General features: G+C 52.3%; 47 protein-coding genes (2 of these 47 only partly in view). 21 read left to right on the forward strand and 26 right to left on the reverse strand.

All coding sequences use genetic code 11. The annotated features are described in order from the left end of the window. On the forward strand, positions 1-110 hold the final stretch of the coding sequence (locus AC27N8_RS33425; protein ID WP_487073709.1) for a M20/M25/M40 family metallo-hydrolase. 1,249 nt of this gene lie to the left of the window's left edge; the window shows 110 of its 1,359 coding nt (coding positions 1,250-1,359); the start codon falls outside the window, past its left edge; the stop codon is at positions 108-110. A gap of 62 nt (positions 111-172) precedes the next feature. Here AC27N8_RS33425 and AC27N8_RS33430 read toward each other — a convergent pair whose 3' ends face one another. Next, complete coding sequence (locus AC27N8_RS33430; protein ID WP_487073711.1) at positions 173-460, reverse strand: hypothetical protein; 288 nt, start codon at positions 458-460, stop codon at positions 173-175. A gap of 139 nt (positions 461-599) precedes the next feature. Here AC27N8_RS33430 and AC27N8_RS33435 point away from each other — a divergent pair, with 139 nt between their 5' ends. Next, complete coding sequence (locus AC27N8_RS33435) at positions 600-983, forward strand: helix-turn-helix transcriptional regulator (protein WP_487073713.1); 384 nt, start codon at positions 600-602, stop codon at positions 981-983. A 61-nt stretch (positions 984-1,044) separates the two neighbouring features. On the opposite strand, the gene pckA is transcribed toward AC27N8_RS33435, so the two are convergent. The 3 genes from pckA to AC27N8_RS33450 form a co-directional block, all read right to left on the reverse strand. Further along, positions 1,045-2,628 carry a phosphoenolpyruvate carboxykinase (ATP) gene (gene pckA, locus AC27N8_RS33440; protein ID WP_487073715.1) on the reverse strand — a complete coding sequence of 528 codons (1,584 nt, stop codon included), beginning with the start codon at positions 2,626-2,628 and terminating at the stop codon, positions 1,045-1,047. A gap of 199 nt (positions 2,629-2,827) precedes the next feature. After that, on the reverse strand, positions 2,828-3,487 hold the full coding sequence (locus tag AC27N8_RS33445) for a response regulator (protein WP_487073717.1): 660 nt from the start codon (positions 3,485-3,487) through the stop codon (positions 2,828-2,830). Continuing rightward, a complete protein-coding gene (locus tag AC27N8_RS33450) occupies positions 3,484-5,322 on the reverse strand; it encodes a sensor histidine kinase (RefSeq protein WP_487073719.1) in 1,839 nt (612 codons plus the stop codon). Before AC27N8_RS33450 ends, AC27N8_RS33445 begins: the two co-directional genes overlap by 4 nt. Positions 5,323-5,660: 338 nt before the next feature. On the opposite strand from AC27N8_RS33450, the gene AC27N8_RS33455 reads away from it, so the two are divergent. From AC27N8_RS33455 to AC27N8_RS33470, 4 genes are all read left to right on the forward strand, one after another. Next, complete coding sequence (locus AC27N8_RS33455; protein WP_487073721.1) at positions 5,661-6,899, forward strand: hypothetical protein; 1,239 nt, start codon at positions 5,661-5,663, stop codon at positions 6,897-6,899. Between the two features lie 124 nt (positions 6,900-7,023). Continuing rightward, the gene (locus tag AC27N8_RS33460; protein WP_487073723.1) at positions 7,024-7,599 is read left to right on the forward strand and encodes an RNA polymerase sigma factor; all 576 of its coding nucleotides are present in this window, start codon (positions 7,024-7,026) and stop codon (positions 7,597-7,599) included. Next, complete coding sequence (locus AC27N8_RS33465; protein WP_487073725.1) at positions 7,596-8,390, forward strand: hypothetical protein; 795 nt, start codon at positions 7,596-7,598, stop codon at positions 8,388-8,390. The genes AC27N8_RS33460 and AC27N8_RS33465 overlap by 4 nt, the downstream gene beginning before the upstream one ends. 192 nt (positions 8,391-8,582) lie before the next feature. Then, a complete protein-coding gene (locus AC27N8_RS33470; protein WP_487073727.1) occupies positions 8,583-8,762 on the forward strand; it encodes a hypothetical protein in 180 nt (59 codons plus the stop codon). 54 nt (positions 8,763-8,816) lie between these two features. Here AC27N8_RS33470 and AC27N8_RS33475 read toward each other — a convergent pair whose 3' ends face one another. The 4 genes from AC27N8_RS33475 to AC27N8_RS33490 form a co-directional block, all read right to left on the reverse strand. Beyond that, the gene (locus AC27N8_RS33475) at positions 8,817-9,881 is read right to left on the reverse strand and encodes a hypothetical protein (RefSeq protein WP_487073729.1); all 1,065 of its coding nucleotides are present in this window, start codon (positions 9,879-9,881) and stop codon (positions 8,817-8,819) included. Positions 9,882-10,052: 171 nt separating this feature from the next. Then, a complete protein-coding gene (locus AC27N8_RS33480) occupies positions 10,053-11,153 on the reverse strand; it encodes a L,D-transpeptidase (protein ID WP_487073731.1) in 1,101 nt (366 codons plus the stop codon). Between the two features lie 119 nt (positions 11,154-11,272). Continuing rightward, positions 11,273-12,082, reverse strand: a complete 810-nt coding sequence (locus AC27N8_RS33485; RefSeq protein ID WP_487073733.1) for an inositol monophosphatase family protein — start codon at positions 12,080-12,082, stop codon at positions 11,273-11,275. Between the two features lie 261 nt (positions 12,083-12,343). Next, the gene (locus tag AC27N8_RS33490) at positions 12,344-13,375 is read right to left on the reverse strand and encodes a DNA methyltransferase (RefSeq protein ID WP_487073735.1); all 1,032 of its coding nucleotides are present in this window, start codon (positions 13,373-13,375) and stop codon (positions 12,344-12,346) included. A gap of 231 nt (positions 13,376-13,606) precedes the next feature. Here AC27N8_RS33490 and AC27N8_RS33495 point away from each other — a divergent pair, with 231 nt between their 5' ends. After that, a complete protein-coding gene (locus tag AC27N8_RS33495; protein WP_487074806.1) occupies positions 13,607-14,653 on the forward strand; it encodes a quinone-dependent dihydroorotate dehydrogenase in 1,047 nt (348 codons plus the stop codon). 39 nt (positions 14,654-14,692) lie between these two features. Here the strand turns inward: AC27N8_RS33495 and AC27N8_RS33500 are convergent, their stop codons facing one another. Together AC27N8_RS33500 and AC27N8_RS33505 are read right to left on the reverse strand one after the other, a co-directional pair. Continuing rightward, positions 14,693-15,310 (reverse strand): LysE family translocator, encoded by a 618-nt coding sequence (locus AC27N8_RS33500; protein ID WP_487073737.1) that lies wholly within the window; start codon positions 15,308-15,310, stop codon positions 14,693-14,695. A gap of 272 nt (positions 15,311-15,582) precedes the next feature. After that, positions 15,583-15,882 carry a hypothetical protein gene (locus tag AC27N8_RS33505; protein ID WP_487073739.1) on the reverse strand — a complete coding sequence of 100 codons (300 nt, stop codon included), beginning with the start codon at positions 15,880-15,882 and terminating at the stop codon, positions 15,583-15,585. A gap of 651 nt (positions 15,883-16,533) precedes the next feature. Between AC27N8_RS33505 and AC27N8_RS33510 the strand changes: the two genes are divergently transcribed. From AC27N8_RS33510 to fxsT, 4 genes are all read left to right on the forward strand, one after another. Then, positions 16,534-19,656: a winged helix-turn-helix domain-containing protein gene (locus AC27N8_RS33510; protein WP_487073741.1), complete on the forward strand. Its 3,123-nt coding sequence runs from the start codon at positions 16,534-16,536 to the stop codon at positions 19,654-19,656. A gap of 240 nt (positions 19,657-19,896) precedes the next feature. Next, a complete protein-coding gene (locus AC27N8_RS33515; RefSeq protein ID WP_487073743.1) occupies positions 19,897-20,775 on the forward strand; it encodes an NmrA family NAD(P)-binding protein in 879 nt (292 codons plus the stop codon). A 56-nt stretch (positions 20,776-20,831) separates the two neighbouring features. Next, positions 20,832-21,596, forward strand: a complete 765-nt coding sequence (locus AC27N8_RS33520) for an SDR family oxidoreductase (protein ID WP_487073745.1) — start codon at positions 20,832-20,834, stop codon at positions 21,594-21,596. A gap of 115 nt (positions 21,597-21,711) precedes the next feature. Continuing rightward, complete coding sequence (gene fxsT / locus AC27N8_RS33525) at positions 21,712-24,267, forward strand: FxSxx-COOH system tetratricopeptide repeat protein (RefSeq protein WP_487073747.1); 2,556 nt, start codon at positions 21,712-21,714, stop codon at positions 24,265-24,267. A gap of 1 nt (position 24,268) precedes the next feature. Here fxsT and AC27N8_RS33530 read toward each other — a convergent pair whose 3' ends face one another. The 5 genes from AC27N8_RS33530 to AC27N8_RS33550 form a co-directional block, all read right to left on the reverse strand. Beyond that, positions 24,269-25,435 carry a DSD1 family PLP-dependent enzyme gene (locus AC27N8_RS33530; RefSeq protein ID WP_487073749.1) on the reverse strand — a complete coding sequence of 389 codons (1,167 nt, stop codon included), beginning with the start codon at positions 25,433-25,435 and terminating at the stop codon, positions 24,269-24,271. Positions 25,436-25,540: 105 nt separating this feature from the next. After that, on the reverse strand, positions 25,541-26,812 hold the full coding sequence (gene kynU, locus AC27N8_RS33535) for a kynureninase (RefSeq protein ID WP_487073751.1): 1,272 nt from the start codon (positions 26,810-26,812) through the stop codon (positions 25,541-25,543). A 46-nt stretch (positions 26,813-26,858) separates the two neighbouring features. Continuing rightward, positions 26,859-27,011, reverse strand: a complete 153-nt coding sequence (locus tag AC27N8_RS33540; protein ID WP_487073753.1) for a hypothetical protein — start codon at positions 27,009-27,011, stop codon at positions 26,859-26,861. A gap of 44 nt (positions 27,012-27,055) precedes the next feature. Next, positions 27,056-27,484, reverse strand: coding sequence for a VOC family protein (locus AC27N8_RS33545; RefSeq protein ID WP_487073755.1), 429 nt, complete (start codon positions 27,482-27,484; stop codon positions 27,056-27,058). Positions 27,485-27,670: 186 nt separating this feature from the next. Beyond that, positions 27,671-28,630 (reverse strand): alpha/beta hydrolase, encoded by a 960-nt coding sequence (locus tag AC27N8_RS33550; protein ID WP_487073757.1) that lies wholly within the window; start codon positions 28,628-28,630, stop codon positions 27,671-27,673. A gap of 329 nt (positions 28,631-28,959) precedes the next feature. Here AC27N8_RS33550 and AC27N8_RS33555 point away from each other — a divergent pair, with 329 nt between their 5' ends. Both AC27N8_RS33555 and AC27N8_RS33560 read left to right on the forward strand, forming a co-directional pair. After that, positions 28,960-30,024 (forward strand): zinc-dependent alcohol dehydrogenase family protein, encoded by a 1,065-nt coding sequence (locus AC27N8_RS33555; RefSeq protein ID WP_487073759.1) that lies wholly within the window; start codon positions 28,960-28,962, stop codon positions 30,022-30,024. 178 nt (positions 30,025-30,202) lie between these two features. Further along, positions 30,203-30,991, forward strand: coding sequence for a DoxX family membrane protein (locus AC27N8_RS33560; protein WP_487073761.1), 789 nt, complete (start codon positions 30,203-30,205; stop codon positions 30,989-30,991). A gap of 121 nt (positions 30,992-31,112) precedes the next feature. On the opposite strand, the gene AC27N8_RS33565 is transcribed toward AC27N8_RS33560, so the two are convergent. The 3 genes from AC27N8_RS33565 to murD form a co-directional block, all read right to left on the reverse strand. Beyond that, positions 31,113-31,673, reverse strand: a complete 561-nt coding sequence (locus AC27N8_RS33565; protein WP_487073763.1) for a GNAT family protein — start codon at positions 31,671-31,673, stop codon at positions 31,113-31,115. A gap of 280 nt (positions 31,674-31,953) precedes the next feature. After that, positions 31,954-32,130, reverse strand: a complete 177-nt coding sequence (locus AC27N8_RS33570; protein ID WP_487073765.1) for a hypothetical protein — start codon at positions 32,128-32,130, stop codon at positions 31,954-31,956. A gap of 135 nt (positions 32,131-32,265) precedes the next feature. Continuing rightward, positions 32,266-33,627: a UDP-N-acetylmuramoyl-L-alanine--D-glutamate ligase gene (murD, locus tag AC27N8_RS33575; RefSeq protein ID WP_487073767.1), complete on the reverse strand. Its 1,362-nt coding sequence runs from the start codon at positions 33,625-33,627 to the stop codon at positions 32,266-32,268. Positions 33,628-33,877: 250 nt separating this feature from the next. Between murD and AC27N8_RS33580 the strand changes: the two genes are divergently transcribed. The 6 genes from AC27N8_RS33580 to AC27N8_RS33605 all read left to right on the forward strand — a co-directional run bounded on the left by AC27N8_RS33580 (position 33,878) and on the right by AC27N8_RS33605 (position 42,707). Continuing rightward, positions 33,878-35,020: a hypothetical protein gene (locus AC27N8_RS33580; RefSeq protein WP_487073769.1), complete on the forward strand. Its 1,143-nt coding sequence runs from the start codon at positions 33,878-33,880 to the stop codon at positions 35,018-35,020. 337 nt (positions 35,021-35,357) lie between these two features. Continuing rightward, positions 35,358-38,081: a sensor histidine kinase gene (locus AC27N8_RS33585; RefSeq protein ID WP_487073771.1), complete on the forward strand. Its 2,724-nt coding sequence runs from the start codon at positions 35,358-35,360 to the stop codon at positions 38,079-38,081. An 8-nt stretch (positions 38,082-38,089) separates the two neighbouring features. Next, positions 38,090-38,848: a response regulator gene (locus AC27N8_RS33590; RefSeq protein WP_487074808.1), complete on the forward strand. Its 759-nt coding sequence runs from the start codon at positions 38,090-38,092 to the stop codon at positions 38,846-38,848. A gap of 637 nt (positions 38,849-39,485) precedes the next feature. After that, the gene (gene abc-f / locus AC27N8_RS33595) at positions 39,486-41,126 is read left to right on the forward strand and encodes a ribosomal protection-like ABC-F family protein (protein ID WP_487073773.1); all 1,641 of its coding nucleotides are present in this window, start codon (positions 39,486-39,488) and stop codon (positions 41,124-41,126) included. Between the two features lie 150 nt (positions 41,127-41,276). After that, entirely contained in the window at positions 41,277-41,972 is a 696-nt protein-coding gene (locus tag AC27N8_RS33600; RefSeq protein WP_487073775.1) for a CAP domain-containing protein, read from the forward strand. Between the two features lie 204 nt (positions 41,973-42,176). After that, a complete protein-coding gene (locus AC27N8_RS33605; RefSeq protein WP_487073777.1) occupies positions 42,177-42,707 on the forward strand; it encodes a GNAT family N-acetyltransferase in 531 nt (176 codons plus the stop codon). A 111-nt stretch (positions 42,708-42,818) separates the two neighbouring features. On the opposite strand, the gene AC27N8_RS33610 is transcribed toward AC27N8_RS33605, so the two are convergent. The 8 genes from AC27N8_RS33610 to AC27N8_RS33645 all read right to left on the reverse strand — a co-directional run bounded on the left by AC27N8_RS33610 (position 42,819) and on the right by AC27N8_RS33645 (position 54,396). After that, complete coding sequence (locus AC27N8_RS33610) at positions 42,819-43,214, reverse strand: hypothetical protein (protein ID WP_487073779.1); 396 nt, start codon at positions 43,212-43,214, stop codon at positions 42,819-42,821. A gap of 168 nt (positions 43,215-43,382) precedes the next feature. Continuing rightward, positions 43,383-46,283, reverse strand: coding sequence for a TRAFAC clade GTPase domain-containing protein (locus AC27N8_RS33615; RefSeq protein ID WP_487073781.1), 2,901 nt, complete (start codon positions 46,281-46,283; stop codon positions 43,383-43,385). Positions 46,284-46,423: 140 nt separating this feature from the next. Then, on the reverse strand, positions 46,424-47,329 hold the full coding sequence (locus AC27N8_RS33620; RefSeq protein WP_487073783.1) for a TRAFAC clade GTPase domain-containing protein: 906 nt from the start codon (positions 47,327-47,329) through the stop codon (positions 46,424-46,426). A 119-nt stretch (positions 47,330-47,448) separates the two neighbouring features. After that, the gene (locus AC27N8_RS33625) at positions 47,449-49,164 is read right to left on the reverse strand and encodes a hypothetical protein (RefSeq protein ID WP_487073785.1); all 1,716 of its coding nucleotides are present in this window, start codon (positions 49,162-49,164) and stop codon (positions 47,449-47,451) included. A 16-nt stretch (positions 49,165-49,180) separates the two neighbouring features. Further along, the gene (locus AC27N8_RS33630) at positions 49,181-51,952 is read right to left on the reverse strand and encodes a toll/interleukin-1 receptor domain-containing protein (RefSeq protein ID WP_487073787.1); all 2,772 of its coding nucleotides are present in this window, start codon (positions 51,950-51,952) and stop codon (positions 49,181-49,183) included. Continuing rightward, positions 51,952-52,629 carry a hypothetical protein gene (locus AC27N8_RS33635; RefSeq protein ID WP_487073789.1) on the reverse strand — a complete coding sequence of 226 codons (678 nt, stop codon included), beginning with the start codon at positions 52,627-52,629 and terminating at the stop codon, positions 51,952-51,954. The genes AC27N8_RS33630 and AC27N8_RS33635 overlap by 1 nt, the downstream gene beginning before the upstream one ends. A gap of 179 nt (positions 52,630-52,808) precedes the next feature. Then, entirely contained in the window at positions 52,809-53,636 is an 828-nt protein-coding gene (locus AC27N8_RS33640; RefSeq protein WP_487073791.1) for a hypothetical protein, read from the reverse strand. Positions 53,637-53,715: 79 nt separating this feature from the next. Beyond that, on the reverse strand, positions 53,716-54,396 hold the full coding sequence (locus AC27N8_RS33645) for an SUMF1/EgtB/PvdO family nonheme iron enzyme (protein ID WP_487073793.1): 681 nt from the start codon (positions 54,394-54,396) through the stop codon (positions 53,716-53,718). 405 nt (positions 54,397-54,801) lie between these two features. On the opposite strand from AC27N8_RS33645, the gene AC27N8_RS33650 reads away from it, so the two are divergent. Continuing rightward, positions 54,802-56,409 (forward strand): CHAT domain-containing protein, encoded by a 1,608-nt coding sequence (locus tag AC27N8_RS33650; protein WP_487073795.1) that lies wholly within the window; start codon positions 54,802-54,804, stop codon positions 56,407-56,409. Continuing rightward, positions 56,406-57,671, forward strand: the beginning of a protein-coding gene (locus AC27N8_RS33655; protein ID WP_487073797.1) for a hypothetical protein. 3,684 nt of this gene lie beyond the right edge of the window; 1,266 of the gene's 4,950 nt are visible here — the first part of the coding sequence; its start codon is at positions 56,406-56,408; its stop codon lies beyond the right edge, outside the window. Before AC27N8_RS33650 ends, AC27N8_RS33655 begins: the two co-directional genes overlap by 4 nt.

Genomic DNA, 57,671 nt, shown 5'->3' on the forward strand with positions numbered 1-57,671 from the left:
ATGGGACTGGACGCATCCACGGGCACGACGAGCGCATCAGCACAAAATCGCTGCAATGGGGACTGCGTATCCTCTACGAGATCGTCGCACGCTTCGTTGCCGAGCGGTGAGCGTTGCAAGAGATCAGGCTCCATGACGCTGGCGCACGACGCTACTACTCTGTCAAAAGTCATCACGCCGATGCGGTATCGGTGATGTGTGTCCAAAACAGCTCCAGAAGGCGATGGGGTGAGAGGCTCACCGACGTAGCGGCGCGGCTCCGCCGTGCTGTCTGTGACTCGTCCGACCACGCTCCCCATGGGGTTCCATTGCGTGATCTTTCCACCGTGGATCGTCTCGTCTGCGTTGCTTTCAGATGCGCATGGGACGTGTTCGTGCGTCGAGTGACAGCACGGCGGAGCCGCGCCGCTACGTCGGGTAGCCTGAGCGCCTGGTTCAAGGGGCCATCCTCCTTTGCCACGCAACGTCCTTATGTGTCTTGACTGAGTACTACTTTTTGTCTTCTTGACAACGATCGATCTTCATGGTGCTATTAAGTTATACTTACTAAGTAATACTGTATAGTCTGCTTGCGCGAAGCAAAGTAGGAGTACCGCTCTATGCCGAAGTATTTACCTGACCTTGGGCGATTTTCCGATCCATCGCTACTGATTCTCTCCAGTCTGGCGGGAGGTTCGAAGCATGGGTATGCGATGATCGAAGATATCCAACAATTTAGCGGGACGCATTTGGAGCCGGGGACGCTCTACGGTGCGATCGGACGCCTTGAGCAGCGTGGCTGGATTGCTAATGCCGGAAGTATCACAATGCTAAGCGGATCTCCAGGCCTCATCGCACTCTTTGGTGGCAATCAGCTTGGTATCCTGATTGTGAACGCCATCATTCTGATTGCTATGCTGGCCTTGATTGTGCTGACCCTCTTACGAGCCTTCGTCATCGAACCTGAGCGTCGCGAGAGCAGTTCCAACGCCTTAGCGGCATAGCAAAACCGGGCGAAGCTCACCAATTTTATGCATGAGCTTCGCTTGTTTGTCTGAGCGGTAGCTAGCGCGGGCCAGCGTTGCGGATTGTATCATCGGGTAGCGTGAACTGCTCAAAGTTCTTTTTGAAGAGCTCGGCCAGCTTGCGGGCTTGCTGATCGTAGGCGTCGGGATCGGCCCATGTGTCGCGAGGCGAGAGCACCGAGCTGGGGACATCGGGACAGAACTCCGGGACCTGTAGCCCGAAGATCGGATCGATGCTCACTGGAGCCTTTTCGATGTCGCCACTGATCGCTGCGCGGACCATGGCACGGGTGTAGTTGATGTTGATACGTGAGCCAACTCCATAAGGTCCGCCGGTCCAGCCGGTATTGAGCAGATAGCAGCGGACGTTATTTTTCTCGATCCGCTCACGGAGCAGGTTGGCGTATTCCCCTGGACGTCTGGGCAGAAAGGCTGCTCCGAAACAAGAACTGAACGTTGCTTGAGGCGTTGTTACGCCTGCTTCTGTACCTGCAAGCTTGCTGGTATAGCCGGATAGGAAATAGTACATGGCTTGCTCGGTTGTCAGCTTTGAGATCGGTGGTAGGACCCCAAATGAGTCTGCGGATAAAAAGATCACCGCTTCTGGCTGTCCGGCCATACCTGACGTGATGACGTTATCGATATAATCGATGGGATAGGCGACACGTGTATTTTCGGTCAGGCCATCATCGGTATAATCGGGTATGCGTGTCTTCTCATCGAGGACGACGTTCTCATAGACCGATCCATAGCGGATGGCGTTCCAGATCTGGGGCTCATATTTCTCCGAGAGGTTGATGCATTTCGCATAGCAGCCGCCCTCAAAATTAAAGACTCCGTTTTGACCCCAGCCATGTTCGTCATCGCCGATCAAGCGACGACTGGTATCGGCTGAGAGGCTGGTTTTGCCTGTGCCAGACAATCCGAAGAAGAGAGCGACATCGTTCCTGGGTCCTACATTGGCGGAGCAGTGCATCGGGAGCACGCCCTGCGCGGGCAGGAGGAAGTTCAGGATGGTGAAGATGGACTTTTTCATCTCACCTGCATATTGCGTCCCAGCGATCAGAACCAGGCGTTCTTTAAAATCGATAATAATAGCAGCATCCGAGCGTGTGCCGTGGGTGCGCGGATTGGTTTTAAAATGAGGCACACAGAGAATGGTAAATCCTGGACGGTCGCTGGTGAGGTCGCTTTCGTTGGCACGTAAGAATAACTGGCGAGCAAACAGATTGTGCCAGGCCAGCTCAGTGATTACCTGGATCGGCATACGATATTGTGGATCGGCGCCAGCGGCGGCATCCAGCACAAAGACATCGCGTCCCTGAAGATAATCGGCCAGGCTGCGTCGCACAATCTCGAAGGTCTCGGGCTCCATGGGATGATTATTCTCGCCCCACCAGATGCGTTCCATCGACTCTTCGTTGGAAACAATAAACTTATCTTTTGGCGAGCGACCGGTATGGACACCCGTTGTTGCGCTCAAGGCACCATTTGCAGCTAATTTCCCCTCTTGTCTTGCTAAGGCTTGCTCAATCAAGACGCTTGGAGAAAGATTCCAATGAATCGTGCCCAGATTCACTAATCCATAATCTTCGAGAGCTTTTCGGCTCATCATCATAGTCATGATACGATAACTCCTCCGGGGATACACCACTTCACTTTACGTTTTCCTGACAGGCAACGGTATTGAAGCTTTTACGCTGACCTTTATGTAGCGCTTTCATCCCTAACAAGTGTTAGTGTAACAAATAGAGGCCATATATGCAACACGTAAACACATCTCTACTATTGCTTACCTATATTACTTGCCCACCGATAATCCGTCAGAGCAACTCGATTTCGTCGACGGTGATCAAGCCCTTCTTGAGCGCATAAAGCATGGCATGCTTACGGTAGAGCAGTTGGAGTTTGATCAGGATATTGCCGATATGTGCCTTGATCGCCTCTTGCGAAATTGCCAGCACTTCAGCGATCTCATCATACGTGCGCCCCAATGCGCACTGACGCATGATAGTCTGCTCGCGCATGGTGAGTTTGGGATAGGTGGTCTCACCATGTGTGAGCTCCTGCAAGATGGTGCAGGCGATCGATGGATCGATCTGAGCTTGTCCTTTGACAGCCTCTCTGACCGTGGCGAGTAGTTCATAAGGGCCAGCCCCCTGGCGTACATAGCCAAATGCCCCGATCCCCAAAGCGGTCACGATACGAATATTATCGACATAGCCAGTCATTACCACGATCCTGGTAAACGGATGCAGTGTCCGTACGCGCCGGATCGTCTCGATGGCGTCGATAGCGCCGGGGATTAGCATCTCCAGGATGAGCACCTCGGGCATCCACTTCTCCACATGCTGTAGCGCAGCGTTTCCATTGAGCGCCTCGCCCACGACTTCAATATCCTCGAAGGAGCTCAAGAAGCTCGACAGGCCACTCAGCACCAGTGGATGATGATCGACAAGCATGACACGAATCTTATGGCTCATGATAACACCTCCTCACTGCACAGCAGTGCTTGATCTTTTTTTCCATGCAGGAGCGATCTCACTTCTTGATGAGAAATGAGCGCTTCCCATAACAACTGCAATCCCCAGAGCACCAGAAGCATAGCTGGTGCGTCGTTGAAAAACTGAAACACTAATCCCTGAGGTGGCGCGGTACCGTTGAGGCCAAGCCTCAAGAGTATGTAACCGCTCAGCGCGAGTAACCAGCCTTTGCCTTGCTGAGCCAGAGCTTGTTGCCATTGATGCAGTTCCCATCTCAATTCTGTTGGTGATAATTGCGCATGTCTTTGACGTCTGGCTGCGCGTATCGAGCCATGCTCGCGAATCAATAGGATAAGCAGGCCACACGACGACGCAGCTAGCTCCAATACGAGGAGCTTATTGTGCCAGCCAGGCAGGAGCGACACGAGATACCAACTGCCAGCCAGGGCCAGCCGATATTTCCATAGATGCCAGTTTCGCAGACGCAAGCGTAACGCTTGAATTTCGCCTTGCTGGTTGCTGGTCGCCAGCGCCATTCTGGATAAGGTGATATGTGCATATAGATAGCTATAGATGGTGGTACAGAAGCTAAAAAGGAGGATCAATGTGATGCCGAGCCAACCTTCGTGCATCATTGCACTGCTCGTATAAAGCGCAATACAGAGCAGAGCGGTCAAAGCGCTCCATTCTCCGATGTGGATGCTCGCATGTACGCTGGCTAGCTTATGGAGCGTATTCCAGGCCTGATAGCGTTGATCGATCTGCTCCGGAAGTGTCCGTAATAATGGGATGATCAAGTTAACAGTTGTGCCCTGTCCGCTTTGACTCTGGATAGAGAGTTCGCCTCTGAGCCTGGCTGCTCGTTCGTGTATATGAGCTAATCCCGGCCCTTGTTGGACCTGTGACAGTTCGAAGCCCTGTCCATCGTCGCGAATTTTGAGTCGTAGCGTCTGTGCTCGTTGTTCCAATATGAGCCAGATATGTTGCGGATAAGCATGTCTGACGATATTGTCACAAGCATCCAGTGCAATGTCAAAGATGAGCTCCTGCATCGAGCGCGGCAGACGATCAGCGCCAGGTAGATCTCCCAGCGTGATATGGAGCGTTGCGCCTGTATGATAACCAAGCGTATCGACGAGCGTCTGTAACGCGTCCGTCAGACTGGCATGATCCAGTGGTGTGAAATGTAATTGTTGCTGTAACGCTTGCATCTCAATCTGCACGCCATCTACGTTGCGGTGGATATCCTCAAGCGCCGTCGCGACGCGCTCGTCGAGATGGCTACTACTACTGCTACGATCACGATATTCTTGTACTGTCGCTGCACTCAGACGCAGGCTGAAAAGTTGGCGTGCAATTTTCTCCTGGAGATCGCTGGCTCGGCGATGATGTCGTTCTAGCTCATCTTCGTGCTGCGTCTGTTGCAAGAGTTGCGCACGATACTCTCTACTCAATTGGAGGTACTCTGCATCCTGTCTGATGCGCTGATTCAGCCTGATCAGTGCTGCAAAAGACGCACTGAAAGGCCAATACCACCATGCGTGCTGGTCCAGATCGACCGGCGTCCCCTGAGCTAACTGATGTAACGTCTCAAAGAGCATCACCAACGTATACTGGATATTCCAGGTCAGTAGGAGTCCCAGGCCGCCTACAAAGAGCGCCGTGATGCCTATTGCGAGTAGATCTGCTAACATGAGCTGCGAAAGCCAGGTGAATAAGCTGATACTTATCCCTGCAATGAGTAGATGTATCAATAGAAGTTGCAACGATAGCCCCCAGTGTGGTACATGCCCACATTTCAAAGTGCCAGGCGCATGGATATCTTGTTCTATCATAAAAGACCACTCCACTTCTTCATTACTTAAAACGATCTATGGAAATATTTTCAGCTTCATATATATCTAATACCCAACCTGGAAGAAAAAGGGGAAAAATTTTTAAGCAAATTTAAAAATGTCTGCCACCATGAGATAGATGTACATCTTAAAGTTCAACGATAAGGCCAGGAGCAAAATCTGAGTGGTTACAAATTCCTCATAGAACAATTTTTATAGACGCTGATAATACGTGTATGATACACTTAATTTGTGTGTGATCCCCTGTCAGATCCGTCTTTATCTAATTAGATTCAGGAATCTATTAGGAATGAGCCCTGGGTAGGAGGTTTCCTTCGATGAGTGACATTAATAGATCAGGAAGTAATCCTCGCGATGTTATTAGTCCTAATGAAGTTTTGCAACCTCGCCTATCTCCAGATGTTTTGCGAGGTTTATCTCAGACAGCAAAAGAAAATCGTCACTCCCAGTTAGAAGCAATTGATACTACGAAACGAAGTAAAAAGGAAATGAAGCGTCAAGTACAAGAGGAATTCAGGCATCATAGTATGAGTACTTTGTCATCTCTTGAGCAGGTTGAAGCCATCAATCAAAACAAATATAAGCCGGTTGTAGATGCAATTCATGGTTCACAGGAATTGTCACTTAAGAAGCTGTATGAATCTTCATCACTTCTGCATGCTTCGTTGGATGCTACCTCTCTTCAGAAAATGCAGACGGAGCTTTCTGCAATGTATAAAAGTGTTCTCACTGCCCGTAGTTTGGAAAAGCATCCCGCTAATCTTGAAAATGATGATAGATATCAGATCTGGCAGCGCGCATCTAAGCGATTTGAGGCTGTTGATATCGATCAATTAGAGCAAAAGCGTGCTGTGATGGATGAGTCAGTAAAAGTGGCCGACCATGCTATCAGGTTAATTGAGAACGATACCAGAAGTAAGATCGATCAGGCTGGATATAAGTATGAACACCTTCAGACTAGACTCGATGACCATATTGAGCATTATCGAGACGTGTACTTTGCTCATGTGGCACCTGAAGACCACGATAGTCTGTCTGATAGAATAATCAATTTATACAATCCAGATAATAACCGTTCTTCCAATGATAGAAGACGTACTGAAGAAAGATTTAATTCATTATCCACATGGGTTGGACGAGATATTACTGCCTTGCGTAAGACCTCCACAATATTGATGGAGGAGCGGGATAGTGCATTCCAAACTCAGCAATCGATGCAAGAAAGCCTTCAGGGAAGAATGGAAGCCATGCGTACCAGTCCCTCCGCTCAGGCTCGTGCCATCAACGATCGCTTCCAACAGGTAAATCAGAGCCTGGATAAGTATCAAAGCACAAACATAAGCCTGAACGAGCACATCAATGGAATAGTATCTGATCTGGTGGAAACAATTGGCCATGATCCTGAACATCTCTCATATAATTCTCCTGTATATAGTACTCTTGAACATAAAGATCCTCCTGCATATGATGCTTCGTCGGCCTCTACAAGAGACAGAAGCAGTAGTCCTTCGAGCCAACGATCCTACCTCGTCTATGGCCCAGAGAATGAGCATTGAGACCTTAATAATTTTTATAGGACAAGCTTGGACAACGAAGAAAGCTACAGATGGGAAGAGACATGGAACTCTTTGTGCTGCCTGCGCCGTATGTATCTATTAGAAGGGAGGACAGGGAGTGTCTATGTGCGAAACTGACCTTGTGGATCGAGCTGCTCATGGTGACCAGAGGGCATTTCAGCGACTCTGGGAGGAGCATCATGCGCTGGCGATGGCTGCAGCGTTGCGCCTCTGTCATCAGAGACCGTTAGCCGAAGAGATCACGCAGGGAGCCTTTTTGCTTGCCTGGCGTGGCTTGCCAGGTTTCCAGTCTGGGAGTCCGTTTCGACCATGGCTGATGCGGATTCTTTATCGGCATGCCCTCGACGTGATGGAGAAGCAGCGTGTACACTTGCAAGCTATCTCTTTGTACAGCGATGAGTTTCTGGAGACGTTTCCCCATGCTGATCAGGTCAACGGGACCGATGACTTCCAGGAGCTTGTGGTCCAGCGTGATCTTGTGCGTCAGGCGCTGGCCCGCTTGAATGCCGATCAACGTCGGGTGATCGTCCTGCGCTATGGAGCTGATCTGACAGAGCCTGACATCGCTCAAGTCCTGAACTGGCCGGTCGGGACCGTCAAATCGCGCCTGAACAGGGCTAGAGATCAACTTCGACGCTTCTTAGAGGCAAGTGAGATGACAGAAGGGAGGCATGTATGAAATATGACCATTCGGATCGATCGGAGCAGTCGCAGGAGTTCGATCTGGAGCAGATGCTTTCAGATTACTATGGCGCTCCTCTTGAGGAACAGCCATTGCCTGTATCCAGCTGGCTCAGTGTCCAGCGACAATTAAAGCCGTATCCTCCAGTTCGGAAACGTCGGCTCCAGCTCTGGCGGCTCCGACGTCCAGAGCCGCCACTGCCACTATATGTGCAAGAGTCCTTTATGCGTACCATCATCCAGGCACGTATCGAAAGCATCTCGACGCGCAACATCTGCTATCGTCCGCGCAAGCGAGCCAGATTTTTCAGTCTGAGGGTCGCAGCATTCTTTTCTCGCCGTATTATTATCACGTATCCACGCGGACACGCACGCGACCTCTCGCAGGTTGAATTGGATGTACTCCTGGCCAGTGGCATCGCACGATATCTCATTGCGCGCCTTCTTTACAATCAGAAGTTTTTTCTCTTGATGTATCTCTTTGCCTGCATTGGGAGCTTATCAATCATCTTGCTGGCCTGGCACAATACCGCCGCGTTGGCGATCATCTATCTACTTCCCTGGCTAGCGGCGAACGTCGCACTCATCCAGTGGAGAAAGAGGCGCATTGTCTTGCAAGCTGACCAGCTCGTCGTGCGCTGGCTTGGACAGCCGCTTACCTCTCAAGGACTACAACACCTATTTGAGCGCCATCATTATCGGCCGCATGCAACCTGGAGCGAGCCTGCCCTCTCGACGCGCATCGAGCGCATCGCCACGCTCCCAGACCTGCTGGCGGCCCACCGATAATACAAGTTAAGATAGGAATAAAAAATCGTTCGCCTATGGCGTCAACGCTCACCGACGTAGCGGCGCGGCAATTCGCTTGATCGCGACGTACCGCCGTGCTGTCTGTGACTCGTACGACCACGCTCCCCATGGGGTTCCATTGCGTGATCTTCCCACCGTGGATCGTCTCGTCTGCGTTGCATTCAGATGCACATGGGACGTGTTCGTGCGGGAAGTGACAGCACGGCGGTACGTCGCGATCAAGCGAATTGCCGCGCCGCTACGTCGGTGAGCGTCTCACCTCATCGCCTTCCGGAGCTGTTTTGGACGCACACTACCGATAACCCCATCGGCGCGATGACCTTTGACAGAGCACTACGTCTGTTTGCTTGATCTCTTTGGGGGATGGCTCCTTCGTTTCACACTATTGGATACTTGTGTCCAGCACTACTTGGGTTTAATCGTCGTGATGACGCGTGCATGCACTTTTGTGGCCAGTAGACTCAACAGCGCTATGGTGATAATGCTCAGGATGCCATGAAAGAGCTGATCGATGAGATCTTGTGGCGTGACGAAGAAGCCCAGGATACAGTAGTTGAGTAAGGTACCAAAGACGAGCGCCATGATATGTGTGTCGTTCCAATTGCGTTCCGGAGCCGACCACCATTTGATCAGAATCACGGCGGCGGCTACCAGGACAACATTCCAGAGAAATGCGAAGATCGAAGGGACTGGCGCATGTATGGCTTCATGTCCCAGTAGGAATCCGGCTCCTAGCAAGAAGGTAATGATGCCAACCAGCCAGGCACTGGGGGCTCTACGCTCGGTCGCTGGAGCGAGAGCATTTTTTACTGGCAGGAAGAGTGTTAGTGAGAGGATGGCAATAACCAGTACGGCGGTACAAATCAGCAAAAGAGGCGCGGGAGTGAAATCTGGCGTGACACGTGTGGCATAGATCAACGTGATCAATGAGATGCCGAGTACAAAAACCACACAATTCACGACGAAGCCGACATTGCCGAGCCAGCGTTCCTGGCGATATTGGGGAAAGATCAGCTCGGTTAGCAGGATCGGTGTGGAGATGCTCCATACGGTATGCAAGCCAAGTACGAAGAATGCCCAGATCCAATCGACGCCTAGCCCGCGCCCATAGACGCCGAGGCTCCCAATGCCGGGGAAATGCGGATTAAACAGGCTATGGAGTGCTAATCCCTCTTCAATCAAACCAAACGTAAAAGCCAGTACAGGAATCCATCCCCAACTCAGACCTCGACGTCGTACGATTTCGCGTATGATAACCGCGCCGGTGCCGTAGTAGAGCATGTTCAGGATTAGTCCGAATATAATGCCTGCATTGAAGGGAAGATCTCCCAGTAGTACTTCCGCCACCAGGGGAGTAAGTAGAAGCAGCACGAAGACAGGCCCAAGATGACGTCCGGTCTTGGCTGGATGGATCGATTGCTCATTGACATGATTTTCATTGCTATCTTCAATGTGATTTTTAGTGTCCATAAAAATGAGGCCTTCTTATATTCATTTGCATCTATGAATATTCTTGTAATATCTGCCAATCTCCATTTCTCTCTTTATCCAGACGAAATCTTGCCGCAAAAATGAACCATGGGTTTTGTGTCGTGGATGGGATCTCTATCTTGCGTCTTTACAAAAAAATATTAATTGCATTTAATACACGATCACGTCGGTATACTGTTTGACGTAGTTATAGACCCATTGGGCATCTTTGAGGTACATATTGATGCAGCCGTGCGAGCCGACATCGGCGGAGACGTCGCCGGTAGCATCCTGATGAGGAAACTGAGTGTTGGGACCATATTCGGCGCGCCACCAGCTGTCATGGATAAAGTAGCCGTTGCTGTGATACTGCATGGCGTAGTGGATGAGGGTGTCGGGATACCAGTAGGGAGAGCTTTTGGGATCGCTCGATTTGAAGATGATGTTTTTCTGATGCGATTCAACCCACCAGCTGCCGGGAGGTGTTGGCTTATTCGGTTGACCGGTGGTGACGAAGAAGGCATTGATCAGCTTACTGTGGTCGTAGACGCGCATGGCCTGCTCGGTGAGTGAGACGACGAGGACCTTGTCCTGTGTTTTCTGATAGGTCTTGATGAGTTCGAGGTCGCTCTGATGGACCTGATCATAGGGAGTTGGGTCGCTTGAGTTGCTGGTCATAGCTTTGAAGTTGGTCAGGTACATGTTGGTGTCGGCGACGATCTGCTGATAGTCGGCGAGGGTGGTGGCGACAGCGAGATTGTTTTGTATCCAGGTGCCGATGCCTGTCCGGTTATCGTACTCGAAGCCCAATTTGTAGGTGACGTTGTTGTAGCTGTCGTGATAGGGATGACTCTCTTCCCAGTGGGAGGCGTCGGTCTGCAATTGTTGTTGTAGGACGTTGCTGTGCGCTTTGATGGCTGGCAGCGCGATATCCTGGGCGTGGGCTGTGACCGTTTTGAGTGCGGCCTGATAGGCTGGCTCTGTGCTTGCCTGCTTGAGCGCCTGTTGATCGTGCGTATATTGCTGCTGATAAGCGGAGGTTGGTTTGCCGGCGCTTTTCAACTGCATGATGCCTTGTTGCAGGCTCTGGAGCTCATGTTCACCTTGTTTTTTCAGGCCAAGGCTGACGGGAGTGATCTTTGAGGGCTGTTCGGAGGCTTGTGGCAGCTCTGCATACTGGCATCCGCCCAGGCTGAGTGCGAGGGCCAGGATGAAGATGAAGGTTGCGAGTAGCGTATACAGCCGCTGACAGCGTCGCAGGCGTGTGTGCATGATGTCCTTTAGCGCGTGGCGGGAATGACAAAAGCCGCTCTGGCGCGTGCGCACGGAATAAAATCTCTATTGTACTTAGTATACGCTACTCTATCGCATAAGGTGTCAATCTCCCTGTTTTAGACTCCTCCGCCTTTTTGGATCTTTGTGACGATGTCCTGATGGAGCTTTTTGTTGCCAGCCATGACCAGTGAAAATTTGTCGGTGAGATTGACGATGGGGCGCAAGGGCTTGCCTTCGTGGTCGGTGACGACTCCTCCCGCTTCCAGGACGATGCTGGCGGAGGCGAGGAAGGATTCACCGGTGATTTCGTCGCCGATGTCGATGTAGGCATCATAGGTGCCGCTGGCGACGTAGACACTGTCGATGGCTGAACTGCCGGTGCGGCGGACAAATCCCAGGCGCGGGTTCTCGGTGAGGAGGGCGCGGAGCGTATCGCCGTTGCGACCGTCGAGGTTGAGTCCTGCGAGACAGTCCTTCATTGAGGATGTACTACTGACCTGACAACGGCGCCCATTGCGGAACGCGCCTCCGCCCTTTTGGGCCTCATAGACGAAGCCCGTAAAGAGCTCTCCCACCAGCGCCCATTGGACGTTCTCCGGTATGACGGGCACGTCGATGGGTAAGACGGCCAGGGCTACGGCGGCGGTCATGATGCCTCGCTCGACGTTGGTTGATCCGTCGATGGGGTCGATGACGATGCGGTGGCTGGGATGATCAGAGGTTGAAAAGGTTGGACGTTCTTCCGTGATGATCTCGAAACCCTGTCCGCTGTTGGTGAGGCCGTTGATGATCAGGTCTTCGGCGTCGCGGTCAAATTGCATCGTGATATGCTTGGAGGAACGTGCGTAGACTTGCTTACGATCATAACGCTCGGCCTGTGTATAAGCGCGAACTTGACGAAATATCTGTTCAAGTAGTTCTAACATGCTGTTTTTGCCTATCTCTTGCACCATAAATCGTTCACAGTACAAGGTTGTACTCTATTCAGCACTCTATAGTACATGTAAATATCTACCCATTGGAGATCTTCTTTGGCTCTTTGAGGGCTCTATTTCTACATCTGCATCCATTGCACATGTCTGTGAGATCTATCAAGTGCCCTGTCTAATTTCTAACTAGATAACATTCAGTAGTACAAAACGAATTGTAGCGATGTATCCGGAAAGGGTACGCTGCCTAATTTCTAACTAGATAACGTTTTGTACTACAAAAACGTCGCGCCGACTCTGCTTGAGCAGGCGTGTTCGTGTGGTTGTAATCGCCATAGTGCTTTGATCACAGGCGAGCCAACGCCGTCCCAATTGTTCGGCGACCGCCGGCGTGACGCCGCTGCCGCAGAAGCAGTCCAGGACAAGATCGTTCTCCTCAGACGATGCCAGGAGGAGACGCTGCAATAAGGCGGCTGGTTTCTGTGTCGCGTAGCCGGTACGCTCCGGATCTTTCTGATGCAGATGGCTAATATCGTCCCACACATCATCAAGGACCATCGTTGCATCCTCCGAATAGCTATAAAGTTTGCCTGCCGAACGAATCGTCCAATTCAAGCGACCATCGGGACCCACCTCTTTGCGCATATGGTTACGCTTCTCCGCTCCTCGCCGCAGTCCGACGCGCTCGCCGTGAAAGTGGTACTGATGGGAGCGGGCATAGAGCAGGATCGTATCATGCTTACGCGCAAACGAGCGCTTCGAACGACCGCCCGATTGATAGTGCCAGATGATTTCGTTTTTGAGTCCCGAACCCGCATGGGCGCCACGCGTGGTGGGACGCAGCGAGAAGATCTCGTCGAGTAGCACGCGTGCGTAGTGAGTGGCTCGCCAATCCAGATGGACATAGAGACAGCCGCTGGGCGTCAGTAATTGATACAGATACCAGAATGTCTCATAGAGCCATTGGAGATAGCTATCCAGGTCATTGTGCCAGACATCCCGATAGGAGATACCATCCGGCACAGCGTGTTGTATCCCATTTTTAAACGAGCGGCCAGTCATAAATGGGGGATCAATATAAATAAGGTTGACTTTTCCCGCGAACTCGGACAGGAGAGCAGGCAAGGCGGCGCACTTATCCGCATGGATGAGGCGATTGTGCCAACCCTGGATCGCAGGTGCTGCTTGCGCTATTGTCTCATGTGGGAGATAATACTCGCTGGTTACCAGATGCCCTGTCGGAACAGGGATCGTTGGTAAGGCTTTCCCCTGCCAGACCAGTTCTGCCATGCTATCTTCCAGCCCTTCTACCATATATCGGATACTGCACACACTGTAGCATATGCGCATGAAAATAGCTAATCTATACATAAGGGAACGCCTGGCTGAAAGTGTGTTTAGCGTCGCTGGCTTGACCTTTGCCGCGCCGTGATGTATCCTTTTTCACACGAAGTGCCCGCTGAGATCGCTGCATGTAGAGATCTCATTGAGGAAGACCATAACAGGAAAATTGGTATCATGATAATCTACAAAGCCATTGCTCGCCCCATCATCTTTCGCGCATCTGCCCGGGACCCCGAGATTGCCCATCACTGGATTATGAATGGATTAGCGCAGGTATCTCGCCATCGACAACTCCTGAAGATCATCGAAGCGGCCAGCGCTTACCGATCGGCAGCGCTCGAACGCGATCTCTTTGGACTCCACTTCCCCAATCCGGTTGGACTCGCGGGAGGCTTTGACAAAAATGGCCTTGGACTACCCGCTCTGGCCGCGCTTGGCTTTGGTTTCATCGAAGCGGGTACCGTGACGCGTCACAGGCAACCAGGCAACGAGCGGCCGCGCAACTTCCGCTTTTCGCAGGATCAAGCCCTGATCAATCGCATGGGCTTCCCTAACGACGGTGCCGACGCCATCCATGATCGCCTGTTGACCCTTCCCAGGCTCTCTGTACCGATCGGCTGGAGCCTGGGAAAATCGAAAGTCACGCCTTCCGAGGAAGCTGTCGAAGATTATCTCTACTCACTGCGTAAACTCTACGACTTCTCAGACTTCTTCACCATCAACGTCAGCTCGCCCAACACGCCGGGACTGCGCAAGCTCCAGGATAAAGCTCCCCTGGATCAGCTCTTGCAGGCCACCGTCCAGGAGACCGAGATCCTGGCGCGGCAGGCAGGTAGCTCCATCGTCAAGCCCGTCCTGGTGAAGATTGCTCCCGATCTGACCAACGAGCAGATCGATGACGTGATCGAGGTGTGTCTGGCGCGACACGTACGCGGCATCATCGCCACCAACACCACCCTGTCACGCGCAGGATTGAGCCGTCAGACCGCCGAAGCTGGTGGACTCAGCGGTCGACCTCTTGCGGCACGTTCGCTTGAAGTTGTTGACTATCTCAGCCAGCGCCTCGATCACCGCATCCCGGTCATCGGAGTTGGAGGCATCTCCAGCCCGGACGACGCTCGACGCATGTTCGATGCCGGTGCCAGCTTGATCCAGATCTATACCAGTTTCATCTACGAAGGTCCCTGGATCATCAAACAGATCAACAAAGGCATCGACCAATAACCGTGCGGCCAAAATTTTCTCTCCGGGCTCTTCTCAGTGTTAGATGCTGCTGAACAGAGCGAAAACACCAAAGGATACAATCAGTACACCGGAGACGCGATTGATCCAGAGTAGCCATCTGGATGTGAATTTGCTACGGAACAGGCTGACACCTCCCGTGAGCAGGCACCACCAGAGTGCCGAGCCAAGAAAGACGCCGCAGATGACGAAGAGAGCGGTCAGGCTATCATTTTTGCTGCTTCCGACGCCAATTCCGGCGAAGATGGCGGCAAACGAGAGGATAGTTAAAGGATTGGTCAGAGTGAGCAGGAGTGTCGAGAGATAGGCTGTCAGCAAGCTGCTGGCCGTGATGGCAGTAGCTGCTCGCTCGGCTGGTGGTGTCAGCAGTGTCTTGCCACCCAGATAGATTAAAAAGAGGCCTCCCACGAGGCGAATCCACATCTGCTGATGGATCAGGAAAGCGGCAATCAGAGTCAATCCAAAGCCTGCGATGCTCCCGTAGAGCGCGTCGGCCGTGGCGACGCCGAGCCCCGAAATGAGTCCATAGAGGAGGCCGCGCTGCATCGTTCTTTGCATGCACAGGATACTCATCGGACCAACCACTGCCGCGACCGATAAACCGATCAGAAAGCCTCGGACCAGGAAACTGCTATCCATCGTCAAAAGATCTCCTTTAAAACTAAGCGCACGTAAATTGATGTATGTAAAACAGCACAAAAAAGTCGCCAGACCGTTTTGACCAGGTCTGGCGACTTGCGTATCTGCTTGTGCTTGATTGGATCAGGGGTACGAGAGCATGCACAGCGAACCAAACCTCGGCTGAGATTGATTGCGTTGCTGCTGCTGTTGCGTGGCAGAATCATCTATTGTCTGATAGGTAGAAAAGCATCGATACAAGAGAAAGCTCTCCCTGTGGCTGAGTACTTGTTTCAATCCTGCTGCGATTGAGCGGGAATACTGCGTAACTGAGTCAGGCAGTCGTCGTAGAGATCGAGCTGTTTACGCAGTTCGACACGTACCTCGACGCTCTCAGTATGCTGTATCTCCTTCAACGTGTTGCGATGAAGATTGCGGACCGCCGCTTTGAGTTCGGGGACTGTTTCTGTCTCTTCGAGTAACCCCAGGAGGTCATTGAGCGCCTTAAAGTAAGCTTCTCCCTCGGGAGCTTTGCGCTGCTTCTTTTCCTCAAAATATTCAATTAGATCTTGCTTGTTTGCGATATTTGGCATGATATGCGACCTTCCCATAATCTCTGAACAAGTATACCATATGTATTTTATATTGGCAGGCTCCTCCGTAACGGCGTCGGCTTGGCCTGTCTTTTACCCACATCTTTCTAGGGCAGTAGCAGAACAGAAATGCAAGCGATGGGATAACGATTTTGCATCTTCTGTCTTTATATACCGCAAATGTAGCACAGGGGTTTTACGCCCCTGTGAGGTGCCCATGCCACTTATGTGCCATATTTGGCTCCCAGCGCCTCCCTGGCAATATAATCAATGGAGTATCTTTTGCGCTATGGGACCTCACAGGGGCGTAAAACCCCTGTGCTACATTTGAGAATTTTACGGGTAAAAGGGGAAATTTGACATTCCCTGGCACTCACAAGAACATTGTGGGTAAAAGACAGGGCGTGGCCAGGCCGACGCTGCTACGTGGGTGAGCATGGACTCTGGGAGCGTATAGGTTTATCCTGGCCGCTTGGATCACGTTGCCATGAAATTTGATAGAAAAAATATGTTGGGGAACATTTGCGTCATGCTGACGCCATAAGATATACTTATTTAAAAGTTGTTGGGGAACATTTGCGTCATGCTGACGCCATAAGATATACTTATTTAAAAGTTGTTGGGGAACATTTCTCTGTTCGAGGAAGCGTGATGGCAAAAACGAAGCAAGCTGCGTTGATCTGGTCACGGGAAGATCAGCGATATCTCTGGCGCGACGAGCAAGATACGGATGCGAAAACTTTCCATGCGGAGCCGGAGGCATGGCTTAAGCGGCTGGCTGCATATACCTCGTTCTCTTTTCAAGGGCGGGAGGGACATCTTACCCTGCTCAAAGAAGCGCGACCACGTGGAGGAGATGGCTACTGGTATGCTTATCGACGCCAGGGAAAACGCACGGCTAAGAAGTACGCTGGACGTACGGCTGATCTGACCGCTGTGCGTCTGGAACAGATGGCCAGAGCGCTCACAACAGCTACGGTCGAGCTGCATCAACCTAGCATAGCGTCAGCCATTCAAGCTCCCTTGCTTGTCCCCAAGTTCCATTTGCCTCCCTTACATCCCTCGCTGGTCTTGCGCGAGCGCTTACTGACTCTGCTTGATCGGGCGCTGGAGCACAGGCTCACACTGGTCTCCGCGCCTGCGGGCTTTGGGAAAACCACGCTGATAAGCCAGTGGGTGGCTGAACGGAGTCAACAGCCGCACTTTTCGCCGGTCGCCTGTGTCTCTTTGGATGGAGGCGATAACGATCCTGTGCGCTTCTGGAGCTATCTTATGACCGCATGTCGGATTTTCCGCGACGATGTAGCGCTCGAAGCCCTGACCCTCTTGCAGAGTATGCCACAGCCGCCATTTGACGCGTCTCTTACTGAGACAGCTCTGACGATTTTTCTAAACGCGCTGGCGCAATGTGAGCGGGGAGGGATATTGCTGCTGGATGATTATCATGTCATCACATCCCCGCGTATTCAACAAAACATGACCTTTTTTCTTACCTATCTTCCTGCCAGTATCCACATCGTGATTATCACGCGTAGTGATCCGCCATTTTCCCTGGCGCAACTGCGTGCCCGCAACGAACTCGCTGACGTGCGCGCCTCCGATCTGCGCTTCTCAGAGGAGGAGACGTTGTCCTTTCTCCAGCAAGTGCTGGAGGTTCCGCTCGCGCCGGAGATGATTCAGCGCGTCAATGCCTACCTGGAGGGCTGGGCGGCCGGATTGCGCCTGCTCCTGATTGCCCTGCGAGAGTCTGCAACGCTACAACAGATCGAGCCTCTTCTGAGACGCTTCGCAGGGGGTCAGCATGCTCTGCAAGAATATTTTCTTACAGAAGTATTTAATACTCAGCCAGAGTCCTTGCAGCGCTTTTTACTCCAGACCAGCGTGCTGGCTCGTCTGACTGGATCGCTTTGTGCGGCTATCACCGGAGAGCGTGAGAGCGAACGCATTCTCGAAACAGTGTCCCGAGCGAATCTCTTTCTGGAGCCGCTCAATAGCACCACGCTTCATCCGCCAGCAATGCCGCAGTGGTATCGTTATCAGGGACTCTTTGCCGAGGCGATGCGGGCCGAGGCACGCCGCCGCCTGGGTGAGGAGAAAATTCGCGAGCTTTCCGCTCATGCCAGTCGTTGGTATGAAGAGCATCAACTCTACGCGGAGGCGGTTGAGTCTGCTCTCTATGCTCAGGACTACCCGCGTGCGGCTGCCTTGATTGAACAGATATTGCAAGAGCCGCAGGCATATTCTCAGGCTAATGAATATTATACCCTGTACAGCTGGCTGGAACAGCTGCCTGAGGCACTAATAGCACAGTATCCTGCACTCTGTCTGGGTTATGCCCGAGCGCTCTTATTTGCGGCTGGCTCGTGGCTACTCTCTCCAGCCATGCTCTCCCTGCTTGAGAAGCTTTTCCAGATGGCAGAAGAGAACTATCGTGCGGAGAATAATCGGCCGCGACTGGGAGAGGTCTTTGCGTTCCGTTCTCTGGCTGCCTGGCGACAGGATGACGCTACGCAAGCAGCCTGCTATGCGCAGGAGGCGCTCATCTGGTTATCGGAAGAGCAGCAGACCTGGCGTGGCCTGAGTCTGAGCGTGGCGGGAAAAGTCGAGCTGCTCTACAACGGGCACGTGGATGTGGCGCGTGGGATGCTGGAGGAGGCCTATGCACTGTGTGAGGCGACTGATCATCAGCATCTCAGGCTCAGTCGAGCCACGACCAACATGCTCGCCCGAGCGTTTTTTGAGCAGGGAGAACTGCACCGCTCCTTTGAGTATTATCAGAGTGTGCTTCACAAGGCCAGAGAGGGACATGCTCATAGTGACGACATGGCCCATACGTTATTAGGTCTGGCGCGTATCTCTTATGAGCGAAATGAGCTAGGAACGGCCAGGCTGCAGGCGGAGGAGGCCCTGGCTATTGGTCAGTATCTCGCGCAGGAGTTTCATGAGGTGCAGGCGATCCTGATATTGGCTCGGATACAACAGGCGCAAGGCGATATCAGGGTGGCGCGGCAGCGTCTGGATGCCTTGCTTACCAGGATACCTGCTGCGCGTTCAGATCAGGCATGGCCGTTATCCCGCGAAATTCTGACGCTGCAGGCCCGACTGGCGCTGGCTGATGGTGATCTTGTGGCTGTACAGCGCGGAATCACTGCTTTTGAGCGACCTGGGGGGCCACTGTTCCCCTTTGCCGCCGAACAAGAAATGCTGATGATCGCTCGCTGGCAGCTTGCCCAGGGGAGAAACGAAGAGGCGCTTCAGCTCTTGCAGGATCTGTTGCGAGAGGCCCTGCAAATGGGGCACAGGCATAGCGCTTTTGAGGTGCAGGCGCTACTGGCTCTCGCCTATGCGGCGCATGATTGGCAGGGAGAGGCGCGGCACATCCTGATGACACTGCTGGCGCAAACCTGTGCTGAGGGATATCTGCGTCTCTTCCTGGATGAGGGGGAAGCTATGGCGATGCTCTTGCGTTCCCTCGTGCTACAGATACGCGAGCAGCCTCTACTGGCCTATCTCCAGAGCATTCTGCGCTCCTTTCCTGGATCACAGGGCACGCTGGCTGCATCTCCTGCCACGCTGCTGCCCGAGCCTTTGAGCTCACAGGAGCTGCGTGTCCTGCGCCTGCTCGTGCCTGGTAGCTCCAACGCTGAGATTGCGGGTGAACTTGTCATCTCAGTCAATACTGTGCGCACTCACGTCCAGAATATCTACCGCAAGCTCGATGCCCATAATCGTGCGGCGGCTATCGAGCTTGCTCGCCAGCTCCATCTCATCTAATCATGTTTCCTCCAGAGGAGATATAAACCTATCTATCGTACTTCCACGTTTCCCAACAGATCCCTGTAATCATACATCCAATCATCTGTGTGGATGATGCTGTTGCGTTCTCCTGAAGCTACACTATTGACAGTGGCAATCCCACTAATCATCAAGGTGGAAACCCAATCGATTATTCCTACGTGTAAGGTAATCAGAGTGTTTGGCATACTCTATAAATCTCACTTGGAGGTGGTTTTTATGATAGTTATTACTGCTCCTACTGGCCAGATCGGCCATCAGGTTCTCAACCACGTTCTCAATAGCGACGAGCCGATCCGCGTGATCGTACGCGATCCTTCTCGCCTTCCTGAGCATATACGCGAGCGCGTCGATATCGTACAAGGATCGCACAGCGACCTCGACGTCGTTACTAAAGCGTTTGCAGGTGCCGACTCTGTGTTCTGGCTTGTACCGGCCAACCCGCGCTCCAAGAGTGTCGAGGCTGCCTACGTGGACTTTGCCAGACCTGCATGCGAGGCCATCAAGAGTCAGGGGGTGAAGCGTGTGGTCACAATTTCGGCGCTTGGTCGCGGAGTGCCTCTCAACGCCGGGTACGTGTCGGCGACGCTGGCGATGGATGACCTGATCGCCAGCACTGGTGTGAGTCTCAGGGCTCTGACCATGCCCTCATTCATGGATAACACGCTTCGGCAGGTCGGGCCGATCAAGAGTCAGGGCATCTTCTTCTCGCCGATGTCCGGGTACCTTAAGGTCCCGACCTGCGCGACCCGCGATATTGCTACCGTCGCTGCCAGATTGCTGCTCGACCATTCCTGGAGTGGGGTGGATAGCGTTCCCGTGCTTGGTCCCGAGGACCTGTCCTTCAACGACATGGCCCAGATCATGTCCGAGGTGTTGGAGCGACCGATCCGCTTCCAACAAGTCCCGGATGATGCATTCAAAGCTACGCTGATCAAAAACGGATTGTCCGAGGCTATGGCACAGGGCATGCTCGATATGGCCGTGGCCAAGAACAAAGGCCTCGATAACGCTCAGCCGCGCACTCCTGAGTTCACCACTCCTACCAGCTTTCGGCAGTGGTGCGAAGAAGTGCTCAAGCCAGCCGTCCTGGCCTGACCCTCACTGCAAAGAGGTCGCGATGCATTATTCTCCCGGAGCAGTTCGGCTTACCTATGATGACAAAGATAGTATTGAAAGGAAATTTGTATGGATGTTACAGGAAAAGTTGTCTTGATTACTGGCGCTTCAAGCGGTATTGGGCTAGCAACGGCTCATCTTTTTGCGCGAAGGGAGCCAAACTGGCTCTGGCAGCCCGCTCGGCTGAAAAGTTGGCACAGCTCGCCTCAGAATTCCCGGACGCGATTGCTATTCCCACCGATATGCGCGATGATGCTGCGGTACGGCGGATGGTGGCCCGGACGCAGGAGCATTATCAGCGCATCGACGTTTTGATCAATAATGCCGGCCAGGGACTCGTTGCTCCGATCGAGAAGGTGAATCTAGATAACTATCGGTCCATTTTCGAATTAAATGTTGTTAGCGTGATCGCGGCGATGCAAGAGGTCATTCCAATCATGCGAGCACAGGGAGGGGGTGTGATTGTCAACATCAGTTCTGGCGCTTCTAAGATTCCACCTGAGCGACTCAACAAGAATCCCGTTGGCCCTTACAGCTCCACAAAGTACGCGCTCAACGCCCTCACGCTTATTGGTCGCCAGGAGCTTGCCGATGATAACATTTCTCTCGGAGTGGTTTATCCTGGAGTGACGGCGACCAACTTCTACGATACGCTTGCAGAAGGTGGTCAGCCCGGTGTGGCACCGACTGGTGGAACGTTTGTCGGGAGTTCTGAGTCGGTTGCGGAGACGATTCTGGAGGCGGTAGAAACTCAGGAGGCGGAAGTTTACACCGATAACTTGAAACAAGCACTCCTATAATCTCCTACGAGATTGCATAATTTGTGTCGTTCTTCGTCTAACAAACCATGAGCCTGCATTCATCAGGATGTAGAGGATCACAATGGCTCATCACTTCATGCATGGAGGTTAATGGATGTTAGACGATCAAGCCTTTGGGAGCTTGCTGAAAAAGTATCGATCACGTTCTGGCTGGAGCCAGAGTGCGCTTGCTAAACAGATCCGCGTATCGCAAGCAACGATTAATCAATGGGAGAGTGGTAACCAAAAGCCACAATTTACATCCCGAGGGGATGTTTTTTTTATTGCCGACGAGCTCCGGCTTGACAAAAAAGAGCGCAAAGCCTTTTTTACGGCCAGTGGCTATTCTATTTATTTGTGGCCCGTCGAACTATGGAACGTTCATCATCAGCGCAATCCGCTCTTCGTCGGTCGCACAGATATTTTGCAAGATGTGCGTAGAGACCTGATGCCAGGTGGAAAGGCCGTGGTTCTTATACCGACGGATTGCGAATTAAGAGGCAGCGGAAAAACACAGGTAGCTGTGGAATATGCTTACCGTTATGCTCAACAGTATGAAGCTGTATTTTGGCTGCGGGCTGATACTCCTGGCACACTCAGTGCTGAATGTCTGCAACTGGCAACCGGAGTATTAAAATTGCCAGAACGACAACGAGCAGCAGATCAGATGGAGGATCTTAAATTCTGGTTACAGAGACATCGCGGATGGTTACTGATCATTGCGAACCTTGATAATTGTGAGCGATCTCAAAAGATTCTATCCGCTTTCTTGCCAGACACGCATCAAGGAAGTGTGCTGATCACAACCAGAACGCGTACTCCAGGATTGCTGGCGCACAGCGAGATATTGCTTCCAGTGCTTTCGCATGATGAATGCATCGTCCTCCTCTTACGTCAGGCCAAGCGCATCGCGCCGCAGGGCAGTGCCGAGGATGCACCTTCTGATGATCTCCTTCTGGCACAGGATCTCTGTGAGCAGATGGATAGGCTCCCTCTGGCGCTGACTCAAGCAGGAGCCTATATCGCGGAGAATGGCTGCTCGCTGCACCAATATATTGACCTGTATCAACAAGCTCGCCAGGAGCTCTTAGCTCGTCGTGCATCATTGGACAGACAAGGAGCAGTCTGGATAACGTTCTGGCTCTCCTGGAAACAGCTTCAGGAACACAACGCACTGGCTGCGAGAGCGCTCCAGTGCTGTGCCTTTCTGGCTTCTGATCAAATTCCAGAAACGTTGCTACAGTCTGCCATCAGACCGTCCATGAATGATCGTATCCCGGAGCAGTTGGCGCTGGATAAGGCATTAGCGCTTCTACTGAGTTATGGGTTGTTGGAACGAACCGGACAGCAATTGTCACTCCATCAAGATGTCCAGGAAATGATACGAGAAATCCTTACGCCGCAAGAACAACGCCAATGGATGGAAAGAGTTATTCTGGAATTCAATGCTATCTTCCCCGATGGGCAGCAGCATACCTGGAGTGTATGTGAATCCTTGCTTCCCCATGCGCTCGTGTGCGCGCAGTGGATTCATAGCTTGAATACGTGGAAGGTTCAAAGTCTACAGCTACTCGATAAGATCTGTCGCTATCTGTATGAACGTGCCCTGTACGAGGAAGCTGAACCTCTTTTATTGCAAGCACTCGCCATGCAGGAGGAGCATTTCGGTCCCTCGCATGCTCAGACAGCTATCGGCCTGAACAAACTGACAAAACTTTATGCGGACCAGGGGCGCTATGAGAATGCCGAACCTCTGGCTTACAGGGCTGTCATGATTTCTGAAGCGCAATTAGGAGCTTCCCATCCTCAAACGGCCACCTTTTTTAATGATCTCGCCTCCATCTACGAGCATCAAAGGCGCTACCCTGTCGCAGAATCTCTCATGCTGCGAGCTCTCAGTATCCACGAAGAGCAGTCAGGAAGCATACACCTTCAGACCGCCAATTGCCTGAGCAATCTTGCCTCACTCTATGAGCATCAGGAACGTTATCACGACGCTGAAACACTCCTGAAGCGTGTCCTTCTCACGCGTGAAAAATTGTTAGGGAAGACTCATCCCAGGACAGTCGCCATTCACGTCAGACTGGCCGCCCTCTATGAACTGCAACGAAACTACCCGCTGGCCGGATTTCACTATTACCGTGTGTTCCGCACTGAGGAAAGACACCTCGGATCTTCTCATCCAAGCGTAATCATCAGTATCAACAAATTGGCTTCCATCGATATGAAGATGGGTCTCTATGAGAAAGCTGAAAGTGTTTATCTGTCGATGCTCAGTTATCTTGAAGGGGCTTTCGATGCCTCCCATCCCTCCATTGCCGTCTGCCTGATTAATCTGGCCGAAATTGCGCTCAAGCGAGGATATCCAGAGAAATCCGAAACGCTTTTGCTGCGAGCACTTGTCAATGCTGAAGAGCATCCTGGAAATCCTGATTATCAGATGGCGGTCATTCTCGCGCATCTGTCAGCTTTCTATGAGATCCAGAGGCACGCGGGGAAAGCTGAAAGCCTCTTATCGCAAGCATTCCAGGTTGCTGAAGAGCAGTGGGGGAACTCCGCTCCTCAGATGGCTACCTTTTTGAGAGATCTGGCAGATTTCTATCTGCGACTGAATCTCTACGAGAAAGCTGAACCGCTCTATCAACGAGCATTGCAGATTTCTAAAAAGTAGTCTATTGAACTTTGCCTCTGGTGGCGACTGGCCAGATAGCTTCCAACGTTCCATGGCGATGGGCATAATAGGTATCATGCAGATTGATTGTGGTATCGATATGGCTGGGGATCAATGCAATACGATCGCCGATCTCAAGTGCGGGCCGGGTCACGCTGGCATCCTGGGTCCAGGTGATAATCCCATGCTCGTCGCCAGCTGGCTGGTAGCTCATGTTTTGGACGCCAGCAGGTCCAAGTGGCTCGGCCATACCGCTATCGGTGGAGAGCGATTTGAGACCTGCATCGACAACGACGCGTGTCGCCTCTGGTCGGCTGATGACTGTCGCAAGGATGGTTAAGGCGTTGCTGTAGACCGGTCCCAGCGCGTTGCGATAATCCACATCCATGAACACAAACGAGCCGGGTTGAACCTCGCTGACACCATCGCAGCCAGCGCAGATCTCGGCGGTGCCGGTCCCGCCGGTAGTCACGATCCAGATTGGGAAGCCATCTGCCTTGAGCGCCGTAGCGGTCTCGGTCAACAGATGCATGGCCCGCAGGCAGCGTTGTGTCCGCTCCCAGGGATCATGGATGTGTTGCAAGTGTCCCTCGTAGCCCTGGACTCCGATCAGGCGCAGTTGCGACAGCTCTCTGATGCGTCGTGCAAGCAGCAGAGCCTCCGGTCCTGGTCGCACGCCACAGCGGTTCTGACCAACATTGAGATCAAGCAAGACATCAATTTTCACATGCGCGTCGGCCATCGCTTGATTGAGTTCCTCGGCCCCCCGCAGGCTATCCACGACAACTTTGATGCCTGGATGCTTTTGCTCCAGCGCGGCCAGACGCGATAACTTTGGTGATCCCACAATCTCAGTCGTGATCAATAGATCGTCGATTCCAGCTTGCGCCATCACCTCGGCCTCGCTCACTTTGGCAACGCATCCGCCAATTGCCCCCGCATCCAGCAGACGTTGCGCCAGAATTGGACTCTTTACCGTCTTGAAGTGTGGCCTGACATTGATCTTCTTCTCTCGCAAGCGTCCCATCAATCGTGCAATATTTTTGTCCATCAAGGTCAGATCAACCACCATCGCAGGCGTATCGAGTACCTCTAAGGCATCGCCTACACGCGGATTGTATCTATCGATATGCATATACATCGCTCCCGCTTGTGCTAAGACTGGCAACTTACATCCTCTTTGAAGCAAGCTTACTCTGTGAGTATCCATTTGTCCAGATGACAAAATACATGTTTTCTTTATAAATGCACAAAAGGAGAGAGGAATACACGCTCAGGTGACGGTGGGTGCCTCGGTTGGATACTTTTCGTAGAGCTTCTCGACGACGATCTGGCGCAGACGCATGACGGCGGTATGGATATCGTGAAAGGTCGTGTAGAGAGGAGCTATCCCCAGGCGAATATTGTCGGGAGCGCGAAAGTCGGGCAAGACTTGTAAATCATTGAGCAGTGCGAGGTCGATCCGTAATCCCTCGCGATGTCCGAGCGAGATGTGGGAGCCGCGTCGCTGCACGTCGGTGGGTGAATTCAAGCTGAAGCCGAGAGGCTGGAGCAGGGAGCTCCATAGGGCGATCAGATATGCACTCTGTTGCTCCGACTTGGCGCGGAGATGATCCAGTCCCGCCTCCAGCACCAGATCAACTCCCGCCTCGATCAGTGACAGCGAGACGATGGGAGCTGTGCCTGTCAGAAAGCTGCGCAGACCGGCGGCTGCTTGATATTCGAGGCCAAACGCGAAGAGGTTCTGTTGCCCCATCCAGCCGTTGATGGGGTTATGAAGACGGGATTGCAAATCGCGGCGGATAGAGAGAAAGGCCGGAGCTCCTGGACCTCCATTCAAGTATTTGTAGGTGCAGCCGATGGCCAGATCAGCTTGCGCTGCGTGCAGGTCGACAGGCACAGCTCCCACCGAATGGCTGAGATCCCATAGGACGAGTGCTCCAACGGCATGCGCCGCAGCCGTAAGCGCGGACATATCATACATATATCCGCTCTTGAAAGCCGTGTGAGACAGGATCACCAGCGCCACCTGATCGTCGAGCGCCTCCTCAAGCTCATCGGCTGGACCATGGATACCATCGGTGGAGGAAATTATCTCTAGCTGATGCTGCTTGCCCAGCAGATCGATGGCTCCTTGCACAACATAGAGATCCGAAGGGAAGTTGAGATTATCGGTCAGGATACGTGCTCTTCCGCTCTGAGCTCGTAGCGCGGCAACAACCAACTTGAACAGATTCACGGAGGTCGAGTCGGCCACAATCACCTCATCCGCCTGTGCACCGATCAAGCGAGCAATCTTTGCTCCCACGCGCTCAGGAGCCTCAAACCAGCCCTCGTTCCAACTGCGGATCAGGCGCGTCCCCCACTGCCGATGCAGCAGATCTTCGGCCAGCGTCACCGTATCTCGACTCAGGCGTCCCAGCGAATTGCCATCCAGATAGATGAGATCAGGATCAGCGATCACAAAGCGTGCGCGGAAATGCGCCAGCGGATCTTGCGCGTCAAGCTGAATGGCATACGCCTCATCAACAGAAATATTCGTCATTTGTACACTCCTACCAGCGCATCATACATCTTCAAAGAGATCAAGCTCACCGACGTAGCGGCGCGGCTCCGCCGTGCTGTCTGTGACTCGTACGACCACGTTGCCCATGGCGTTCCATTGAGAGACGTGTCCCAGCCGAATCATACGATCCACAGACAGCACGGCGGAGCCGCGCCGCTACGTCGGTGAGCGTTGACATCGTGGGCGAAAGGGGTCTTGTCCCTCTCTTCACAGCGTCGGGCGCTACACGGGTGTGTGCCAGCTGGCGTCGGCGGCGGCATGAGGGGACTCGGCGACGATCTGCATCAGCTCGATGGGATTGCCATCGGGATCTTTAATCCAGTATTGCAGATTATGATCCACGCCGCGAGCAGGCTCGCCGGGAACCTCTAAGCCACGCACCTCCAGCTCTTTCAGTGTGGCTGGGAGATCATCGACGAGCAAGCAAAAATGATTGTAACCGACCGGGCGTGGCTCGTTCGTACCAGATCCTCCTGGGAAAAGCTCAATGAAATGGCCGGGTGCCACCTGGATATACACGATCCATGGAGAAGGTGTGCCCTCGCGATCCAGTCGAAACGCCTCACGAAAGCCAAGCTTGCTGCAATAGAAATCTAGCGAGCGTTCAAGGTCGCTAATAAAAAAGGCGACGTGCCCAATGCCAGTTATCATGATCGATCCCTCTTTCATTTCTACGTTGAAAACAGTTTCTCATTATGTATACAGTTCAACATATAGATGATCGTGTTGTCAAATCTTTAAGGATGGTGATTGGCTTTGTGCAGTGAGGAAATGCAAGCATCTCCTTGACTGCTCAAAGCTGTTTTGAGGCACGTAAGCATGAAAAACTTGTCTGGTTTAGCGGTCAGGATCAGCAAGGGCACGTTTCAACGCTGCCAGCTGAGCGTGTTCGGCTGCTTGTGTTACCTGTGCATTGGTGACCATCCTGAAGCCGTGGTAAGCTCCTGGATAGATATGCAACTCCGTTGGTACGCCAGCTCGTGTGAGACGGCGAGCATACTCCATATCTTCTTCCAGGAAAAGATCGATGGCTCCGACACTGATGAATGTGGGAGGGAGGCCCTCTAAGTGCTCTGCGCGGGCCGCTGCGGCATAGGGTGAAATATCTGGAGCACCTGGCTCCTGACCTAGCAGAGAGGTCCAGCCAAAGCGATTGGCTTTATGCGTCCAGACGAATTCTCCTGTATAGGGATGAGGATCGCTTAAAGTAACCGTCCGATCATCGAGCATGGGAGCAATCAAAAGTTGGAACGCCAGAGGAATCTCTCCTCGATCACGAGCGAGCAACCCAAGTGCAGCGGCTATCCCTCCTCCTGCGCTACTCCCTGCCAGCGCGATGCGGGTCGGATCAATACCCAGTTCGCTCGCATGCGTATATAACCACTTCAAGGCGGCGTAACAATCCTCGACCGGGCCGGGATGGCGGGTCTCAGGAGCCAGGCGGTAATCTACCGAGATCGCGACACATCCAATGGCTGAGATGAACTCCTTGACCATAAGATCTGCTTGCTCGGCAGATCCCATAACATATCCACCGCCATGGAGCCAGAGCAAGGCAGGTCTTGATCCCTCTAGAGCGGTTGGCTGGTAGAGTAGTATCCGCACCTCGGGAGCTCCTTCTGGACCGGGTACAAAGCGTTCAGTTACCTCGATGTCTGGGGACATGGGGAGGTTGGGGAACTTTTGCATCTGGCCAGCCGCTCGCACCTGCTTGAGGATATCTTCTGTCAGTTCTACGTTGGGAATCTGATCAAGTATAGCTGCGAGCTCAGGATCAACCAGATATCGGGTCGTCATTGCTTATTCCTTTCGACATGTGTCTTAACCTGTTTTTGACAATGGAAATTATATCGGCTGTCGAGGGAATACGCAAGGTAACCAGGCACTTTTTAGCGTTCATGGCGATCTTTTTCGCTGCCAGATGCCTCCAACGATTGTCAGTTCCGGAACGTGCTACAGTAAAGATGGAGAAGAATCGTCGTCATGTGCTACTATCATAGTTGATGCCGATTGATTCTCAGTGCTGAGTTTTTTGTGTATGCCATGCTGTTCTGATGCTGATCTCGCTCTCGCGTGAAGATCAACTTTGCAGGTGGCAACTGGCGAACAGATGAAGGAGCATGTTTATGATGTCAACAATGATGGGTGTTGTTTTGCCGGGAGATCGACAGCTTGAGCTACAGGAGTTCCCGGTGCCGGAGCCGGGTCATGGACAGGTGTTGGTGAGGATGAAAGCCTCTTCGTTGTGCGGCAGTGACCTGCGAGCGATCTATCGCCCGACCGATCAAGGACACGGGCCGGAGGCGTACCAGGGGGTGATTGCGGGCCATGAGCCATGTGGGATCATCGAGCGTATTGGACCAGACGTGACCCATTTCAAAGCAGGTGATCGTGTTGTCCTCTATCATATTGCGGGCTGCGGCCAATGTCGCAATTGTCGTAGCGGCTGGATGATCAGTTGTACCGAGGAGGTTGGTGTCGAGGGCGGACGCGCCGCTTATGGATGGCAGCGTGCAGGCGGCCATGCAGATTTCTTGTTGGCGGAAGAGCGTACGCTGGTCGCCCTCCCCGACGAACTGAGCTATCTGGATGGTGCGATGGTGGCCTGTGGATTAGGTACTGCGTACGCTGCCTGTTTGCGAGCGAGCGTCTCGGGACGCGATAATGTCTTGATCACCGGACTTGGACCGGTCGGGATCGGAGCAGCCCTTCTCTGTCGAGCCATGGGGGCGCGGGTCGTAGGGGCCGAAGCGATCCCGGAGCGTATAGAATTCTTTAAGACGCTCGGTTTCAGCGAAGTTGTCAACTCTACCGACGCCGATGCTCTCTCCGTCTTGCGTGAGAAGACGCAGGGATATGGCTACGAAGTCGCTATCGACTGTTCCGGCAACGCTACTGCACGTCACAGCTGTCTTGAACTTGCTCGCGAGTGGGGACGCGTCGTCTACATCGGAGAGGGAGGCAGTGTCACATTTGAGCCCAGCCCTCTCCTCCTGCATAAACAGCTCACGCTCTACGGCTCCTGGGTCTGTAGCGTTCCCCAGATGGAAGAGCTTCTTGAACATCTTGTCCGCTGGAAACTGCATCCTGATGTCATGGTTACCCACAAATTCGCTCTCAAGCAGGCGAAAGAAGCCTATGAGCTCTTTGATAGCGGCAAAACGGGTAAAGTGGCTATCGTCTGGGATTAATCAGGCGCATGATGATGATGTGATTTCGTTGTGATCTGTGAGGCTGCCCTGTGACTTTGCTGTGATGTCGTTGCGGCATACTAAGGGTGCGAGAGAAAAAGAGCAATCGAACCTCTCCCACTTATAGAAATAGTAATGCATTGGGAATTATCTTCACATCTATGGAAGGACAAAGCATATGTTCGCGCAACGAAATTCAGCATTTAATGCAGGTCTTGTGGTTGCCGGTCTGGCAGGTATTTGGACTCTTATTCACATCATTTTAGGTCTGGCTGGTAGTACAGCAAACGATTTTTGGAATCTTGGTTTGCTTATTCTGTTCGTGCTCGCACTCGTGATTGCCTTTGCGCAATACGCACATGAGCGCTCAGAGCTACAGAGTGTCTCGACGAACGAGCGCTTCCCGGAGCCTTCGATCTCCCGCTTTTTTACAGGTTCGACTGGATCATCGCCACTGTGGTTTGTCGTTCGTATGTATGTTGGAGCTGAATGGCTGCTGGCTGGTTGGGAAAAAGTGATCTCTCCTGCCTGGGGAACATCTGGCAAGGGCTTGACAGGATTTGTTGGCGGAGCATTGGCGAAAACCGCTGGTGAGAATCCTGCTGTACAGGGATGGTATGCCTCCTTCTTACACAGCTTCGTACTTCCGAACGCCGGTTTCTTCTCCATCCTGGTGAGCTGGGGAGAGTTAGCTGTAGGCTTAGGTATCATCCTGGGTGTCCTGACTGGTGTTGCCGCTGGCTTTGGTATATTGATGAACATGAACTACCTGTTAGCAGGTACAGTTAGTATCAACCCCATCCTTGGAATGATCGGACTCTTCCTGGTGATCTCATGGCGGGTATGTGGTTGGATCGGTCTCGATAGCTGGTTACTCCCGGCATTAGGGCTTCCCTGGAAACCTGGCACGCTGTTCCACAAACAGGATGCTGAGACACATGCTACCACACATGCTCCTACCGCTTGACGCAAGTCGTATGAAGCAAGTGACATTGAGACAAGTAGCCTGGTGAATGCATCGAATGGAGATGTTTCACCAGGCTACTTGTCTGTTCTTTGTGGATAACTTTACACGTTGAGTGCTTGTGCTATCCACAGAGGCGGCTTGAGCGGAGAGGTACACCTAAGAGTTCTGTTGCAGCCTGAATGCGATCACTGGCCATTAATTGTTGTGCTGTGAAGTTTCCATGATCAAAGTTGAATTCGAGCAATGATTGAAAACCTGCCTTATGAATTCCAGTTCGTGAGGCAAAATTGAGGGGAGCATAAAGTATCCAGTGGCGATCGAAGTTCTGGCTCTCTTGCCTGACGATGCTTTGCAGCAGGTGTGGATAAATTCCTTCGCCGCGCCAATTGGGTAGCGTCGCAAAGTCCCAAAGATAGGAGTTACGAGGAGGAAGGTCAAAGTGCAGATTGATTTCGATGACTTCACCTATTTTCGATGCCACCCAGCCGTAGCCAGTAGGCACCTGATCAATGTAGGCTATATAGGCGATGCTGCCTGTATGAATGCGTTTCTGCACTTCAGCTTCAGTAATCTGTACCAGACGTGCCAGCAGAGAAACATCCGTCGATGGATGGGCTGAGAAGTGGGCAAGTGGAGCGAGTTCCGGCAGTGGATCGCCCTGCCACCATGTTGCTAATGCCATAATAATGTATTCTCTAGGCGTCGTTCTCTACAAATCAGGGGAGGACGGCGGGTAGCCTTTCTTCATAGTACACTGAATAATGTATAGGCACTATGAATATAAATGGAACATCCTTTTCATTCCATTATATCATCTATGTAGCGTCGCACGCTTGCGTGCGATGTCCCAGTTTATCGTATGATCAGGTAGGCCAGCGTCGCTCACTGCGATCAAGCTGTCTCGTACGAGCTACTGGGACATCGCACGCAAGCGTGCGACGCTACTACTCTGCCAAAGATCATCACGCCTCTGTCTCAGAGGAGATATGTTCCCAAAACAGATCCGTGAAGTCGTGGGGTGAGACGCCCACCGACGTAGCGGCGCGGCTCCGCCGTGCTGTCACTTCCCGCACGACACCGTTCCACGTGCCGATGGAAGCAACGCCAACAAGACGCTCCACGGTGGGAAGATTGTGCAATGGAACCTCATGAGGAGCATGGTCGGACGAGTCACAGACAGCACGGCGGAGCCGCGCCGCTACGTCGGTAGGCGTCTCACCCCATGAGGTGCATATCTCAGATGAGAGATCGGTGCGATGACCTTTGACAGACCACTACTTGAGGGTTTGTACGTAGGAGACGAATTTGTCGCCGCGATCAAATTCGTTGAGGAACATGCCGAAGCTGGTGAAGCCGGGCGAGAACAGAAAGATATCTCCCGGCTGTGCCAGCTGATTGGCGCTGTCGAGTGCCTGGAGATAGTCGTCAAAGACGCCATAGACGGGGTTTTTGACTTGCTGTTGGACGGCTTCTTGCTGGATCGCTGTCTGGAGCTCGTCGGTACCGCTGCCACTGAGCAGGATGACGTGTCGGCAGTGCTGAATGATCCTCTGGGGCCATTTTTCTAGCGGCAGGTGCTTGGTGTTGCCGCCGGCCACCAGGATGATCGGTGTGTCGTTGAATGATTCGAGGGCGACCTGTCCGGCGATCGGCGTGGTGCTGCTGCTGTCGTTGATGTAGCGGACGTTGTTGATTTGTCGTACGAAAGCCAGGCGATGAGCGACGCTGTCGAAGCCTCGGACGGTGGCGGCGATGATCTTATCGGGGACTCCAAGGATGCGAGCAGTTGTGGTTGCCAGTAAGATGTTCTCAAGATTGTGTCGACCAGCCAGAGGAGTCTCGCTGAAGATGAAAGGATCAATCTGCGTGCTGCCGCGTTCGAAGCTGCCTCCACGTTCCAGGCTGGTAAACCAGACCTGTCCAGGTGCCTCTTCGCCGAAGCGTCGCGTCCAGGGATTGTCGTAGTTGAAGATAGCGATGTCGTTGGGATGCTGATGGCGGAAGATATTGGCTTTGGCTTCGGCATACTCATCCATATTGGCGTACGTGTTGAGGTGGTCAGGATAGACATTGGTCATGACGGCGACTGGCGGACTTATTTTATGTGGCCGTAAACCTTCGAGTTGCCAGCTTGATAGCTCGAGGACAACCTGGGTGTCGGCGTTGATCTGGGGGAGTAGGGAGAGCGTCTCGACGCCTGCGACGTTGCCTCCGATCTGCGTGGGGGCGCCGCTGGCTTGCAGGATGGCGTAGAGCAGGCTGGTGGTGGTTGTCTTGCCTCGTGTGCCCGTGATGCCAATGATCCGGCCAGGACAGGCCAGGAAGAAGAGTCCGATCTCCATCTCGATCTGCGCACCATGCGCTTGAGCCAGGCGAATATAGGGCGAGCTCCAGGGAACGCCGGGATTACGGATCACGATCTCGGCCCACTGGAAATCCTCTTCGCGATGCTCTCCCAGGATGAACTCGATTGGCAGGCCGGCCAGCGCCTGCACGCTGGGTGCCAGTACCTCGGGTGATTTCATATCCGTGACGCGTACCTGCGCTCCCTGCTGCGCTGCGTAACGCGCCGATGCCATCCCAGAGCCCTGGAGGCCCAATCCCATCACCAAAACACGCTTTCCCTGTAGATCCATAATACCTCTCAATTTCTGGCAAATTTGATATCTGTGATCGCTATCATAGCAGAATCTGTGATAGGATACAAATTGTCTGTGGCGCCAATTTTCCTAGCATTCAAGTAAAAAGTTGACTTTTTGAGGCCTAACTTATACACTCCCTATGTATGGTTGTACTTGTTTTTCTTTTTCAGATTGGCTTGTTTGTCGATGCCTACAGACATCAAACTGAAGCTACTTTTCATCAATTGGGAGTGGAAAACTATTTATGATATCTATACCACATAACACTCCGCCTGGAGATTCTTACGATCCCATTGCGAAAGCGCGTGATAATGTGCTTGTGATTATCGATACCGATGAAGTCCGCTCTCAAAGATTAGCTGCTTTGTTGACGCTCAGTGGCTTACGCGCAATTGTAACTACAACAACCTACCAGGCCTTTAATCGTTGTCTTCAGGAGCGTTTTGTGCCACAGGCAGTGCTGATTGGACAAAATGAGGAGATCTCTACGACGCTCTTCTCGCGTTTTGCTCAGCATCTGAAGCAGGAAGCCAAAACCGATGTGCCTGTGATCCGCATAGCCAGTATCCATCTCGTTGATGGGAATCTGCTCATGGCCGACGAGCGTGCCTCGACCAGAATTCATCAAGTCTCTGCCTTGAATAGCGATCTCCTAAAAAAGATCTGGCAAGTGCTCCCCAATGCGCGTATCTCCCTCGATTATGCCGAGAATGCACTTGTGCTTACCTCACTGCCCAAACTTGGCCTGAACCCACGTGTGACGCACCTGAATCGCTCCACCGGCCTGCATTTCCGCGAACAGATTGGCGCCGCTAAAAAGGTTATTCCCGCCAATCAATGGGAGATGCTGCTGACCGATGTCGGCCTGGCTCAATTTTGCCAGGAGGAGCGCTGGCCTGAAAAAACTGAGCAGCATACCGTCCCCGCTGAATATATCGCACTCCTCATGCGTGCCGTCCTATTCTCGAATCCCACTCAGCCAGCCAAACAAGTTTACGATTGGACCATGTTGGTCGATGCTGAGGTGTTGCAGAAGCCGGCCTTAGTCTTTATCGTCAAGCAAGCAGTGAAGTTCCTGGGACAGGAGCGCATGATACGTACACTGCTGAATGAGACCACAAAACATACAAATGCGGTACGGGGTGAAGAGCTGTTGCAGTATAAGCGTCTGGATGATGGATCATACCTGCTGGTCGTCTACAGCAATATGTTTATGTATGGTTTTATGGGAGCAACGCAGCCTTCTTGCTATCCCTGGATTGCGTCTATCAACAAAGGGTTAGAGATAAGCAATTTGCAGAAACGTTGGAAAGTGCGCGAGATCGAATGTAGTGGAGTCTCGCATACCGGTCATTGTGTCTTCCACCTCACTCCTGAAGTCTCTTGAGCTCTGCTGCCATGCCTGCATCTATTACTCATGCAGGTCTCACCTGATACATGCATCATTGTCGTCAGGCAGCCATGAAGCTTCTCCAATCTCTGTTCACTGGGTATAAAGAAAGACAATCACTGAAAAACAAGGTATAATGTAAGTATTGTTTTAATATTGGTCGTTCTACTTTAAAGAGCGTGCATCCTTTCTAAATTGACCATCAAAGAGATAGCAGCAGTCAATTTTCAATCTTACTTCGTACAATGCCAGGGGAGACTTTTCCAGCCAGCATACATCAATGGTAGAGTTTTAATAGACACGATACCTTTGATGGTATCTAGAAAATGCGTAAATGATGGATTCTGGATATGAGAGATACCTTGAGGATATTCTGGGTGTGCAGTCGGTTGGAGTGGCTATTCTGGATGCGTCTACATACAGCATCCGCTATATCAATCCCTATCTGAATGAGATCATCACCGCGCTCTGGCAGCATCCGTGTGTGCTCGGCGAGCGCGTGTCGGACGTTGTGCCGGTGCCGATGCATGAGCACGTCCTTCCTCTCCTGTCGCAGGTGGCGCAAACCAGACAGGCGATCGAGTTGGCGGAGGTTCCTTTTGAGGGCTTTCTTGAGGTGCGCGGGCGGACGTACTGGAATGTGACGCTGGAGTATCGTACTTCTGCGGCTCCGGAGTCCGAAGATGTGCTGCTGGTGATGATGAAAGAGATCACTGAAGCTGTGCGAGCGCGCCTGCACATCCAGGCCATCTACGCCATCTCCTCTGCGCAGGCCGGACCGGCTTCATTGCCGTTAGTCCTGGAGCGTATCTTGCATGTGCTTCAGGAGACATTTGGCTCCAAGCGCTGCGCTATCTTCGTTTTAGATCATTCATTGCCAGCCATCGAGACGCGTCTGGCGGACCTGGAGGAGATCGATCCCGCTGCGGCCGATGCTCCTCAGCAGGCACGGCTGGTGGCTCAGCTAGGGATACATGCTATCTCTCAAGAGTGGCATGAGCCCGTTGATGATAATGTGCTGCTCACAACCGTCGTGCGCGAGCGTCGCACGCGGATTTTAACCGATACCAATCAGCGTCCCCAGCTTGTCTTTCCTTTTCTTGAGCATCAAGGGGAACCGCATCGGCCGGGCTCGGTGCTGAGTGTCCCTATTTTTGCGCCGCACACCGACAATCCTGCGGAGCAGAGCGTCTTTGGCACCATCGAAGTGTATCATTTGCGCTCACGAGGCTTTCCGGCGGAGGAGGTGGTACTACTTGAGCAGTTTGCGCAACAGGCGGGCCTGGCTATCCAGAATGCACGTCTCTTTCGGCGTATTGATCGTTTGGCCCGTACGGCCAGTCGGAATGCGCGCCAGCAAGAAAACATCATGCAGGCGATGCCCGATAGCGTCGTGATTGTCGATCCGCGCTGGCGTGTGGTCGACGTGAATCAGGCGGCGCGTGATCTGCTGGGCTGGGACGAAAAAATCCTGGGCCTACCTCTGGCTGAAGCCCTCGATCGCAGCCCCGTAATCTTTCAGCATGGTCTCTTTCTGCACGGCGATCCGCTGGAAGCCATCGAGCAGCAGGCGTCGCAAGGTGGGAGCAGCGTGTCCAGGCTGACTGGTATCAATGGCGTTTCTTATAGTATCCAAACGACCTATACGCCGATTCGTGATGAGCATAGCGAGATTTTTGCCTTTAGCGTTATTTTCCATGATATCAGTGAGCAGGTGGCCGATCGTGAGCGTATCGAAGCCGAGATTGTCAAGCGGACTGCCGAGCTCAAGCAGCGCAACAAAGCTCTCCAGGAGGCGCAAGAGGCGCAGGCGATCACCAGTGCTCGCATGGAGCTCCTGCTCGAACGGTTGCCGAGTGGCGTGATCTTAATCTCGGCGCACGACATGAGTATCACCGTCATCAACCGTCAGGCTGTCGAGCTGCTCCAACGCCTTGGCGCACGGCTCTCTCCGATGGATGATCCCGAGGAGGCGGCTCGGCGCGTGATTGGTCAAGATGGTGAGCATATTCTCCGCTCGATTGCTTTGTATTATCCCTCAGGATCGCTGCTGACTTACGAGGAGCATCCCCTCTATCCTGCTATGACGCGGGGTGAGAGCAGCGAGGCCGAGTTGCACGCTCATCTTGCCGATGGGCAATCCATGTACCTTCTGGTCAACGCCGCCCCGCTACGAGCACCCGATGGGAGTATCGAGAGCGTCATTTTAGTCTATCAGGATATCACGCGGCTTAAGCATCTGGAGCGCGTGCGCGAAGATTTTTTTACCACGATGGCTCATGAGCTCAAGACGCCGCTGGCAAATATCCGTGCGCATCTCAGTGCTCTACTGGTGAAAGATTTCCAATGGACACGCGAGGAGCAGTTTGCTTATTTGCAAACCGCCGATGAGCAAGTTGATCGCCTGGTAGGCATGATCAATCATTTCCTCGAAGCCTCACGGGTTGAAGCCGGAGCGTTGCGTCTCGAATTGGAACCAATCCTGCTGCCCGAGCTCTTCGAGGATGTCCAGGATCGCCTGGAGGCTCTGATCAATGCAGCACATTGCTCGTTGCGGATCACTCTGCCCGAGTCGGTACCGGCGGTGCGCGGCGATTATGAACTGATCTTGAGCGTCCTGACCAATCTGCTCAGCAACGCCTTCCGCTACGCTCCCGAAGGAGACGCGGTCCATCTGCTGGTCGAATTGGTCTGCAATGGGCCGCGGCAAAAAGCTCAGAGCGTCAGGATCAGTGTCATTGACAGAGGACCCGGCATCAGCCCGGAGCAACAAATAGTTTTATTTGCACGTTTTAGTACCTTTGCCGCTCTGAGTCATCCCTTACGCGATCAGGCAGGCTCGGCCGAGCCAGAGCGACGGCAGAAAGTCACGCGTTGGAGTCCTGCCACTGGCCTCGGACTGTATATCAGTCGTGGTATTATTGAAGCACATGGGAGCCAGTTAGAGCTCACAAGCAGTCCTGGTCATGGATCAACCTTTACCTTTCAGTTGCCGATATATCGCGCCAGGCGTAAACTTGCATGCCGTGCCACAGCCACACTTATCAGAGGGGAGTAATTACGACTATGTCGACCGCTGAGAAAAAAGCTCGCATTCTTTGCATCGAAGACGACCCACAAATGCGAACGTTCTTGTTGGCTCAACTCAAAGCCCGCGCCTACTACTGCCAGGCCGTTCGCGACGGAGCCCAGGCCGTGGATCTTGCCGCCATCTTTCAGCCGCATCTGGTCTTACTGGACCTCTCTCTGCCCTCTCTCGACGGACTTAGCTTCCTGCGACGCTTTCGCGAATGGAGCTCCACGCCCGTGATCGTCCTCTCCGCGCACGACGAAGAGCCGGTCAAGATCAAAGCCCTCGACCTGGGCGCCGACGACTATCTTACCAAGCCCTTTAGCATTAATGAGCTGCTGGCCCGCGTCCGCGTTGCCTTACGCCGCGCCAGCGAGAACGAACGCCTGCGCAACAGCATCAGCGGCAGCGGTAGCCAGCGACCCCTCTATCGCTGCGGAGGTGAGAACGGTCTGGTCGTCGACTATGTCCACCGACACGTCAGCTCGGGTGGTAGCGACGTTCATCTCACTCCCACCGAATACGATCTGCTCTGCGAACTCACCCGCAACGCCGGCAAAGTTCTCACCCATCGAGAGCTCCTGCAACGCGTCTGGGGACCTGATTATAGCGCCGAAAATACCTATCTGCGCACCTTCATGCGACATCTGCGCCGCAAACTCGAACCCGATCCCTCACAGCCCAAATTTCTGCGCAACGAGCTCGGCGTCGGCTACTACGTCCCGCCGCCCGACGCCGAGAAAAGCCTTACTTGACGTAGCGCCGTGGTCTTGTGCCCGGCGGCCAGTTCACGTACGGAAACGTCCCCCCATCGCCGATCTTTCGTCTCATCTTGCCACATTGCGTGGCAAAAACGAACGAATCATACGTCACGAGGCCGCCGGGCACAAGACCACGGCGCTACGTCTGCTTGATCTTTTCAGTGGGACGTTTTCTTTACCTGAGCGGTATTGAGCGTTTGGGTCGGGGGTAACAGGTCATTTTTCATCACTTGACAGGTAATGTATAATGTAGAAAATTTACATCAGGAGAGAACCCTTGAGAATTATCACAAACAGGTAGTAGAAACATCGTCTTTTGCAGTAACGACGAAGCTTTTCTTTATCCTGTTGTGTGTTTTTCCGCGAGGTAGTTGTGCTCCATCTTCCGCTTTGACCTTCTTTTCCACAATCCTGCCCATCGCACTACCACGAACTGGCTTTCTGCTGTCGTTGAAGCTAGCACACATCCACAGACATATAAAGAAGCGCTTTTACTTTATCATCAAGCATAACATTCATGCTGCGAACGCCGAATGATCTACACATCCACAGCTACATTCCGACTTTATCTGTCAACTCCGGAGGCGCTTTGGCGCTTGCTCTGGACTCTTTTGTGGAGGATCACGGTTTTATGTTATTGACAGTGCGAAATATGACAAAATCCTATGGTGCGACGACTGTACTGAGTGCGCTCTCGTTTGTGATCAATGCGCAGGATCGCGTTGGGCTGATTGGTCCCAACGGGGTGGGCAAGTCGACGTTGTTGCGCTTGCTGACGGGACAGGAGCAGGCTGATCAGGGCAGCCTGAAGTATGCATCCGATGTGGAGTATGGCTACTTGCCGCAGAGTACGCCACTCTTTTACGGTGAGACAATCGATGATTTACTGCTGGCGTCCCTGGGGAATCTGCGTCAACTTGAGGAGCGTATGCACCTGCTCGAAGGCGAGATGTCGCAGGCGTCGAAGGGTGATCTGCCGGCTTTGCTTGAGGAGTATGGATCTGTCTCGACGCGCTTTCAGGAGCGTGGCGGCTACGATCTCGATGCGACCATCGATCGTGTGCTGAGTGGCCTCCAGATTGATTATCTGGCTCGCACGCGACAGGTGCAGACCCTGTCCGGTGGCGAGAAAGCGCGTGTGGGTCTGGCGGCGCTGCTGCTGCGCTCGCCCGACGTGCTGTTTCTGGATGAGCCGACCAATCATCTGGACTTTGCCAGTATGGAGTGGTTGGAAAACTATCTGACGACGTATCGGGGGGCCTTGCTGATCGTTTCGCATGATCGACGTTTCCTGAATCGTACCATCAATCAGATCTTCGAGATCGATGAGCATCAGCACGAGCTCAAGGTCTATCCTGGCGATTATGATGCCTACGTGCAGGTGAAGTCAGCTGAGCGGGCAAAATGGGAGGAGGAGTATCAGCGTCAGCAGGAGGAGATACAGGAGCTGCGTCGCCGTATTCGTGATCTACGGCATACGGCCAGTCAGACGAGCTTTGGACCTCCGCGTGATGGTGATAAATTTGCTCTGTACAGCCATACGCAGAATAAGCAAGGTTCATCGGCGAGTCGACTCAAGGGCGCGGAGCAGCAGCTGAAGCTGATCGAAGCCGATCCGATCCCGAAACCGCCGAAGATCATCAACGTGCATTCGGCCTTTCAGACGCAGCCACTGCAATCGCAGGTCGCCATCCAACTGAGCGACGTCAGCAAGAGCTTTGGCGAGCGCACGCTTTTGAGCCATCAAAGCATAGATATTGGCCCTACCGATCGTATTGTCCTCACAGGAGCCAATGGAGCTGGCAAGACAACGCTCTTCAAAATGATTATGGGGATGGAGCGCCCAAGCGGTGGAGAGATCATCCTGTCTCCCAGTGTACGTATCGGCTATCTACCGCAGGAGACGCTGCTTGATCTCGACAAGACGGTGATCGAGACCTATCGCTACGATCAGATTGGCTACGAGGATGAGTTGGCCGGGCGCTTGATCGGCTATGGGCTCTTTCGCCTTGAAGATCTACCTAAGCAGGTTGGACAGTTAAGTCTTGGTCAAAGGCGTAAGCTTGAGATTGCCTGTCTCATGTCTCAGGCTCCCAACGTCTTATTGCTTGATGAGCCGACAAACTATATCAGCTGGGACGTTCTGGAAGCTTTCGAGCAGGCTATCCTTGATTTCCCAGGACCGGTCATTACCATTACACATGACCGGTGGCTGATTGAGCGTATTGGCGGCATCTTGTGGACGCTCGCGGAAAGAGTGGTGAACGTCTAGATAGGAGAATCTTCAGCTGTATTGCTAGAAAGTACTAATTTTATTCCCTCTTTCTCTCCGAGGAAGATACAATGCAGTATATTTATATCTGTGTATCAATTGATATCAAAGATATACAAATAAACACGTTATTTGTAGAAGGGGATAATTGTGACAAAAAAGATACCTGGCTATCTCGGGCTGGCGAGTATGCTTCTCTGCATGATCCTGCTGAGCGCTTGTGGGTCGAACGCAAATTCGACCTCAAGTACGCCTTCGTCGGCAAAAAAAGTTACGCACACGGCAACTGCTCAGTCGGTAGGACTCACAATATCTCCCAAGCCGACTCCCACCATGGCTCCAACCCCAACCCCGATCCCTAGTCCGACGGCCCCACCAGCGATGGTTGTACCGACTCCAACGACACCTCCCATGACAGTCTCTATTCCTGGTGTATCGGCGGCGGCCTCGGCGGTCCTGACGCTGATTAATCAAGAGCGGGCCAGTCAGAATATGGGTCCTCTGACCTGGAATGCGGGATTGCAAGCCAGTGCGCATCAGCATAATCTCGCCATGCAAGCTACGAACACGCTATCGCATCAATTGCCTGGAGAGGCCGCCTTTGGTGATCGTGAGCGTGCTCAGGGAGTCAATTGGACCTCTGCGGGCGAAAATATTGCCTGGAATGTGGGTGATCCGACCGCCGGGGCCGTCGCAAGCAATACGAACATGTTTAATGAGACGCCACCCGATGATGGTCATCGACAAAATATTTTGTCGGCCAGTGATAACGTGATCGGCATTGATGTGATTGTCGATACCGTGAATAACAAGATCTGGCTGACCGAAGATTTCGCTAAGATTTAAGCTTATTTAACCAGTGTTGATGTGTGTTAGCGCGATGCAAGCATGCGAGTTGAGGTTTTGCCTGTCGCGGCATTTTATTGCGAGTAGAGCTCATACGTCTATACTAATACACCGCTGTATGCTATGATTCTGTCTCTGCTCTTTTAAAATTCTTTGGTTTTTTCATCGAGAGATACTGCGTTTCAGGAAAGGATGTCGTACCGTATGCAGATCCGCTTTCTCAATCCGGATGATGCCGCAGGCTATCATATGCTTCGTTTGCATGGGACACAGGAGGCACCTGATGCCTTTGATCTGACGTATGAGGAAGAACAGCAACAGACCTTGCAAGAAGTTGCTGCGCGTTTACAGTTAAAAGGTGACCCTCCCTCTCATTTTGTCCTGGGTGCCTTTGATGACCAGAAAACGCTGGTTGGCACCGCCGCCATGACACGCGAGACCGCCTCTAAGATGCAGCATAAAGCTATCGTTTGGGGAGTCTACATCTCGCCCGCCGTGCGCCGTCAGGGCATCGCGCATGGGTTGCTGCAAGAACTCCTTGAGCATGCCCGCCAACTTCCTGGACTTGAACAGGTACATGTAGGTATTGTGGCGTCCAACAAAAAAGCGCATCAATTTTATACCTCCCTGGGATTTCAAAGCTACGGCCTTGCGCCCCGTTCCATGCGTCTGGATAGCATCTATCTCGACGAAGAACTCATGCTCCTCCCCCTGTATCCCAGCAGTAGTCTTTGATTGATGGCCATCAACAAAGCACAACCTCACCCTGAGTACGGTGTCAGAAAACGCATCAGTGCTCAGGATGGGTTGTGCTTTTTGTTTGGGGCTTGCTTAAATAGAATGATGCTAGTTCGTGCTTTGGAACAGCTGGATCATGTACCAGACGGAGGCTACGGCCAGGCAGATACAGTAGATGCCTGAGAGTATCCGCGAGATCTTGTTGGTGCCTGCGACATAACGCGGGCGCAGGCTAAACATAGCCAGCCGTGCCGTAATCAGTAGGATGCCAATCAGCAACAGGCAGTCGATTACTTTAATCGCTACGTTGGCATTAAAGATAGCGTAGAGGATAACTATTGCACCAAATGACAAAATAGCCCCCAGGATGTCCCCGGCGGCGATCGCCATAAATAATCCTTCATCGTAAGAGCGTGCGAGCAACATTGGCGTTGTCCGTAGCATTATATACAACCCGGCGATATATGCAACTATACTACAGATAACCCAGAGGACGTTCGACATGTATTTCTATCCTTGAACGAATTTCTTCAGACATACAAAAACATAGTGCCTGTACAAATCTCATGCTCCGCTATTATATCATGGCAGGCGAAGGTTTGGAGCATCGAGGCCACTTTCTTCCCAATGGCCATAACTGATAAAAACCTTAGGTATTCTAAACTGACATCATTATGGCATGGGACTTAATGTTAGCGAGGTGATAACTATGCCCATGATTAATGAGAGGAGCGTAATGAGCGTAAAAAAGAGGGAAGGTACCAGCAACTGCAGCACGCTGCTGGCTAGAGCCAGCACGAAAATAATCTGGAGCAGGCGGCGATCACCCGAGTGTTTCTGGTTTGTTGACCACCAGAAAAAGATGAATGCTATTCCGCTTAGCAGCATGCTGAAAAGGAAGTTAGGCAGATGAGAGATATATGCGTCCTCGTTCCAATTTTGCCACATAGATGAGAGAGAAATCTCGGGAGATCCTTTGGCAACAAAAAAAACGATGCAGAGAGTAATGTTCATAAGGAGCAGAAAACGATCACCTCTCGTCAATGGCCGAGCTACCCTGGCTATGCTGACAATGGCGAGGATCACGAAGAGGAGTGCCGTGACTTGGTACCATGTGATCTCAATCTCCCCGCTCGTATACAGGGGCGCTGTCTTTGAGCCTGCCAGGCCATAGATTCCTATCAATAACGCGCATCCGATGGCTGTTGCGGCAATCAGCATGTGTTCAAACCATACAGGTACATGTACAATCCAGGGGGCCTGCTTATTCATCAACGCGACAACGCGCTCAATCTGTGGGTTTTGTTGTAAAAGGGGTAGAAGCAGCAAGAAAAGCGCGCCAATACTACCCGAGATTGTGAGCCAGGTCAAACTATCAGTGATACTCTGGTTCAGTGTTGCCTGCAGCGCGGGAACCGGTGTCAGCAGCATGGGACTTCCCCATGGGAACATCTGTAGCTGCGTGCAGACCAGCGCTGTGAAAAAGAGCACTGCGTGATCCCAAAAGGTGAAGTTGCTGGAAAAGCGTGTAAAAAGCCAGCGAATAAGTATCAGAATGCCTGTAGTTATCAGCCCATAGGGAACAATTTGTGTCGGCGCGAGCAGGTCAGCGGTCGTCCAGATCAATGTGAATATGCCGGACTGGCCGTAGGGGAGCACTATAATATCTCCGAGAAAGTTAAGCATGCCAGCACAGACAAGGGCCAGGATCAGCAATGGTAGACGATCTATACGGTCGAAACGATGCAAAATAAAGAGGGAGATCGGAAGAGCGATAGCAACGACAAAAACAATGATGTTGTTGATAATAACGACATTGCCGCTGGACTGGAAAAGTGGTCCTGCGGATGAGAAGGCACCGTTGATCTCCTGCGTCCCATAGACAAATTGGAAGGCTCCGTACACGAGTGCGACCATGCCCAGGACGACGCGATCGAACCAGATACGCTCGGGTGTTGAAAGCAGCAAGACGAGAACGGCGGCGCTACACAATATGATCACAAGTGTCGTATTGATTGTGCTATAGCCATTGGCTGAGATACCGAGCTGGGGATGTAGGAGTGATGGCAACAGTTCCTGGGCTCCATATGCATACAGGAATAAAGCAGCGGACGCCACGATAACCGTCAGTGTGATGCGGCTCTGCGCGGCTACACGTGCCGCTGGCTGGAAGCATGAGAACAGGGCGGTGCCTATAATGTATATATCTAACAATTGATAGAGCAGGACTTGAGAGAGTACTTGCTGCACCGTCGGTATGGTTTGCAATGCCACACAGGCGAGAAAAAGGGCCAGAATAGCTACTCTAAGCGTACTGTGTAGTAGCGGATCATGTTTCTCCGTTAACCATTGCTGCACCAGGCTGCAGATGCATAACAAAACGAGCGATAGACTGAGACCTGTAAACGCGAAGGAGCCTTGAGAAAACTGAAAGGTGTAGATACCACCTCCAAGCACACAACAGAACAGTAGTATCAGTAGTACGAGCGAACTGGTCGCGTGCAGGCCAGGCGAGAAAGTAGCAAGGATCGTGCTCCACCTCGCCGGCACGATATTCTGAGGCCCGAGACGCTTATAGTATTCGAGCAGCCAGAAAAAAGGATCCAGCACACGACGTGGACTTGGTGCCAGTTTGCTATCAGCGGTAGAAAGTGGATGCCCGGTTGCTGACATCACAGTAAAGCGGGTGTCTATGCCGTGATCATCCAGCATATTCAGCATGGCCGCTCCACCCGGCACGCTTTTTTTTACCCACTGTTGGGTCGTATGACTGATTATATCCATTTGTTGCATATACGCGTCGAGTTCTGCTTCGAGCAGGGGAGAATTCCCCTTTAACGATGCAAAGATCATGTCCTGGCTGAGATAATCGCGCAGCTCTGGAGCCAGATCAGAGATGAGGTCGGCTTTGCTAAAGACGATAATCAACTGGCGGCGCTCACGAGCAAAGTTCACCCGCTGCTCCTCCAGGGAAGTAATGTAACTATTGACCAGGTTATCGACACGCATTTTATCGTGCAACAAATCGGGCAGGCTGAGCAGCATAATGGTGACTGGCGTGTGCTGTAGAAAAGGGATCTCGGCAACATCGATGACCAGCCTGCCGAACTGCTCACCGGCGTGATCCATGATCACTAGGAAGCGCGATCCCCAGCGCACCATATGCTTGAGGGACATAATATAGACCTCGTTTTGGTCGCGATCGCGTTTGGGGGTGCTACCGGGCAGGACGCCTTCGGCTCGCTCGGCCTGGAGCACGTTTTTGTGCTCCACGTCCAGTTGGGTGATGGGCTGAGCATAGAACCCGGCGGCTCCCCAGGCACGATCCATATCATAGAGATGCAAGCGCAGAATATCCAGGAACATAGTCTTGCCTGCATCGGTCAGGCCGAACAACTGTACAAAGACAGGCGGCGTATCTTTGCATCCAAGAATATATGCCAGTGGAATCATAAAATGGCATCCCTCGCAGGGAACATCATGTGTGATCTGCTCCCTGATGGGGAGACGTTGCAGGCAACGTGGACAATAAACATACTGGCCTTCGATAAAATTCAGAATTTGATTGAGCATAACCTTATTCCTGACCATATTTGATGATACGATGATAAGAACCATATTTGGTGATATGATGATAAGACGTATTATTTATCAAAAAAAACTAAGCGCACAGCACGAGCCACGGCAGTTGTGCTGAGTTGTGGAATGATTTTTTAGAGATTATTTCGTTTATAGTATTCAAGTACCCAGAAAAACGGGTCCAGTACGCGGCGCGGACTGGGAGCAAGTGTGTTTCTACCAGGAGTAAGCGTATGCCCGGTTGCTGACATCACAGTAAAGCGGGTATCGATGCCGTGATCATCTAGCATATTTAACATGCCCGGTCCGCTCATGACTTTGTTCCTAACCCATTGCCTGATCACATCACTGATATAGGCCATTTTTTGCACATAATTGCTCATTTCTATTTCGCCAAGATAGAAATGCTGCTGCGGATCGCACAATGCTGCATAGATCGTGTCCTGACTGAGATAATCGCGCAGCTCTGGAGCCAGGTCAGAGATGAGGTCGGCTTTGCTAAAGACGATAATCAACTGGCGGCGCTCACGAGCAAAGCTCACCCGCCGCTCCTCCAGGGAAGTAATGTAACTATTGACCAGGTTATCGACACGCATTTTATCGTGCAACAAATCGGGCAGGCTGAGCAGCATAATGGTGACTGGCGTGTGCTGTAGAAAAGGGATCTCGGCAACATCGATGACCAGCCTGCCGAACTGCTCACCGGCGTGATCCATGATCACCAGGAAGCGCGATCCCCAGCGTACCATATGCTTGAGGGACATAATATAGACCTCGTTTTGGTCGCGATCGCGTTTGGGGGTGCTACCGGGCAGGACGCCTTCGGCTCGCTCGGCCTGGAGCACGTTTTTGTGCTCCACGTCCAGTTGGGTGATGGGCTGAGCATAGAACCCGGCGGCTCCCCAGGCATGGGACATATCATAGAGATGCAAGCGCAGAATATCCAGGAACATAGTCTTGCCTGCATCGGTCAGGCCGAACAACTGTACAAAGACAGGCGGCGTATCTTTGCATCCAAGAATATATGCCAGTGGAATCATAAAATGGCACTCCTGGCAAACAATGCTTTTGTCTACTCGGGAGGGAATGCGGAAACGCTTCAGGCACCGCGGACACTGGATGTTTTTACCTAACATTGGAAAAGTACTCCCTTGATTTTTTACCTGGAATACAGTGGATGATGATGTAAGGCGTGCACAAACTCAGATGTAACATTCTGACTCGCGTCTACCGCTTTCACCAGACTATGAACGACTCTGGCGTGTTGCAAATACCCAACACGCCACACGCATCGACCTTGCAGCAAGTTCCCTGCTTTCTGTTGTAAAAGAGCGTTGACCAATATCTGAAACTCTTCATCACTCAATTGCATACGCGTCGGACTTGATTGCAACTGGCGAGCTGCTTGTACTGCGTCGGGTGGTAGCGAGTCCTGTACTGGTTGCACTCCTGCCAGGAGTTCATCCAGTACCTGCGACAACTCACCTGTTTTCAGCAAAGCATTTACAATCATATCCTGGGCCTGAGGTTTATTATCAGTTGTGAAAAAAAAAGGAGACCGCGCTTTCACATTTGCCATCAGGGTCTGTGGCCGTGCTTTTACTTTCACATTTGCCAGCAGGATCAATGGCATATATGTGGCTTGCTCCGCAAATTTGAGTACGCTCTCCCACTCTTTCCATTCCGGTTGTTCATTGAGTAGCCAGTTATAGACAATTTTAGCCAGCATGTTGTGGGTCAGTATCTGGGTATCGCATGTCTCCTGGGCCGCGATACTCAAAATAGTTGGGAGCGGCTCATAGATATAGGTTTGTAGCGAAGGCGCGAGGTATTCAGCGATATGTTCTGGCAAAACCGTTGCCAGAGCTTTTGCTAACCTGGTGGTAATGGCCGGACTGTTCAGGTTGTAAAATGTATATAGTGTACCCATGCTCAGGGGGACCGCAGGCAATGCGCGATGTGCAGTGAAAGCTTCCGCCACTATCTGTGCTGTATAACGTTCTTCGTTTGTCTGCTCTTCATTTATCTGAACACTGCTCTCGGTATTTTGCAATGCAGAGGCAAACCACGTGGTATACAGGGATCTCTCATTGCTTCCTTTGAGTGACACAACCTTGCGTTCGGCTAGAGGCATCGGCAGAAAATTGCTATTCCCAATTGGCCTGGTTCCTCCGACGACCCAAAAGTTGCCCGCAGGCGGCGTGCAATGGTCAACAAAGGTGTCAAAGGTGCAGGTAATGCGTTGATCTGCGGGTAACCATACCAGCATGCAACTGAGCAGTTGAAAGATTTCTTCTGGATTGGCCGCGATCATCAGAATCGATTGCTTTTGCTGATGCAGGCTGGACGCGGCCATGCTAAGCAGGTAGAGATCCCATACTGACCACTCCCGGGGGGATATTGCTCCCCAGCGGATCGGTACCACGAGGTGGGCGGGAGGTGAATCTTTTCTGAGATACGCAACGAGTTGCGCGACGTCTGTTGTCAGCAGCCGGTTGTTTTCCGCTGCCGAGAAAATGGCAAACGGATCATTTCTGACGTATGCGAAGTGTTCTCTACTGACAACGAGGGCATGCACAAGAAAGGCATCGCGTTGATTTTTATCAATCACCTCCGGGTCTGGCGCCGCCAGGGGGACGCTCTGAGTGAAAACCGCCTGGCCTTTCTCTGTCCAGAAGAACTGGTGGCGGCGCACTGGCTGCTTACCAGGTTGGAAACACTGGACATACTTCTCAATCTGCGCTGTTTCCGCGCCTAGCGATGGTGATTGATAGACGATTTGATATCCACTATATCCCTGGGGGGAATACGTTTTTTCAACGCGTGTGAAAATGACATGTTCGACAGCAATCTTTACCTCTAGCATTCTGGGCATTCTGTATTCCTCCGTACTACACAAAATTATAGGGCATCTGTAAAAGTTCTCCGACAATGTGTGAGGACTTCGTCTCCGCATCTGTGACAAATTCCTCCATCTTTTGTGCTCCCAGGTCCTGGCGCAGGGATGCGAGTAGCCAGTCTGGAACGATGGGATTGTGGGTAGTGTGTTGCTTCACAAATACATCGCAGGCTGCAAAGAAACAGGCAAGGCCGGCTATATATCCCTGGGTGCGTGCTGGTTCTTGCTCTGGAACATAAATGAGCAGCCAGCGTCCCAGGTTCCTGAGCGTTTTCTCTTCCTGCCAGCGATCACCGACTGTGCGAAAAATATGTATCGCTTGTATGTAACAGGCCACGGCCTGATCTTTGTGTGCGCCATCGTATGCCAGAAGAACCCCCAGGTTATTCAGGGCCGTCCCCTCGCCCCGGCGTTCACCAAAGTCTCGAAACTGTTGCAGCGCTTGCTCGTAGTGGTTGTGGGCTTCTTCACGCTGGTTGAGAACCATGTAGACATCACCGAGATTAAGTAGGGTCCAGCCCCGTTCTTCTGGTTGATTGTTGCTTTGATGGGCCTCCAATGCCAGCTCATAGCGGGCAAGGGCAGCCTGAAAGAGTTCGCGCGCCTGTGCTTTCTGCCGGCGCTGCTGGTGTTGCCGTCCCCGCTCATAGAGGAGGCGGCCCATGTTATTGAGTGTAATCCCGCGCTGGGGAAAATGCTTGCCTGCCTCTTCACACAGAGCCCATGCCTCGCGATAGCACTGCTCTGCAAGCGTCTCCTGATTGAGGGCGCGATAGACTATGCCCAGGTCGTTCAACGCTTCAGCCAGCGCAACTGGCTGCTCTGCCTGGCGTAATAGAGGAAAAGCACGTTCGTAGTATAATTGCGCTTCGTGCTTGTTTCCCAGAGCGTTCTGGATAGACCCCATTTCGTGGTTTACCTGCCCCACAATCAATGGTGCCGCGTGCCACTTTTCGGTGGGCAATAAAAACTGATACACCTCCAGCAGCAGGCTATTGCCTCCCCAACGGTGGAAATAGAGGAAGAGTTGTTCGCGGCGTATCAGTTGATACGCTTCGGCGAGTTGATCGGCCTGGCAATAGTGCCAGGCGGCTTCTAACATCAGACGAAAATCGTTGATGTGGGGTTGTGGCATGCGACTAGTGGTATGAGAGAAGCGTTCCAGGTAATAACTGACCGCGATTTGATGGGCCTGACGCCTCTTCTCCGCGTCGAGTTTTGGATCGTTCTCACTCTCCCAGGCCTGGACAAAATCACGCATTACTGGTTGCAGACGATACTCGAGGTTGCCGGTTGCCTGGAGCAGATCTTGGTCAAGCAAAACGCGCAACATCGCACCGGCACGGCTGACCGGCATCGTGACCCTACGGTGGGCAATGCTCTGGGCCGCCTGTAGGGGCACGGCCAGGCGGTAGATCGCAAAAGCCTGCAAGAGCTCACGCTGCTCCTGGTTTAATTGTCGAGTATAAATATATTGCAAGATGTTTTCAGACATATCGTTTATCCAGAGTTGTTTGTATGCAAGATCCTGCAACAGGGCTGCCAGCGATAAGCTGCGATTCTCTTTGAGAATATCGCGCAGCAAAACCAGTGCCAGGGGATGTCCCTGGTAAGAGGAGATGACCGCAGTTAGGTCTTGATCTGTCTCCGCGATGTTTCCCCGGCGGAAGAGCTGTAGACCTTCTCGCACAGTTAAACCGGCTGGTGTGAACCTCCGTATATAGGCGTCCAGGTGCTGCTGCTTGCCATGTGGATAGATGCGGCTGGTGAATAGCAACCGGCTGGCACACGGCTGAGTATTAAGCAGTTCAAGCCATGCGCCAACGCCAATGTGTTGTGTCAGTGGATAGCGCGTCTGTGGATCCAGCCAGTGCTCAAGCTGGTTGATGATGATCAAACGTGGTTGTGAGACGTTTTGCACGAGCTGCAACAGAGTCGCACTGAGATCGTAGACAGACATTGTGTGCAGTGCCGGTAATACTGTACCAGATGCCTCGCATAGTGTTATCAGTACATCCTGCAAGCTTGTTGTCGCGTCGATATCAAGCCGGAGGGCAGCAGCCAAAAAAGGCCCTTGCCCGGCCTTGCGTTGTTCCTCGGCGAAATGGTGGACCTGAGCCGCCAGGACCGATTTGCCCAGGCCGCCGATCCCAGTCAGCACCAGGGCGCTCGTAGTAGGACTGGTCAACTGTTGATAGATGTCTGCTACGAGCTGTGGGCGTGGAATACTCGCGGATGGATGCGGTGGTGGATTCGATCTTAGCCTGCGGGAGATGATTGCAGGTGGCGCTGGTTGCATATGGGCGATCAATCTGTGTATGCTTCTGGCAATCTCGTAGCAACCTTCATTGTGTGGCTTATATGCGACCACCGCTTTGCCATCGGCCGGTAGGGGAGTCAGATGTCCAAAAGGGGTGTCTTTCCAACCTACGGTTGGGCGCATCAGCACTGGTATTACTCGCGCATTACCATGCGTTTCCCGCACCATGATAGCAGCCATCTGTTGATTCCAGGCGTGAGAATCTATACAGTCAGGGCTGACCAGCAGAAGGACCAGTTGTGCGGCGTTCAGGTGGTGCATAATCTCCTGCTCGCTGTGTCGCCCTCCGAGAATGTCTTCATCAGACCAGAGCGTAATCAAAGCCTGCTTGACCAGTGGGCTGAGGGCTGTGAGTAACGAGCGGCGCAAAACTTTATCTCTTGGGGATACAGAAGAGATAAAAACGTTGATACCCCCGGATGATGGCCAGACCTGTTCCATCATTACTCCTCGACACCCAATGCACGCAGACGCTTGCCAACAGCCATGCGCTCGCTTTGTATCCGCTGTCGCCATGTACGCCAGAGTGGCAGCGACTGTATGACCTCGTTTAGGTCTTCGCTCTCGGTCAACGCCTCATCCAGGAGTATGCGAGCTTCTTTGAGTCTGTGAACCTGCTCGGTATATGAAGTCTGACCACGACTGAGTTGTAATGCCAGATCGGCGGCGTCCATGGCCTCCAGGATAGCATGCCAGGCGCTGTCCGTCTCAAGGTCTTCATTTGCCTCATGGTCCTGTCCCCGTACAGTGTCCCCCAGCGTTATGGAGTCCGCGTGCAAAAATGCATTGAGTAGTAGAGGATAGATTTGCGCTATCAGCTGGCGTGCGTACGTTGAGCCGAGTTGTTGCCTTAGCAGGCTTTTGATCGCTGTACCCAGCAGTGCGGCCCGCAGACGATCCTGTTCTGTCGCACTGATAAACAGCGTGGTGACCATGGCTTCCATCTCATCTGGATTGAGCACGGGAGAGAAGGTAGGATCGTGTAACGATTGTTGGATGCGCTGGACCGTCGCGGATGGAATACCCGTCAGGTCGCTCAGTTGAGCTATATCCAGGTCGTGCGCGGCAAGAATGTGCACGAGTTCGTGCGCGAACAGGTTTTCGGATTGCTGTGAGTCCATTGTCGTTGAGACCTCCATACCTTTGCTCTGTGTCCGGCTTACCCGGTTACAGCCTGGTCGGTGCTGGAACGGCACCTCGGCAACCGGCGTGCCACAAAGAAAATTGCTCTTATCAATGGTGATTGGTATGTCTTATTGAGCCCGGCGTATCCAGTTTAACCTTCTGAAAAATGTGCTGGTTATGCTGACCGGGCCTGCGCTTTTGGGTCAGGAAAGCCGTTACTTACCCCTTTGAACTCCAGCCCTTGGTTCACGAGGCGGATCGGCAAAAAGTCCGGATGGCTTCTCTCAGTGCTTATGCCAACCGCCCACAACGTACCGCCATGCGGCATGCAGCCATCTACCCAGGTATCAAAAGTGCAAGCCGAGCGATCATTGGGTGGGATCAGTATGTGCATGACCTTCAAGAGATCGCAGATCTCATCTTGATCGTCGGACTGCAGCAGTAGTGAGCGTCCCTGACGGCTCAATAAAGGCGCCTGTATGCCCAGGTGGTAGAGCTGCAATAGATCTTCGGACCGCCAGTCCTCCAACAGTTCACGCACCTCCGCTCGTTTGCGCAGAGGCACAGCCAGTGTTTGCGCAGAGGCTTTCGCGTGCAGATAGTCAACCAGTCGACCTACGTCGTCCGCGAAAATATCGTTATTTTCCGCCGCCTCAAAGATTGCAAAGGGATCATTATGGATACGCGAAAAATCTGCTTTACTCACTACCAGGGCGTGCGCGAGAAAGGCATCGCGTTGCGCCAGGTCAATCACCTCCGGATCGATTTCCGCGAGGGGAGTGCTCCGTGCCAGCACCGCCTGACCCTGCTCCGTCCAGAAAAACTGGTAGCGTACGCTTTCCCGCCTACCGGGCTCAAAGCATTGCAGCCGTTTTTCTATCGTAGTGGTATCGTTTCCCAGGGAGGCCGATTTATAGGCAATTTGATAGCCGCTAACATTATTGGGTGAATAGGCTCTCTCCACGCGTGTAAAAATCACATGCTGAATCTGTAAATCAGGCATGCAGCCTCCGCATTATCATATCTATCTATCTTTATGAACGATGCTTCTAAATTTTTTCGTTTATCTTATTCGTTGTATACTATTGCCAGAAAATTAAGCGAAATCCCCCCGCTTTCATGCGTATCCCGTTTCGATCACTAAAGCGGATGGGCGCTGTATCGCGTAAAGGATTATTAAGGTGGCTGTCGAAGCGCCTGTTCGGCTGGCCCCAGCAACAGTACGAAAGGTGCTGTGAATCTTCGTAGAGGAGCTCAAGTACACCCAAACGCATTGCCATCTGGTCGCATAGGAAGTGACCGCCGTATAACTGATCTTTCTCTGCGAGCAGCACATGCTCAATTGCTTGAATTAACACGCGGGCGCGCTCGTTCAGGCCGGATAGCTGAAGAACCGCGTCTACAAACGTAGGGTCAGCCGGCCAGCGTCCCAGCGTGTTCAGCGCGGTTTTCCATTCCTGAGCAGTCGGAAGATCGGAGCCGCGTCCAACCCACTCGGCATAGCGGCGAGCCTCAAACGGCAAAAGGCCAGTCATAAACGCCTGCCAATAGTTGGTGACGCCAAGACTGCCCGCAGAAATCCTGGGATTATAGTGCCGTAACTTGTCCTGATACCAATCGTTATCGTAGGCACCCGTATCCACCAGAAAATATTCGAACTGAATCTTTGTCACTGGTAACCAGAGCATCTTGAAAGGCAGCCCGGGCATCTCTATGATTGGAAAACCAGTTTTATCCACAGAAAGATTGAAAGGCACCGTCATGCGAATTTCATCCCTTTCACCGCTTACGGAGAACTCTACCACCAGAACTCTGCAGAGGCTTTTGCCGGTTCTTTTATACATTACTTACGCGTTGCCTACTGAAGAGCCACCGTTTTTACCAGAAAAAACTATTATCCTCCTACTAAGTAGGTAGAAAAACTTCCTTTACCTATATATATTACCATACTTGTCTGGTATAATATAGTAGCCATAAATGATAGGTTTCGCACTATATTTTTCTTGTAGTAATCAAAAGTACTGAAAATTTGCAGCAGGTCCGCAAATAGGATAGAGAAGAAGAGAGGATTATTGAACGAGCCACTTCTCTACAGGTGTTTTTTATGTGGTAAGTGGGAATTGTTGCTGATAGGATGTCCACCATAAGTAAAATGTAACAGGTAGAAAATGGATGATTTCATTCTTTCGCTACGGAAAGATGCTGCCGGATTCATCATTCGTACTTCAAGCGGTGAACAGGCGCCGCTGGCATTCAGCTCGTTACCCTCAACGGTTTCTGCTGCGCCAGGACACTGGCTGTATCAGCAGATCTTCACAGGCCCTATTTTGAAGAGGTATCGGGAGCGTATACCTGATCGCCTTCTACTCTATCTCCCTGATGAGCTGTTTGACTGGCCTTGGTCGCTGCTGCACGATGGTGTGTGCGCTCTTGCTTTGCGCCATCCAATTGTGCTATTGCCTGCGGCGTGCCAGGATCATCCTATGCCAGCGCTCAGATTGGAGCAAGGGCCGCTACGCCTCCTGCTGACGCTGGCACCTAACGAGGAACAAAGTACCATGGGTAAAGCGATCGTGCAGATGGTGAAAGCGTGGCGTGAGCGCCACGCGGACCGGGTACTGGTGAGCTCAGTCAGCCTGCGGGATGCCAGGCACCTGTATCGGGTCTTTCGGGATGCTCTGTCACCCTTTCATCTCTGGCATCACGTTGGCCTATGCGATCCAGATTTCGCCTTAGCGCTGGCAGGTGCCGCTCCAGGGGTAGACGAACTGAACTTTTTGTTGAACATACAGTCGGGTATGCGTAGCTTTATATTGTCAACACAGCAGGGAGTGCCAGCCGCTTCTACGCTCAGCCGGCTCAATGTACCATTTTTGCTTTGCCAGTCGGCACAGTCTCGCTCGGCTCCTGAGCTTTTGCAGGGCTTTTATGATCGGCTGTTGACGCACGATCTTGCAGTCGCCTGCACGCGGGCGCGCCTGGAAAACAATCCGGTCGAGACAGCAAATGAAGAGGGGGGTGGACTAATCACGCTGGCACAGACCCCTAACCTGGACCTGGGACCTGTACGTACCTCCAGACGCCGGATCAGGAAATCCTCAGTCACACGCGCCCGTGTCAGGGTACTAGTCCTGAAGGCAAACCCGCGCCACCACACTCAGGTCCTAGAAGGGTTGCGCATCGATCATGAAATGAAAGAGATCAAATTCGCGATGCGCGAGAACTGGCGTTTCTTTGATTGGCGCGAAGAAAGTGTGCGTATACAAGATCTTTCAGGCTATCTTTTGAGCCATCGTCCTGCCATTCTGCATTTTTCAGGCCATGCTCTCCCCTCCGGGGAACTGGCCCTGGAACAATATACGACTCTCAGTGAAACGCGTGATGGGATGCACGCTGCAACAGGATTGAGCGCAGAACCAGACCCTATTCCGTTCTCAACCATTGCTGGCATCCTGCGCAATTACCAGAATACGTTACGCTGCGTCGTCCTCAACGCCTGCTACACTGAGCCGCTGGCCGAGAACATCTGTGAGTATATAGATTGCGCGATTGGCATACGCGAAACAATCAATGACGGCCTGGCCGTTCGCTTCTCCGAACTCTTTTACCGGGCACTCTCCTATGGGGAGAGTGTGGGCCAGGCTTTCCGCAAGGCATGTGATGAAATCTCTCTTCGTTACCAGGCCGAGCAAGCACACATTTTTCACCTGAAATACAAGCTCGGAATAGATCCCGATGAACTCTTTTTTGTGCGCACAGAGGATGATAATATATGATAGAGACCCCAGAGCCAGGAGACCAGGCACAGCCAGTATCGGCTATGGAACCGCTCCAAGACAATGCGCCGCAAAGCGAGACTCCCCGGGCTGAAACCGATCAGCCTCCTGCTATGGGACTACAGCAGTCTCTGACAGAAGAGCAGGAACAGTCCCCACTGCTACTGCCTGTTGATGAGTTGGAGAGTGATGAGGAGGAGGAAACAAGCAAGCAACCAATCACTGAAACGAGCTCGACAGAAATGGGGCCACAGAAAAAGGATCAAGATGATTGGGCTACGTGGCAGGAGGATGCCAGTTTTCAGCAGCAGCAATGGATAAAGCAGCGCGAGGATGAGCGCCGGGCTGACTTTAGTCAGCAAAACATTACGCTGCAGCGTTTTGAGCCCCACGACTTCAAGCTCGTCAACGATCTTTTTGTTAGACCGGCAGGGTACCAGGACTTCGAACGGCACGTCAGGCAATCGACCGACCATATATTCATCGTTGCCGGGCAGGAGCACAGCGGTAAGCTTACGACAGCCCTGTACTTGGCGTTAAACCTCTGGCCACAACATACACAGGCACTGGATGTGTATCAGTATGTTGATCCTGGCGAGCGCACCCTGGTTCAAATTGTTGCTGATGAGCAACTTCCCTCCAATGCAGTCATCCTCTTTGACGAGGTCTTTGATAAAAATCAAATCGGGCTCGACCATCTGACAAATCGTTTTACCCACCTGAATGAAAAGCTGGCGAATCTGACCAACATCTGGTTTATTTTTACGGTGCTTAATGGTCCACATTTAGCTGAACTGCAAATCAAAAATTTTTCTATCCTGCATACGACAGGCGTTGATTGCCGGATCGTGATGGATAAACTGATCGATTCTTTTTTTCCGGAAAAATTCCTCTTTGGCAACGAGCGAGCTGAACTGCTGGCGGCCCGGGAACATCTGAATCCGCATTTAACCCCTTCGGATCTGTATCACCTGTTCGAGAAGAAGGATATGGATCTACAAGTCCTGATTGATGAACTTACGAAAAAAGAAAACCAAGCGCTCAAAGCCCCTCATGTCTGGTTTAACAAATTAAAACCGATGAACTATCAGCTATATGCTCTACTGGTAGTTCTTTTCGATAAACTGGATATGCCAATGCTGGAAGAAATATATACCGAAGCGGTCAACGCATTGAGAAGGCAGGGTATGGATGGTTCTGATGAATTTATTGATCCCCGGCGCATTGGCACCCATATGATGCATAGCAAACTGGACATCCAG

It is taken from the genome of Dictyobacter sp. Z7_2, assembly GCF_057551105.1.

What these genes read in the sequence shown, in the direction of transcription:
- AC27N8_RS33435 (WP_487073713.1), top strand. Translation starts at nt 600, where the DNA reads ATGCCGAAGTATTTACCTGACCTTGGGCGATTTTCCGATCCATCGCTA.
- pckA (WP_487073715.1), bottom strand. Translation starts at nt 2,628, where the DNA reads ATGACTATGATGATGAGCCGAAAAGCTCTCGAAGATTATGGATTAGTG.
- AC27N8_RS33445 (WP_487073717.1), bottom strand. Translation starts at nt 3,487, where the DNA reads ATGAGCCATAAGATTCGTGTCATGCTTGTCGATCATCATCCACTGGTG.
- AC27N8_RS33450 (WP_487073719.1), bottom strand. Translation starts at nt 5,322, where the DNA reads ATGATAGAACAAGATATCCATGCGCCTGGCACTTTGAAATGTGGGCAT.
- AC27N8_RS33455 (WP_487073721.1), top strand. Translation starts at nt 5,661, where the DNA reads ATGAGTGACATTAATAGATCAGGAAGTAATCCTCGCGATGTTATTAGT.
- AC27N8_RS33460 (WP_487073723.1), top strand. Translation starts at nt 7,024, where the DNA reads ATGTGCGAAACTGACCTTGTGGATCGAGCTGCTCATGGTGACCAGAGG.
- AC27N8_RS33465 (WP_487073725.1), top strand. Translation starts at nt 7,596, where the DNA reads ATGAAATATGACCATTCGGATCGATCGGAGCAGTCGCAGGAGTTCGAT.
- AC27N8_RS33470 (WP_487073727.1), top strand. Translation starts at nt 8,583, where the DNA reads ATGGGACGTGTTCGTGCGGGAAGTGACAGCACGGCGGTACGTCGCGAT.
- AC27N8_RS33475 (WP_487073729.1), bottom strand. Translation starts at nt 9,881, where the DNA reads ATGGACACTAAAAATCACATTGAAGATAGCAATGAAAATCATGTCAAT.
- AC27N8_RS33480 (WP_487073731.1), bottom strand. Translation starts at nt 11,153, where the DNA reads ATGCACACACGCCTGCGACGCTGTCAGCGGCTGTATACGCTACTCGCA.
- AC27N8_RS33485 (WP_487073733.1), bottom strand. Translation starts at nt 12,082, where the DNA reads ATGTTAGAACTACTTGAACAGATATTTCGTCAAGTTCGCGCTTATACA.
- AC27N8_RS33490 (WP_487073735.1), bottom strand. Translation starts at nt 13,375, where the DNA reads ATGGCAGAACTGGTCTGGCAGGGGAAAGCCTTACCAACGATCCCTGTT.
- AC27N8_RS33500 (WP_487073737.1), bottom strand. Translation starts at nt 15,310, where the DNA reads ATGGATAGCAGTTTCCTGGTCCGAGGCTTTCTGATCGGTTTATCGGTC.
- AC27N8_RS33505 (WP_487073739.1), bottom strand. Translation starts at nt 15,882, where the DNA reads ATGCCAAATATCGCAAACAAGCAAGATCTAATTGAATATTTTGAGGAA.
- AC27N8_RS33510 (WP_487073741.1), top strand. Translation starts at nt 16,534, where the DNA reads ATGGCAAAAACGAAGCAAGCTGCGTTGATCTGGTCACGGGAAGATCAG.
- AC27N8_RS33515 (WP_487073743.1), top strand. Translation starts at nt 19,897, where the DNA reads ATGATAGTTATTACTGCTCCTACTGGCCAGATCGGCCATCAGGTTCTC.
- AC27N8_RS33520 (WP_487073745.1), top strand. Translation starts at nt 20,832, where the DNA reads ATGATGACAAAGATAGTATTGAAAGGAAATTTGTATGGATGTTACAGG.
- fxsT (WP_487073747.1), top strand. Translation starts at nt 21,712, where the DNA reads ATGTTAGACGATCAAGCCTTTGGGAGCTTGCTGAAAAAGTATCGATCA.
- kynU (WP_487073751.1), bottom strand. Translation starts at nt 26,812, where the DNA reads ATGACGAATATTTCTGTTGATGAGGCGTATGCCATTCAGCTTGACGCG.
- AC27N8_RS33540 (WP_487073753.1), bottom strand. Translation starts at nt 27,011, where the DNA reads ATGTCAACGCTCACCGACGTAGCGGCGCGGCTCCGCCGTGCTGTCTGT.
- AC27N8_RS33545 (WP_487073755.1), bottom strand. Translation starts at nt 27,484, where the DNA reads ATGATAACTGGCATTGGGCACGTCGCCTTTTTTATTAGCGACCTTGAA.
- AC27N8_RS33550 (WP_487073757.1), bottom strand. Translation starts at nt 28,630, where the DNA reads ATGACGACCCGATATCTGGTTGATCCTGAGCTCGCAGCTATACTTGAT.
- AC27N8_RS33555 (WP_487073759.1), top strand. Translation starts at nt 28,960, where the DNA reads ATGATGTCAACAATGATGGGTGTTGTTTTGCCGGGAGATCGACAGCTT.
- AC27N8_RS33560 (WP_487073761.1), top strand. Translation starts at nt 30,203, where the DNA reads ATGTTCGCGCAACGAAATTCAGCATTTAATGCAGGTCTTGTGGTTGCC.
- AC27N8_RS33565 (WP_487073763.1), bottom strand. Translation starts at nt 31,673, where the DNA reads ATGGCATTAGCAACATGGTGGCAGGGCGATCCACTGCCGGAACTCGCT.
- murD (WP_487073767.1), bottom strand. Translation starts at nt 33,627, where the DNA reads ATGGATCTACAGGGAAAGCGTGTTTTGGTGATGGGATTGGGCCTCCAG.
- AC27N8_RS33580 (WP_487073769.1), top strand. Translation starts at nt 33,878, where the DNA reads ATGATATCTATACCACATAACACTCCGCCTGGAGATTCTTACGATCCC.
- AC27N8_RS33585 (WP_487073771.1), top strand. Translation starts at nt 35,358, where the DNA reads ATGATGGATTCTGGATATGAGAGATACCTTGAGGATATTCTGGGTGTG.
- AC27N8_RS33590 (WP_487074808.1), top strand. Translation starts at nt 38,090, where the DNA reads ATGTCGACCGCTGAGAAAAAAGCTCGCATTCTTTGCATCGAAGACGAC.
- abc-f (WP_487073773.1), top strand. Translation starts at nt 39,486, where the DNA reads ATGTTATTGACAGTGCGAAATATGACAAAATCCTATGGTGCGACGACT.
- AC27N8_RS33605 (WP_487073777.1), top strand. Translation starts at nt 42,177, where the DNA reads ATGCAGATCCGCTTTCTCAATCCGGATGATGCCGCAGGCTATCATATG.
- AC27N8_RS33610 (WP_487073779.1), bottom strand. Translation starts at nt 43,214, where the DNA reads ATGTCGAACGTCCTCTGGGTTATCTGTAGTATAGTTGCATATATCGCC.
- AC27N8_RS33615 (WP_487073781.1), bottom strand. Translation starts at nt 46,283, where the DNA reads ATGCTCAATCAAATTCTGAATTTTATCGAAGGCCAGTATGTTTATTGT.
- AC27N8_RS33620 (WP_487073783.1), bottom strand. Translation starts at nt 47,329, where the DNA reads ATGATTCCACTGGCATATATTCTTGGATGCAAAGATACGCCGCCTGTC.
- AC27N8_RS33625 (WP_487073785.1), bottom strand. Translation starts at nt 49,164, where the DNA reads ATGCCCAGAATGCTAGAGGTAAAGATTGCTGTCGAACATGTCATTTTC.
- AC27N8_RS33630 (WP_487073787.1), bottom strand. Translation starts at nt 51,952, where the DNA reads ATGATGGAACAGGTCTGGCCATCATCCGGGGGTATCAACGTTTTTATC.
- AC27N8_RS33635 (WP_487073789.1), bottom strand. Translation starts at nt 52,629, where the DNA reads ATGGACTCACAGCAATCCGAAAACCTGTTCGCGCACGAACTCGTGCAC.
- AC27N8_RS33640 (WP_487073791.1), bottom strand. Translation starts at nt 53,636, where the DNA reads ATGCCTGATTTACAGATTCAGCATGTGATTTTTACACGCGTGGAGAGA.
- AC27N8_RS33645 (WP_487073793.1), bottom strand. Translation starts at nt 54,396, where the DNA reads ATGACGGTGCCTTTCAATCTTTCTGTGGATAAAACTGGTTTTCCAATC.
- AC27N8_RS33650 (WP_487073795.1), top strand. Translation starts at nt 54,802, where the DNA reads ATGGATGATTTCATTCTTTCGCTACGGAAAGATGCTGCCGGATTCATC.